Below are 57,257 nucleotides of genomic sequence, written 5' to 3'. Positions count from 1 at the left end.
TCGCCGCTGCAGCTGCGCGATCCGTGGTTTGCGCAGCGCCTGCTGAAGATGCTGGTCGCGGCGAACTTCCCGCCGACGCGGCTGGAAATCGAGATCACCGAAACCTGCCTGCACGAGAACATCGCGGTGGTGCGATCGCTGATCACCAGCCTCAAGAATCAGGGCATCCGCATCAGCCTCGACGATTTCGGTACTGGCTATTCGAGCCTTGCCCAGCTGCGCACGCTGCCGTTCGACCGGATCAAGATCGACCGCAGTTTCGTCTCCTCGCTGGCGCGCAGTGCGGACAGCGCTTCGATCGTCGAGGCGATTTCCTCGCTGGGGCGCGGGATGGCGCTGCCGATCACGGCGGAAGGCGTGGAAAGCGCCGAAGTGCTGAGCGCGCTGCGCCGGTTCGGCCAGTTCAAGGGCCAGGGCTATCTCTATGGCCAGCCCGCTTCGGCCGAGGACGTGAAGCGGGACCTTGCCGCGCGGGGCCTGCTGATCGCCGGTGCGGCTCCGGCGGGCACGCCCGACAGTCCGGCCGCCCGCAGCGCCTGAACCGTTGCGCCGGGCGGCACGGGGTCCTAGATGGGCCCGATGTCTGTCGCTTTTCAGAAGATGCACGGCCTCGGCAACGATTTCATCGTGATCGACGCGCGTGAAGCCCCGGTGGCGATGTCCACGGCGCGCGCGGCTGCGCTGGCCGAGCGGCGCACCGGGATAGGCTGCGACCAGTTGATCATGCTGGAGCCTTCAGCGGGTGCAGCCGTGCGCATGCGCATCTTCAACGCCGACGGCAGCGAAGTGGAAGCCTGCGGCAATGCCGCGCGCGCGGTCGGCCTGCTGCTGGGCGGGGCGCAGCGGATCGAGACACTGGGCGGGACGATCACCGCGACGGCCACGGCGGGCGGCGCGAGCGTCGACATGGGCCCGGCGCGGTTCGGCTGGGACGAGGTTCCCCTAGCCTATGCAATGGATACGTTGTCGATGCCGGTCGGCTGGGAAGAACTCGACAATCCGGCGGCGGTCAATGTCGGCAATCCGCATGTGGTGTTCTTCGTGCCCGATGCCGATGCGGTGATGCTTTCGCGGCTGGGGCCGGTGATCGAAACCGATCCGCTGTTTCCGGAGAAAGTGAATGTCGGCGTCGCCTCTGTCCTTGGGCCGCACCATATCAAGCTGCGCGTGTGGGAGCGCGGCGTAGGTCTGACACGAGCCTGCGGCACGGGCGCCTGCGCGGCGGCGGTGCTGGCGATCCGGCGCAAGCTGGTGACGGGTCCGGTGCGGGTCGACCTGCCCGGTGGGCCGCTGGAGATCGCATGGGAGCCGGGCGGCTCGATCCTGATGACGGGTCCTGCAGCGTTCAGCTTTGCGGGTACGTTTGAAGAGGATGACTATCCCCTGTGAGCGATCCGGTGGTGACACTGGGCTGCCGGCTCAATCTGGCCGAGAGCGAAGCGATCCGCGCGATGATCGCGGGCGCCGAGCGGCGGACGGTGGTGGTCAATTCCTGCGCGGTGACGGCGGAAGCGGTGCGGCAATCGCGACGGGCCGTGCGGCGGCTGCGGGCGGCCAACCCCGATGCGCGGCTGCTGGTGACGGGCTGCGCGGCGACAATAGATCCGGACGAGTTTATCGCGATGCCCGAGGTGGATGGGGTGGTCGCCAATGCCGCGAAATTGGAGGCGGCGGCATGGCAGGCGCGCCCTGCTCCCCGGCCCGCTCCGCCAACCCGCCACACCCGCGCCTTCGTGCCGGTACAGACGGGGTGCGACCATGCCTGCACCTTCTGCATCATCCCCGAGGGGCGCGGGAAGAGCGTGTCGCAGCCTATCGTGGACGTGCTGCGGGTGGTTGAAGGCCATCTGCAAGCCGACGCTCGCGAGGTCGTGCTGACAGGCGTGGATGTCACCGGATGGGGCGCGGACCTGCCCGGTTCGCCGCGTCTGGGTGATTTGGTCGCCGCCATCCTGCGCGCATTCCCTGCCCTCCCCCGGCTGCGGCTGTCCTCGCTCGACGGGGTCGAGATCGACGGCCTGCTGTTCGAACTGATCACCGGCGAGGCGCGGGTGATGCCCCATGTGCATCTTTCGCTGCAGGCCGGGCACGACTTGACGCTCAAGCGGATGAAGCGACGCCATACCCGCGCCGAGGCGGTGTCGCTGAGCGAGCGGCTGCGCGCGGCCAGGCCGGAGATTGCCATCGGAGCTGACCTCATTGCGGGGTTTCCGACGGAAGATGACGCCATGCATGCGGCCAATGTCGCCATCGTGGCGGACTGCGGGATCGTGCATGGCCACGTGTTCCCCTACTCCCCCCGCCCCGGCACGCCCGCCGCACGAATGCCGCAAGTGCCGCCGCCTCTGGTGCGCGAGCGGGCAGCGGAAGTGCGCGCTGCGGTCGCCGCGACGCGGGCGCGCTGGCTGGAGGGGTTGATCGGGCAGACGCGCGAAGTGCTTGCCGAGCGCGACGGAACCGGCCATTCCCCCGAATTCGCGCCCTACCGGCTGCCCGAGGGCACCGCGCCGGGCGAGATTGTATCGCTGACACCGACCCGAATCCGCGAAGGCCTGCTGGAATGACTCCCGACGACAGCGCAACCACCAACGAGACGGGCTGGACCGACCGCCTGCTCGGCGGACTGCGCAAGACATCCGAACGCCTGACCGAAAACCTCGCGGGCCTCGCCGGCGGCACGCGCCTGACCGACGCGCAGCTCGATGACCTTGAAGACGCGCTGATCCTCTCGGACCTCGGCCCGCGTGCCGCCGCGCGCATCCGCGAGAAGCTGGCGGCGACGCGATTTGAAAAGGGCGTCGACGAAGCGGCGCTCGCCGAAGCCGTGGCGGGCGAGATCGCGGCGATCCTGCGTCCTGTGGCGAAGCCGCTCGAGATCGTCGCCTTCCCGCGCCCGCAGGTGATTCTCGTGATCGGGGTCAACGGTTCGGGCAAGACGACGACCATCGCCAAGCTGGCGCACCTGTTTCAGGAGCAGGACTATTCGGTGATGCTGGCGGCGGGCGATACGTTCCGCGCTGCTGCCATCGGCCAGCTCAAGGTCTGGGCGGACCGGCTGGGGATCGAGATCGTATCGGGCGCGGAAGGCGGTGATCCCGCCTCCATCGTGTTCGACGCGGTGAAGGCCGCGACCGACAAGGGCATCGACGCGCTGATCGTCGATACCGCGGGCCGCCTCCACAACAAGCGCGAGCTGATGGACGAGCTGGCCAAGGTGCGCCGCGTGCTGGGCCGGCTCAATCCGGAAGCGCCGCATGACGTGGTGCTCGTGCTCGATGCGACGAACGGGCAGAACGCGCTGCAGCAGATCGAGATCTTCCGCGAGGTGGCGGGGGTTTCCGGCCTCATCATGACCAAGCTGGATGGTACGGCGCGCGGCGGCGTGCTGGTGGCGGCGGCGGAGCAGTATGGCCTTCCGATCCATGCCATCGGCGTGGGCGAGAAGATCGACGACCTGCGCCCCTTCGATCCCGATCTGGTAGCGAGGGTCATCGCGGGAGTGCTGCGGTGAGCGAGAGCAAGCCCAAATCCGAGCCCAAGTCTTCCTGGGTGAACCTGCTGGTCGATTACGGCCCGCTGCTCGTGTTCTTCATTGCGTACCGCTATTTCAGCCCCAAGGACGCAGGCAGCCAGAGCCTGGGCGCGGTGGTGGCGGTGACCAAGTCCACCATGGTGTTCATGGTGGCGACGGTGCTGGCGCTGGTGATCTCGAAATGGCGGCTGGGCAAGATTTCGCCGATGCTGTGGCTCTCGACGATCCTGATCATTGGCTTCGGCTCGCTGACAGTGTTCCTCGGCGATCCGGTGTGGATCCAGATCAAGCCGACCGCGATCTACCTGCTGTTCGCCGCCGTGCTGTTCGGCGGGCTGTTTCGCGGCAAGCCGATGCTGCGTACGCTGCTGCAGAGCGCGTTCGACGGGCTTTCGGAGGAAGGCTGGCTCAAGCTCTCGCGCAACTGGGCGTGGTTCTTCCTGTTCCTCGCCGGCCTCAACGAAGTGCTGCGCCATGCGGTCTCGTTCGACACCTGGCTGCTGGTGAAGCTATGGGGGGTGAGCGCGCTGTCGTTCCTGTTCACCTTCGCGCAGATCCCGATGCTGCTGCGCCATGGGCTGGGCGAGGAAACCGAGGCACAAGTCGAGCAGAACCCGCCAAGCGGCTGACGCCTCGCACTAAAATGCAATGACAAGCGGGCCTTTTCCCGCATATGAACCGCAGCGGACCGGCTGGGTGGCCGGACAGCCATCAAGAACCATCTCTTCGGGGGAAACATAAATGGCAAAGTTCTTCGGAAATCTGCATCTTGTGCTCGTGGTCGGCCTTGCCGTCGCGATCGGTGTCATGATCGCCTTCCACGCCAGCGCACCGGTTGACAGCAACTCGGTGTTCCGCTGGGCGCACGCCTTCTTCGGCATCCTGTGGATCGGCCTGCTCTATTACCTGAACTTCGTGCAGGTGCCGACCATGCCCAAGATCCCCGCCGAGCAGAAGGGCGCGATCACCGGGCACATCGCGCCGAAGGTGTTCTTCTTCTTCCGCTACGGCGCACTGCTGACGCTGCTGACCGGCCTCGCGATCTCGATCGTCGACGGCTACGGCCACGAAGCGCTGACCTTCAGCGGTGAAGGCAACGTCAAGCTGATCGGTGTCGGCATGTGGATGGCCATCATCATGGCGTTCAACGTGTGGTTCATCATCTGGCCGGCGCAGAAGAAGATCCTCGGCATCGTCGAGGCGACCGCGGAAGAAAAGGCCGCTGCTGCACCGCGCGCACTCTATGCCAGCCGCACCAACCTGCTGCTGTCGATCCCGATGATCTACTGCATGGTGAACGCGAACCTCGGCTGATTTTGCCAAGTTATGGTTGCCGTCAAGCGGCGCGGGTGCCTTCGGGTTCCCGCGCCGTTTGCGTTTTGGGGGCAGGCGCGGATTCCTGCTCTCTCCCCTTCAGGGAAGAGATGCGCAGACTTGCGAGCTTGCTCGCTGGTCGGAGTTGAGAAGGGCTTGTAACGCGGTACCTCTCCCCTCGCCCAACCCTCTCCCCTGAAAGGGAGAGGGCTTCACGGCGACGCTAGCCTCAGATCTTCAGCTGGCTGCCGAGTTCGACCACGCGGTTGGTGGGCAAGCGGAAGAAGCCCATCGCGTCCGCCGCATTGCGCAGCATCCATGCAAAGAGCATCTCGCGCCAGATCGCCATGCCGGGGACATCGGCGGGGATCAGCGTCTGGCGCGAGAGGAAGAAGCTGGTGCGCATCATGTCGAACGGCTCGCCGCAGACCGAGACGCCGCAGAGCGCAGCGGGAACGTCGGTCTCTTCCATGAAGCCGAAGCGCAGGATCAGGCGGTAGAAGCCCTGCCCGAAGTCCTTGACCTGCGCGCGGTCGGCCGGCTCGACCATCGGCGTATCGGCGATCTGGACGGTGAGGACGACGACGCGCTCATGCAGCACCTTGTTGTGCTTGATGTTGTGGAGCAGCGCCGAGGGGACGCCCGCCGCCGCCGAGGCCATGAACACCGCCGTACCGGGCACGCGCGCGGCGCTGGTGTGGGCGGAGCGGGTGAACACCTCGAGAGGGAGCGCGCCTTCCGCCATATGCTGGCGCATCAGCGCGCGGCCGCGCGACCAGGTGGTGAGCAGGGTGAAGATCGCGGTGCCCATCAGCAATGGCACCCAGCCGCCATCCGGAATCTTGGCGAGATTGGCGCCGAGGTAGGTGGCGTCGATCACAAAGAACAGGCCAAGCAGCGGCAGCGCGGCGACCGGCTTCCAGCGCCAGAGCTTGAAGAGGACGACCGCGAGCAGGATATTGTCGATCAGCATCGCACCGGTCACCGCGATGCCATAGGCTGCCGTGAGATTGCGCGAGCGTTCGAACACCAACACGAGCAGGATCACCGCGATCATCAGCGCCCAGTTGATCGCGGGGATATAGATCTGCCCGGCGGTCGCGGAGGTGTGGCGGATGTTCATGCGCGGGATGAAGCCGAGCTGGATGGCCTGCTGGGTGACCAGAAACGCGCCCGAGATCACCGCCTTGGCGGCGATGACGGCGGCGGTCGTCGCGATGACCAGCAAGGGCCATTCGAAGCCCTTCGGCGCGAGCAGGTAGAACGGGCTGTGAATGGCGCCCGGATCGCGCAGCAGGAGCGCGGCTTGCCCAAGATAGTTGAACACCAGTGCGGGCAGCACGAAGACGAGCCACGACACGCGGATCGGGACGCGGCCAAACTGGCCCATGTCGGCATAAAGGGCTTCGGCACCGGTGACGGCAAGGACGGCAGTGCCCATGGCGATGAAGCCGTGCCACGGATCAGCCATGAACATCGCGAGGGCCCACTGCGGCGAAAGCGCAAGGACCACGCCCGGATCATCCGCAATGCTGCGCAGGCCGAGCAGCGAGATCGTGGCGAAATAGAGCAGCATGAATGGCCCCGCCCAGCGCGAAGCCCAGCTGATGCGTGAGCCGGTGTTCCGGCTCTTGGTGGCGAAAAGGGCGATCACGATGACGACCACCAGCGGCACGACAAGGCCGTGGAGCGAGGGATTGTAGACCGACAGGCCCTCCACCGCGCTCATGATCGAGACGGCGGGGGTGAGCATCGAATCGCTGTAGAACAAGGCCGTGGCGAGCACGCCAAGCAGGACCACGCCCTTGCCCCAGCGGCGGCCGGTTGCCTGCTGGTTGATCAGGGCGAGGAGCGCGAGGCTGCCGCCCGAGCCCTTGTTGTCCGCCCGCATGATGACGGTGACGTACTTGAGCGTCACGATCAGCATCATCGACCAGAACATCAGGCTGACGATGCCGTAGACGTGCACCCGGTCGAGCGGGAGCGGGTGGTGCCCGGCAAACGTATCGCGCAATGCGTAGAGCGGGCTGGTGCCGATATCGCCGAAGACGACGCCGATGGCGCCGACCGCTAGGCCGAGCGCGCCGACCGGCTTCGCGGCCGGCGCCGACGCGTCCGCAGCGCACGGCGCTTCGCTTTCGGGTCCAGCATCAACCACGGCATCGTTCATTGTCAGCAGGCCCCAGCGCCGGGATCACGGCACAATAGCACAATCGCCCCCGGACGGCGCGGCGCTTTAGCACCGGCCCATGGCACTCGCAATGGGATGCACACGGTTGTCAGTAACGCCGGAAATGCGGCTCAAGTTCACGGAAAACCGAGGTTTATTGCTGCGACGACTTCGCGCCCGGGGCCGGCGCGCCTTGCACGGCGCCCTGCATCTGGGCCTGCTCCGCCATCATCGAGTCGAGCTGCTGAAGCCGCTGCTGCAGATCGGCGCGGTAGGGGGCGTCGGCGGGCGAGCGGGCCAGCAGCTGCGCCCACAGCGTGCGCGCTTCGGCGAGACGGCCCGCCTGCGCGAGCGCGAGGCCCATGAAGAAGGGCGGGCCGGGGTGATCAGGCGCGATGTTGGCTGCCTTCTGGAAGGCATACTGCGCCGCAGGGGTCATCACGCCTTCGGTATGGCCGACGAGCGTGTTGCCGAGCGCGACCCACAGGTCGGCGTCATTTGGCGATTTTGCGATGGCCTTGCGCAGGATTTCGGAAGCGGCGCCGAACTGGCCCTGCCGGGTGAGCGCATCGGCGAGGATCAGCCATGACTGGCCCTGCCCGAAGGCCGAGCCCATCTTCTGGCGCTCCTGGATCAGGGTCTGGTCGGCGAGCTTGGTGTTCTCGACCGGAGCCTGCGGCGCGCCGGGCTGGCCAGGGTGGCCTTGCAGCGCGTAGCCAGAGACGCCGAACAGCAGCGCAGCGGCGGTGATTTCCCAGCCGGTGCGCGGCAGCTTGAGCACGACAATCATCACGCCGAGAACGATGAACGCGATGACAAGAATGAGAACCCAGGTCATGCGGCTTTCCTCCGGCGGAAACGGCCGCGCAACAGGAACGCCGCCAGCGCGAGGAACAGCAGGGGCGCAGCGAACAGCGGCCAGGTGATCGGCTTCACCTGCGGGGTGTAGCTGACGTAGTCGCCGTAGCGCTCGATGAGCCACTGCCGGATCGCTTCGGGATCCTCACCGGCGGCGATACGGGTGCGGACCTGATGGCGCATGTCGCCTGCCATGGGCGCATCGGAATCAGCAATCGACTGGCTCTGGCACTTGAGGCAGCGCAGCGTTTCCATGAGCGCTTGCGCCTTGGCTTCCTGCGCGGGGTCAGCCAGTTGCTTGTAGGCATAGGGCGCGGGCGGGAGCATGTCTTGCGCGGCGGCGGGTGGGGCGAGGGTGAAGGCGGCGAGGAAGGTTAGCAGCAACACCCCCACCGTTCGTGTCGAGCGAAGTCGAGACACCTGACGCCGCGCTTGGTGTCTCGACTTCGCTCGACACGAACGGCTGTGGCGGCTTGCCGAAAACATCACTGCGCCTCCGCCAGTTTGCGCAGGATCAGCGGGATATCCTCCTGCCGGATATCGCCGATGTGCTGGTAGCGAATGATCCCTTTGCCATCGATCACAAAAGTCTCCGGCACGCCCGAGGAGCCGATGGCAAGCTGGACCTGGCTGAGATCGTCCTTGCCGATCCGCTTGAAGGGATTGCCGTATTGCTTGAGGAAGCCGGCAACATCCTCCTTGCGATCGCGGATCGCGACACCGTCGATCTCCACGCCCTGCTGCGCCAGCGCGGCAAGCTGGGGGGCTTCGACCTTGCAGGGGAAGCACCAGCTGGCAAAGACGTTGAGGAGGCGCGGCTTGCCGCCTTCCTTGAACTGCGCGGTGGCAAGGCCGGGGCGGTCGTCCGATGCGGGCGGCAGGTCGAACGCGGGGAGCGGCTTGCCGATGAAGGCGCTGGAAACCTCGCGATCCGCCGGCCAGTAGAGCCCGACCACGACGAGCGCGAGGAAGCCGACGAAGAGACCGAGCGGGAGCCAGACGGCGAGGCCGGGGCCCTTCTTCGGTGCGGGATCGCTCATCGGCCCTGCCTTTCGCGGCGGTAGGCGATCTTGTCGATCGCCACGAGCCGCTTCACATCGCGCGCGACGCGGCCGAGCAGCGCCAGCAAGCCGCCCAGCGCGACGAGTGCGCCGCCATACCAGATCATCGGCACGAAGGGCTTCCACCAGAAACGCATCTGCCAACGGCCGTCATCGCCCTCTTCGCCGAGTACGGCATAGAGCTGGCCGTTCCAGCGGGTCAGCAGCGCGCTTTCAGTGCGGTTGCCCGGCGGGTTGGCGAAAGTGCGCGCCTGCGGGTGGAGCACGGTCGGCTCGCCGCCGGCATAGCTGGCCGAGACAGTAGCCTCGAGTGCGGTCCAGTTGGGGCCGGCGACGGGGCCGATATCCTGCAGCGCGACCTTGAACGGGCCGACCTGCTGGCTGTCGCCGGGGTTCATCGCGGCGAGGCGCTCGGTAGAGAACGCACCTTCGCTCGCCATGCCGAAGAGGGCGACAGCAATACCGAGGTGGCCGATGACCATGCCGTAGATCGGGAGCGGCGTGCGGCGCAGGTTGCGGCCGACGAGCGGTTGGACCGAGGCGACAGCAAGGCCCGGCGCCAACGCGAGACCAAGCGCAGGGAGCAGGTTGGGCGCGAAGAGCAGTTCAACCGCAAGCAGTGCCACGGCCGAGACCAGCGCCGGGACCGCGACCTGCCACGTGATCCGTCCGCCCTTGTCCTCCCGCCAGCGCAGGACCGGGCCGACGGCCATGACCATCATCATGGGAATCGCAAAAACGGCTGAGACCGGGTTGAAATAGGGCGGGCCGACCGAGACCTTCACGCCCATCGCTTCGGTGAGGAGCGGATAGAGTGTGCCGACGAGCACGATGCCCAGAATGCCGCAGAGCATCACGTTGTTGAACACGAGGCTCGATTCGCGGCTGAGCACGGCAAACCGCGCGCCTTCGGTCACGGTGCTGGCGCGCAGACCGAACAGGAGCAGCGCGCCGCCGATGTAGATGGCGAGCAGCGCGAGGATAAACGAGCCTCGCGTCGGATCGACTGCGAAGGCGTGGACCGAGGTCAGGATGCCGGAGCGGACAAGGAAGGTGCCGACCATCGACATCGAGAAGGCGACGACGCCGAGCATGACCGTCCACGTGCGCAGCGCATTGCGCGCGGCGAGCACGCTGCAGGAATGCAGGAGTGCTGTGGCAGCGAGCCAGGGCATCAGCGAAGCGTTCTCGACCGGGTCCCAGAACCACCAGCCGCCCCAGCCGAGCGTGTAATAGGCCCAGTACGAGCCTGCAGTGATGCCGAGGGTGAGGAATATCCAAGCGCCGAGCACCCAAGGCCGCATCGCGCGGGCAAAGGCGGGGCCGACATCGCGGGTGACCAGCGCGCCGACCGCGAAGCTGAACGCGATCGAAAGGCCGACGTAGCCCACGTAGAGCGTGGGCGGATGGAAGGCGAGGCCAATGTCCTGCAGCAGCGGGTTGAGCCCTGCCCCTTCCGGTGCCGGCTCCGGCAGGCGTTCGAACGGATTCGAGGCGAGCAGAAGGAAGGCGTAGAAGCCTAGGCTGACAAAGGCTTGCCCGGCCAGCGTCGCGATCAGCGTGTTTTCGGGCAGGCGCTTTTCGATGAGCGCGACGAAGCCGCCGGCAAGGCTCATGATCGTCACCCACATCAGCATCGAGCCTTCGTGGTTGCCCCAGGTGCCCGCGAGCTTGAAGATGAAGGGCTTGGCCGAATGGCTGTTTTCCGCGACCAGCTTGACCGAGAGATCGGTACTCAGGAACAGCCAGATCAGCGCGGCGAAAGCGCAAGCGACGAGCACGCCTTGCAGGATCGCAACAGGGCGCACAACGCCAGCGAGGTGCGCGGTAGCGGGCCGCAGCGACAGCGCGCCCGCGACAAGCTGGAGCACGGCCAGCGCCGCCGCCATCCACAGGACCGCAAGACCAAGTTCGGCGATCATTTCGTCTCCGCGATCACGGCCTTGGCCTCAGCCGACGTCATGTTCTTCATCTCGCGGGGCACATACTTCTCGTCATGCTTGGCGAGCAGATTATCGGCGACGAACGTGGTGCCTTCCATGCGGCCTTCGGCAACCACACCCGAGCCTTCGACGAAGAGATCGGGTGTGATGCCGGAGAAGCGCACGGGGACGCGCGCCTTGTCGTCCTTGACGATGAAGTTGATCGTTACGCCGTCCGCCTGCGTCTTGATCGAGCCCTTCTCGACCATGCCGCCAAGGCGCACCGCACGGCCTGCTTCGGGCGGCTTGGCCACGAGTTCGCTCGGCAGGTAGAAATAGGCGGCCTGCTTGCTCAGCGCATAGGCGGCAAGCAGCCCAGCGCCGATCAGCGCGACAAGCGCGAGTACGATCAGCACGAGGCGCTGGTGTTTGGGCTTTATCATCGTGTTCATTTGCCGCGTGCCTTATCGCGCCGCGCTTCGGAGCGCCGCATGGCCCATAGGGTCCAGCCCACAAGGACAAGCGTGCCGATCACGCCGATGGCGAGCGCCGCCACCACGAACTGCCACTGGTCGAGTCTCTCGTGCATCTGCAGCCGCTTACGCCATCGCCTTGCGGCGCAGGCGCGCCTCGGTCTGGATATCGGCGAGCAGCATGCGCATGCGCGCCAGCACGAGGCCGCCGAAAATGAGCGTGAAGCCGAGCGCCGCGAACAGCAGCGGATAAAGGAACGCCGCGTCGATCGAGGACTTGCCCGCGGTGATCGAGGGCGGCTGATGCAGGCTGTTCCACCACACCACCGAGCGGTTGATGATCGGGATATTGACCGCGCCGACAAGGCCGAAGATCGCGGTGACGCGGCTGGCGCCCTCCCCCGCCGCGGCATCACGCTGCGCAGCGCCGGCGAGCGCGATATAGCCGAAATAGAGGAACAGCAGGATAAGGAAGCTCGTCAACCGGCCATCCCATACCCACCAGGTGCCCCACGTCGGGCGCGCCCAGATCGAGCCGGTGGCGAGGCAGATCGCGGTGAACGCCGCCCCCGGCACGGCAGCCGCGCGGGCAGCGATGCCAGCAAGCGGGTGGCGCCAGACCAGTTCGACAAGGCTTGCGATTGCAATCGTCGACCAGCCGGCCATGCCGAGCCACGCGGAAGGCACGTGGATGAAGAGGATACGAACCGTCTGGCCCATGAGCCGATCGGGTGGAACCATGAACAAGCCCCACGCAACAGCGCCGAACGCGAGGATCAGCCCCGGAACCAGCATCAGCGGCATCAGCCAGCGCGCCATGCGCAGGAAACGGGCAGGATTGGCAAGGCCGTGCATGGGTTGACAGGTACGTCCGTAAGGCTGGCAGGACAGTTGAACCTGCCCGCCGCAGGTCTACCTCTGCCACCTGCCCGCATAGGGAGCAAGGGGTTAGCGCGCCTGAACCAAGGTGCAGGCGTGATGAAGTGTGTCAGGATGGAGGAAAATGGGGCGATCGATGGGGTTCGAACCCACGACCTCCGGTACCACAAACCGGCGCTCTAACCAACTGAGCTACGATCGCCACGCAACACGGGCTGCGCCGAAACAGCAACACCGCGGAGGCGCGCTTTTGCAGAACGCGCGCGAAATGGGAAGCGGAATCTTGAGGTACGCGCCATCCTCGTCCTCGCATGCCGTACCCGGCCAACCAACACCAGATTCGCGGTGACTGCGATTGACTTGTTGGAATTCATTTGATCCTTCTGCAGGCTTTCCGAGTAAATATCTGCCGTTGAACTCGCATCCAACTCTTGCGCTGTGCAATAAACAGATTTTCAGTTGGTCAAAAACTCGGAGAAATCTGAAGAAAACTTGCGAATCTACACCCCCCTGAATCCTACATTTTCCGGAGAGACATGCATGATTGCACTTGCCCAACTCCAGGAACTCTACCCACGCGCCCGAACCGGCTATCTGCCGGTCTTTGCTGCGACCGCGCACGACCTGTTCGAGGAATTCGGAATTGCGCAGACCGCGAACCGCCTGCATTTCTTCCTCGCCCAGATCGGCCACGAATCCGGCGGACTTTCGAGTGTCGAAGAAGGTCTGAGTTATGGCGCCGAGCGCATAATGCAGGTCTGGCCGTCGCGCTTTCCGACGCTGGCCAGCGCGCAGGCCTTTGCCCGTAGTCCCGAAAAGCTCGGCAACTTCGTCTACGCCAACCGCCTCGGCAATGGCGCGCCTGCAACGGGCGACGGCTTCCGCTACCGCGGGCGCGGCTACATCCAGATCACCGGCAAGGACAGCTACAAGCAAGTGGGCGCTCGCGCCGGGCTCGACCTAGTGGCGAAGCCGGAGAGCGCGGCGGCGCCTGACGAGGCGCTGCGGGTGGCCTGCGCGTTCTGGCGGTGGAAGGACCTCAATGCTCTGTGCGACACTGGCGACTTCACCAAAGTGACGAAGCGGATCAACGGCGGCACGGTCGGCCTTCCCGACCGTCTGGCATGGCTGGAGAAAGTACGGCGCGTCCTTGCCGAACCGCCTGCCACACAGCCCGATGCCGAGACCGTGCGGGCCGTTCAGCGTGCGCTGCAGATGCGAGGCTTCACCAGCATTGGCGCAGCAGACGGATTGCTGGGCCCGCGAACGGCTGCTGCGATCAGGCAGTTCCGCCTGAACAACGGCCTGGGGGACGGCCTGCTCGATGCCACGCTGCTCACGATCCTCGGTCTCTGAAGCGGCCCGATAGCCGAAAAGAGAAACCCCGGCGGAGGCCATCCGCCGGGGTTTCCTGTTTTCAGCCTCTATGTGAAGATCAGAACTTCGCGCCAACCGAGACGGTCACCGTCGCCGGGGCCGCCCAGCCCTGGAAGAACACAGTAGGCAGCGACTGCGTACGGTAGGCAACGTCGGTCAGGTTCTTGCCCGCGACGCGCAGGAAGTAGCCCTTGTAGTTGAGCGTGGCCGATGCATCGAGCAGGCCGTAGCCGGGCTGGATGTCGTTGAGCGTGCCGAAGGTTCCGAGCGAGAAGCTCGCAAGCCACGAGTAGCCGGCGGTCAGCGAGATCTTCGCATCATCCGAGAGATCGCGAACGTAGCTGCCTCGAACGGTATAGCTCGTCTTCGGCACGCGCTGGAGCAGGACGCCGGTGAAATCGGCGGTGGTGCCGGGTGCGCCGGCCTGCGCCCCGGCGCCGATCGACGAGGTCTGACCGTTGACCTTGCCGTTCTTCACGTTGGCATCCTGGATGCCCAGCGTGCCGGAGAGCGAGAGGCCTTTGAGCGGATCGCTGAGCTTGCCCGCGTCGAGATCGAGTTCGAACTCGAGACCCTTGATCTGAACCTTCGGCAAGCTCACCACATACGTGTTGGTTCCGGGGCCATAGTTCGGCGTCACGACCACCTGAGACTGCTGGAAATCCTTGATATCGTTGATGAAGCCCGCCGCGTTGAAAGTGATCGCGCGGTTCAGGAAGCGGGTCTTGAAGCCGGCTTCATAGGTCGTGTTGGTTTCGGGAAGGAACGAGAGGAAGTTGTTGTTCGGGCAGCCACCGACCGTGCCGCAGTTGGTCTGGCTGGCCTGCTGTTCCGAAAGTGTGCCGCGGATCGAGAAGCCGCCCGACCGGAAGCCTTCCGAGCGGTTGACGTAGAGCAGCACGTCGGGCGCCGCCTGCCACTGGATGTTGAAGCGGGTGATCAGCCTCTGCCAGCTGCGGCGATCATTGATCCGGGGGACGAGCGGGATCGTGCCGAGCAGGATGTATTCGGTATTGAACCGCTTGGCCTCGAAGATGTTGCGCACGCCGCCCGAGATCTTGAGCGTGGGCGTAGGATTGAGATCGATGTTGCCGAAGAACGACCAGCTATGATCCTTTTCGGCCGAGAACTGGTCGATCGCGCCGTTGGTGTTCTGGTGCAGCGTGATCTTGTGATTATAGTAGTAGGCACCGGCGATGTAATCCACGAGCCCATCAGCGGCCTTGCCCTGCAGGCGGACTTCCTGCGTGAACTGCTTGTAAGTCTGGTCGCGATTGGTGAGCAGAACACTGCCGGTAGCCGCGAGCAGCGGGTTGCCGACGCTGGTGCAGCCGGGCGCGCCCCGGCAAGTGCCGTCGAAGTCCTGGTTCACCGTATCGCCTGACGACATGTAGGAGGTCTGCGAGACCAGCTCGCCGATCGGGGTCTTGGCCTTGAGCGTGAGGCTGGCCATGTTGGTGTTCAGGCGGTCGCGGTCGGCACCGAGATTGTTGCCGATCTCACGCGGCTTGAGGCCGTCGGGGCTGCCGGTTTCGGGATTGTACCTGGGCCAGACGGCAGCCGGGTTGCCCCCGGACAGGATCGCGGCGGACAGCTTGTTGCCGAACTGGACTGGGGTGCCGCCACCTTCCTGGTGGATGTGGTCGAGGCTGAGGTCCGCGTTCAACCACGAGGCGAGGTCGTAGTTGATCTTGAGGTTGAAGGCGCGGTATTCCGAGCCGCCCGCGCGCCTGTTGGTGAAGACGTTGTTGAGAATGCCGTCGATGCGGCGATACTGGCCGGAGAAGGCAATGCCACCCTTAACACCGAGCGGCGCATTGAGCACGCCGCGGCCATAGAACTCATTGAACGAGCCGTAGCCCAATTCAAAGCTGGCCCCGAGCTTGCGCGTGGGCGCGCAGCGCGTGAGGTTGATGAGGCCGGCGGTGGTGTTCTTGCCGTAGAAGATTCCCTGCGGACCGCGGTCGACTTCAACCGAGCAGACGTTGAACATGTCGAGCAACTGGCCGGTGTTGTTGCCGAAGAACACGCCGTCCTGGATCACGCCGACCGGCGGGCTCTGGGTCTTCTCGACGTCGGCATAGCCCTGGCCGCGGATGAAGATGGCGCTCTGTCCCGGGGCGGCAGTGCCGCTGCCGATGAACACGTTGGGCGCAGTTCCCTGGATATCGAGGAGCGAACGCGGGGCAAGCAGCGCGATGTCTTCCGCGGTGATCGCGGTCAGCGCGACGCCGACTTTCTGCTTGTCGGCCGCCTGACGCGTGGCGGTGACGATGATGACATCCTTGCTTGATGCTTCTGCCGAAGTGCCTCCTTCCGCGGCGGCATCGGCGGCTTCCGCCGCATAGGCGGGCATGGCCAGGGAAACCGCGATCGCCGCAACCGACGACCAGCCAAGAACGCGCGTGTACCGCATGCCATTCTCCTCTCATCCAATGGACGGCCGGGGCCTGCGCATTTTCCTGCGCGCAGTGCTGGTTCCCGGCTTCGGATCGAAAGGTTGGGCAGTGCCCCTTGGTGCAGCAACCGACAAAAATGAGAGGACTGCGCCGAATTACCGGCGCCTGTGTTTTCGAGTTACAGTACCGATGGTTAGTCGCGATCTCGGTGTGTCAGACTATTGCTCGCCTACCGACGGCGCGTCGTCGATCGCGGTGCGCAGGACAGGGAGCGCGGCGAGCACCGTTTCGAGGTCTGCAGGCGCGAGCCGATCACGGAAGCGGGCCTCGTGCTCGGCAATCCGGCGCCATGCCTCAGCGGCGAGATCGGCGCCCTTTTCGGTCACGCGCAGGGCAAGGCTGCGGCCATCGACGCGGGTGCGGGCGACGAGATCACGCTCTATCAGCCGGGCGATGATCGGCACCATGTTGGCGCGCTTGATCGCGATCGCCTCGCCCACTTCGCTTTGCGAGCAATCCGGGTTCTCGGCGATGACAAGAAGCGTGGTCACTTCGGCCGGCCGCATGTCGAAATCGGACAGGGTGCGCACAAAATCGGCCATGAGCACAGCGGTCGCGCGGCGCATCTGGTAGCCGAGCAGGTTGTCGAAGGCACTGGTCAGAACAGCCATGCGCGCTCTTTCATCCCGCCGTGCGGCGATGGCAAGGGGCGGACCGAGCGCATTTCACGAAAAAAGGGCGACCGAGGCCGCCCTTCTTCCAACTTTCCAGTCCGATCCGGCGCTCACTTCTTGAGCGTAAGACCGCCAAAGCGCTTGTTGAACTGCGCGACGCGACCGCCCTGATCGAGCTGGCGGGTGCCGCCGGTCCAGGCCGGGTGCGAAAGCGGATCGATTTCGAGCGCCATGGTGTCGCCTTCCTTGCCCCAGGTCGAGCGGGTCTCGAACACGGTGCCGTCGGTCATCTGCACCTTGATCATGTGGTAGTCGGGGTGGGTATTGGCCTTCATGGGTCTCGCTCCACTAAGCGAAGCCGGTTCCGACCGGCCTCTGGGGAATCTGGGAAAGGCGCGCCCCTATACGGTTCGCGACCAAAACGCAACCGATCAGCTGTCCGCAATCATCGCGGTGAAGCTGACTTCGGTCGCGATCTTGTCCCCCAGCATCGCCTTGCCGGCGAACTTGCAGACGCGGGCGCGCTTCTGGGTGAATGCAACATGGAGGTCGAGCAGGCAGCCCGGCTCCACCGGGGTGCGGAACTTGGCTTCCTCGATCGCCATGAAATAGACGAGCTTGCCGGTGCCGGCGAGGCCGAGCGTCTCCACCGCGAGCACGCCGGCGGCCTGCGCCAGCGCTTCAATCTGGAGGACGCCGGGCATGATCGGCCGGCCGGGGAAGTGGCCCTGGAAGAACTGCTCGTTCATCGAGACGGCCTTGATGGCGTGGATGCGTTCGCCCACCACCAGCTCGGCTACCCGGTCGACGAGCAGAAGGGGATAGCGGTGCGGCAGCGCCGCCATCACCTTCACGATGTCGAGCTGGAGCGGCGTTGCCGCCGCTCCTTCCGTCGTCTCGCTCATTCCGTCAGCTCTCAGCGGCCTTCGGGCGCCTTGCCCGCCGGCGCGGCGGCGGCGGGAGCAGCAGCGGCCTGCTGCGCAGCCTGCTGCGCTTCGGCCTCACGCTGTGCGCGCGGCTTCCAGCCGGCGGGCGGGACCTGCTGGGCGCTGGGGATCAGCGTGTTGAGTTCGGCCAGGATGTCCTGATTGAGGTTGTAGGCCGCATCGGCCTTCAGCACGCTCTGCGAATCGAGCACGAGCGTGACCTTGCGCTTGGTCATCGCCGCTTGCGTGGCGGCGGTGAGCTTGTCGCTGATCTGCTCGATGATGAACTGCTGAGCCAGGTTGAGCGGTTCGGCCATCTGCTGGATCTCGCGCTCGGCCGACTGCTCGATCTGCTGGATCTGCGCAGCCTGGGTACGGAGCGCAGCCTGGTCGGGCTTGGCGGCCTTCTGGTCCGCCTCGAACTTCTCGTAGAGCGGCTTGAGCTGCGCGGCGATCTGGTTGCGGCGGGTGTTCACCGCGTCGATCGTCGCTTTGTAGGTGGTGGGCAGCTGGGCCATCGCGGTCTTGTAGGCTGCCGAAGCGCCCACAACGGCCTGCGCGTTGGCATAGGCGATGCCGGGCGCGACAATGCCGCCGGGCGTGCTGGCGGCCGGAGCTGCCGCAGCCTGGGCCATGGCATGGGGCGCCGCGCCGAGCGCGAGAGCGGCAACGAGGCCTGCGAGAATACGGTTTTGCATCAGAACTGTGTTCCTACGTTGAAGTTGACTGCCTGAGTGTCGTCGCCATCGACCTTGCTGAGGACTTTGGCGATGTCGATACGGAAGGGGCCGAACGGCGAGTTCCAGTTGACCCCGAAGCCGATCGAAATGCGTGGCTTGGGACTGTTACCAACAAATGTCTCGTCGAACTTCTGGGCCACATTGTTCGCCTTGCCCGCAGAATCCGAGGCGGACGTGGTGAGGCGGCCGGTGATATTGTCCTGATAGAGCAGGGTCGTGCCAGACACGGCCGGACGCGCGACGCTGAACACCGCACCCGCGTCGACGAAGATCGAGGGCCTCAGGCCCAGTTCGCGCGCACCCGAGCCCAGCGGAATCTCAAGCTCTGCGTGGCCGAGATAGTAGTACTTGCCGCCGAGCGCGTCATCGACCCACTGGTTGCGGTCCGGACTGGTCACGCCGCCGCTGCCGTCTCTGGGATCGAACCCGCTGTAAAACCGGCGCAGCACGCGCGGACCGACGCCGCGAATGTCGAAGCCGCGCATCTGCGGCTGGCCGAGAAAGAAGCGGTCGGTCAGGCGCACATCGTCGATCGTGGGGTCGTTGGTACGGTTGCTGAGCGCCTTGATCGCGCCGCCTTCGCCGCGCAGCGAAAACACGAAGCCCTTGCCCAGCGCAAAGTACTTCGCAGCATTGGCGTTGATACGGGCATAGCGCACCGAACCGCCGAGGCCGGCTACGTCGACGCCGAGCACGACCTGCGAGCCGCTCGTCGGGCGCAGGCGATTGTCGAGCGTATCGTAGACCACGCTGGCGCCGATGATCGAGCTTGTGCGCTTGCCGATCGCATCGCACAGATAGCGGCCCGCGAGGAAGATCGAGCACTGCAAGTTGCCGTTGGCATCGGGCAGGTAATAAGTATCGCGGTCGAGCGTCACGTTCTCGAGGTTGAGCGTGTAGCGCCCGATCAGCGACATGTACTCGGTCAGCGGCAGGCCGGCACGGACCTGGAAGCCGGTCGTGGCGTTCCGGTAGGTGGTGTTGCGGTTGCTGTTGAAGAAGTTGAAGCTGTTGAAATCGCGGCGATAGATGTCGACGCCGAGCGAGACGTTGCGATCGAACAGGTAGGGCTCGGTGAAGCTGACCTGAACCGAGCGCGAATAGCGCGAGATGTCGCCCGAGAGGCCGATCGTCTGGCCGCGGCCGCGGAAGTTGTTCTGCTGGATCGAGGCCTGGAAGATGAAGCTTTCGAGGCTGGAGAAACCGGCCGAAAGCTGCAGCTGCCCGGTGGGCTTTTCCTCGACGTTGGCTTCAAGGATGATGCGATCCTGCGCGGAACCGGGCTTCTGCTCGACCTCGAACTTCTCCTGGAAGTAGCCGAGCGACTTGATGCGGTTCGACGAGCGCTTGATCTGGAACGAGTTGAACGCATCGCCCTCGGCCACGCGGAATTCGCGGCGGATGACCTTGTCCTGCGTCAGCGTGTTGCCGTTGACATCGACCCGCTCGACATAGACGCGCGGCGCTTCCGCGATGCGGAAGGTGATCGACATCGTCAGGTCATCTTTGTTGCGGTTGAAGTCCGGCCGGACGTCCGCGAAGGCATAGCCAAAACTGCCCGCCGTCTCGGTCAGGCTGTCGACGGTGTCCTCGACCTGCTTGGCATTGTACCACTGGCCCGCCTTGAGCGGCAGGCGCTTGGCCAGCGCGTCACCGTCGAAGTCGCGCAGCTGGCTGTCCACCTTCACGTCGCCGAAGTGGTAGCGCTGCCCTTCCTCGACCACGTAGGTGATGATGAAATCGCGCTTGTCCGGCGTGAGTTCGGCCACGGCGGAAACGACGCGGAAATCGGCATAACCGTTGGTCAGGTAGAACTGGCGCAGCTTCTGCTGATCGAACGCGAGGCGATCGGGATCGTAGCTGGTGCCGCTGGAGAAGACGCGGAACACGCGCGCCTGCTTGGTCACCATTTCCCCGCGCAGCTGGCTGGCGGAGAACTTCTCGTTGCCGATGATGTTGATCTGGCGAACGCGCGACTTGGGGCCTTCGTTGATCTCGAACACGATATCGACGCGGTTCTGATCGAGCATAACCATCTTGGGCTCGATCGAGGCGGCGAAGCGGCCCTGGCGCTTGTAGAGTTCGATGATGCGGGCGACATCCGCGCGCACCTTGGAACGGGTAAAGATCTGGCGCGCCGAGAGCTTGATTTCGGGCAGGATCTTGTCCTCTTTCAGGCGCTTGTTGCCTTCGAGGATGATGCGGTTGACGACCGGGTTTTCCTTGACCTCGATCACCACGTCACCGGCATTGTCGCGCACCTGCACGTCGGCGAAGAGTTCGGTGGCGTAGAGGTCCTTGAGGACCTGGTCCGCCGCGGCCTGGGTGTAGCGATCACCTTCCTTGAGACGGATGTACGAGCGGATCGTATCGGCTTCGAGCCGCTGGGCGCCCGAAATGGTGATCGAGCGGACGAGTTCGACCGGAGCCGGTGCAGGTGCTGGAGCAAGCGCCGCTGCTGGCACGGCCGGAGCCGGGGCCGGAGCAGCCTGCTGCGCGCTGGCAGCCACGGGCATGCCGGCGAGGCAGGTCGTTGCCGCAAGCGCCGCCAGCGTGCCGGCCAGGTTAGCCTGACCAGTCATACGCCGCGCGGTCCGGGGCAAGTTGCAAGCATTCATCACCAAGCGCCATCCCGTTTCTTCGTGCAGCGCAGCGGCACCCGCCGCTCCGCCTGCGCACCGTAGCGCGCGACGGCAACAGTCCGTCACGCCCCGCGATGCCGCCTCCTGCCCGATGCAAGCCCGCCAATCAAGCAAGCACACCGCAGCAGACCGTAATTGCCCCGCATTTTGTGGAAAATCCGGCTCCCCCTGACGTCCGGCGCTCAAGGCCGGACGCAGCCGTTCGCAAGTCCTACTCCCTAGCCTCCGAAAACGCGCAACGAAGCGACATCGTTGAAGGTCACGAACAGCATCAATGCCACGACCAGCGCCAGACCGGTGCGGAAGGCCCATTCCTGCCCGCGCTGGCTGACCGGCCTGCGGCTGACCGCCTCGATCGCGTAGAACGCGAGGTGCCCGCCATCGAGCACCGGAATTGGCAAGAGGTTGATGAACCCGAGGTTAATCGAGATCAGTGCGATGAACCAGACGTAGTTGGCCCAGCCCGAGACGAGCTGTTCGCCCGAATACTTGGCGATCTTGATTGGCCCGCCGAGTTCCTTGATCTCGCGCTTGCCGGTGATGATCTGGCCGATGCCGGTGATCATCATGCCCATGATGTCGCGCGTCTGGACGACGGCATCACCCACGGCTTCGACTGGCCCGACCGCCACACGCTGCGCAGAGGCAGGGCCAATGCCGAGGTAGCCAATCTTCTGCGTGTTGCCGAACTTGTCGGAGACTTCCTTGAAGGCGGCGATGACGGGCAAGGTCATGCGCCGCCCGTCGCGCTCGATGACGAGATCGAGCGGCTCGCCCGGATGTTGCGCAACCGCGAGGCGGATCTGGAGGAAGCTGTCGATGGGCGAACCCTGCAGCGAAACAACCCTGTCGCCCAGCTGGACACCGGCTTTGGCGGCGGCGGAGCCTTCCTGCACCATGCCGACGACCGGCGGGATGACGACCTTGCCATAAGCCATTGTAAAGCCTGCCAGAATGGCGACGGCGAGCAGCAGGTTCGTCAGCGGCCCGGCGAGCACGATCAGCGCGCGTTGCCAGATCGGCTTGGCCTGGAAGGTGCGTTCGCGCTCTTCGGCGGGGAGCGAAAGCCACTCGGCGCTCGGCGTGCTCGCCGGGTTCATGTCCCCCGCGAACTGGACGTAACCGCCCAGCGGCAGCGCGGAGAGCCGCCAGCGGGTGCCGCGCTTGTCGGTCCAGCCGGCGATCTCCTTGCCGAACCCAATGGAAAAGCTGTCCGCCTTCACGCCGAACAGGCGGCCCATGAGGTAGTGGCCCAGTTCATGGATGAACACGAGCGGCCCCAGCACCAGCACAAAGGCCAGCAGGGTCAGCAGGATTCCCGGACTTTGCACGGCAGCGTTCAGGACACAGTCTCCATCGTCTCGGCCGCGCGGATGCGGGCGTCCCGGTCCACCGCGATCACCTCTTCGAGGGTCACCGGAGGCCGGGGCACGCCGCGCGCCAGCACGTCCTCCGCACATCGCACGATGCGGGTGAACGCGATCTGACCGGCAAGGAAGGCAGCCACCGCGATCTCGTTCGCCGCGTTGAGCACGGCAGGGGCCGCACCGCCCGCGATCACCGCCTCGCGCGCTACGCGAGTAGCCGGGAAGCGCTCTTCATCGGGCTTGAAGAAGGTCAGGCTGCCGATGGCGGCGAGATCGAGCGGGGCGCAGGGCGTTTCCATCCGCGCAGGCCATGCGAGCGCCGAGGCGATCGGCACGCGCATGTCGGAAGGGCCAAGCTGCGCCAGGGTCGAGCCATCGCGGTACTCGACCATCGAGTGGACGATCGACTGCGGGTGGATGATAATGCGCAGGCGCTCCACGCCGACCGGGAACAAGTGGAAGGCTTCGATGAACTCGAGGCCCTTGTTCATCATCGTAGCCGAATCGACGCTGATCTTGGCGCCCATCGACCACGTGGGGTGCTTGACCGCTTCGGCGGGCGTGGCGCGGTGGATGCGCTCCATGTCCCACTCGCGGAACGGGCCGCCGCTCGCCGTCAGCGTGATCGCCTTGACGTGGGCGGGATCGTTGCCGGCAAGGCACTGGAAGATCGCGTTGTGTTCGCTGTCGACCGGGAGGAGCGTGGCGCCGGTGCGCTTGACCGCCGCAGTCATCACTTCGCCCGCCGAAACAAGCGCCTCCTTGTTGGCGAGCGCGACGGCCTTGCCGCATTCGATGGCGGCCATGGTGGGCGCGAGGCCCGCGCAGCCGACAATCGCGGCCATCGTGATATCCGCACCGCGCGCGGCGGCTTCGACGACAGCGGGGGCGCCGCCTGCGGCTTCGATGCCGCTTCCGGCAAGAGCGTCACGCAGGGCCGGAAGGCAGCTTTCATCGGCGACAACGGCCACTTCAGCGCCAAATTCTTTCGCCAGCGCGGCGAGCTCGACCGCCTGACAATTCGCGGTGAGCGCGATCACGCGGAACATGTCGCGGTTGCGCCGCACCAGATCAAGCGTGGACGCACCGACCGAACCCGTGGCGCCCAGAATGGTAATCGTGCGCGTCATGCGCCTCCTGCTCCCCCTGCTGCTGCCCCAGAGGCAGCCCACGCTGTTCCTGCTATGATGGCGACCGGCAGCAGTCCGTCAACCCGATCGAACAAACCGCCATGCCCCGGAATGAGCCGGCCGCTGTCCTTTACCCCGGCCCGCCGCTTGAGCCAGCTCTCGTAGAAATCACCCGCCTGCGCGGCGACGGCAAGCCCTGCCCCCGCCAGCGCGGCCATGCCGAGCCGTGTGGTGCGAAACGCTTCGGCAAGACTTGGGCCGGTGGGGCTCATCGCCGAAAGCACATAGGCGGCAAACAGGATGTAGAGCGTGGCCCAGAGCGCCGCTGCCGCCATGCCACCCGCGAGGCCGGCCCAGGTCTTCGACGGGCTGATGCTCGGCGCGATCTTGGGCCCGCCGATGGCGCGTCCGGCGAAATAGGCGCCGGTATCGGTACAGATGACAAGGCCGAGCACCGCGATGAGCAGGACCATCGGCATCACGATCAGCGCGAAGGCCGCCCAGCCGATATAGAGCCCGCCGGTGATCACTGCCGTCACCATCCGCGCCGGATCGGGCGCGATCCTGGCGGCAAGCGCGGCATATTCGGCAAAGACGCCGAAGCCGACGAGCGCGATGAAACCCTTGAGGACGAGGCCGCCCTGCCACAGCGCGAAACCGGCGATGCCGAGCATGACCGCCGCCGAGGCCACGCGCACCGGCAGATCGCTGCGCTTGGGCGGCGCGGCGGGTGTGGCTACGGGCTCAGCGCCCTCCATAGCGGCGCTCGCGGGTGGCGTAGTGGTCCAGCGCCTCACGCAGGTGGCCCGGGGTGAAATCGGGCCAGAGCACGTCGGTGAACCACATTTCGGCATAGGCCGCCTGCCACAGCAGGAAGTTCGAGAGACGCACTTCGCCCGAGGTGCGGATGATGAGATCGAGCGGCGGCAAGTCCGAGGTGTAGAGTTCGGCCTCGATGGCAGATACGGTCACTTCGCCCTTGGTCGCTGCAGCCGCCGCAGCCCGGGCGATCTCCTGCTGCGAGCCGTAGTTGAGCGCGATCGCCAGCGTGGTGCTGCGGCCATGTGCGGTGCGGGCCAGCGCATCCTCGATCATCTCGACAATATCGGGCGGCAGGACCTTGTAATCGCCGATGATCTTCAGGCGCACGTCGTTGGCGGCGAACTCGTCGATATCGCTGCGGATGAAGGCGCGCAGCAGACCCATGAGGTCCGCGATCTCGTCTTCGGGCCGCTTCCAGTTCTCGGACGAGAAGGCATAAAGCGTCAGCGCTTCAAGCCCCATGTGGCGCGCTGCGCGGACGACTTCGCGCACGGCGTCGACCCCGCGCTTGTGGCCGACGGCGCGCGGCAGGAAGCGCTTCTTCGCCCAGCGCCCGTTGCCATCCATGATAATCGCGACATGGCGCGCAGGACCGGTGTAGCCGCCGCCCATCTGGCCGGCGACCGCTTTGCTTCCCTGAGGCGCCGCAGCCGAGCTCACTTGCCGAGGATTTCCTTTTCCTTGGCCGCGCTGACTTCGTCCGCCGCCTTGATCTGCTCGTCGGTCAGCTTCTGCAGCTCGGTTTCGAAACGCTTGCGTTCGTCTTCCGAGATTTCCTTCTTGTTCTCGTCGGCCTTGAGCGCGTCCATGCCGTCGCGGCGGACGTTGCGGATGGCGATCTTGGCCTTCTCCGAATACTGCGAGGCGAGCTTGGCAAGCTCCTTGCGGCGATCCTCGGTGAGATCGGGGATCGGCAGGCGCAGCGTGTTGCCATCGTTGATCGGGTTGAGCCCGAGCCCTGCCGAACGGATCGCCTTCTCGACCGGGCCGATGTTCGACTTGTCCCACACCTGCACGGTCAGCATGCGCGGCTCGGGCGCGGAGATCGTCGCGACCTGGTTGAGCGGGGTGTTCGCACCGTAGACGACGACCATGATCGGATCGAGCAGCGCGGCATTGGCGCGGCCGGTGCGCAGACCGGAAAGATCGCTGCGCAGCGATTCCACCGCGCCCTTCATGCGGCGTTCGAGATCGGCCTTGTCATACTTGGCCATGGGCAAGCCTTCCTTTTAAGCGCTGATTTTCTGAACGATGGTCTGGGTGCCCTGCCCTGCCAGAACGCGGGCAAGATTGCCGCGTTCCCGGATCGAGAACACCACGATGGGGATGGCATTGTCGCGGCAAAGTGCCACAGCGGAAGCGTCCATCACCTTGAGATTGTCTGCCAGCACCGTGTCGAAATCGACCGTATCGTAGCGCTTGGCGTTCGCGTTCTTCTTCGGATCGTCATCATAGACGCCGTCGACGCTGGTGCCCTTGAGCAAGGCGTCGCACTTCATCTCGGCAGCGCGCAGCGCAGCACCGGAATCGGTGGTGAAATAGGGGGCGCCGACACCAGCGGCGAATATCACTACGCGGCCCTTTTCGAGGTGTCGTTCGGCGCGGCGGCGGATCACCGGCTCGCAGACCTCGTCCATCTGGATCGCGGACTGGACGCGGGTCGGCACTCCGATCTTCTCGAGCGCGCTCTGCATCGCCAGCGCGTTCATGATCGTCGCGAGCATGCCCATGTAGTCGGCCTGCGCACGGTCCATGCCCTTGGCCGCGCCCGCCATGCCGCGGAAGATGTTGCCGCCGCCGATGACAAGGCACAGCTCCAGCCCGGTTTCCTTGGCTGCCTTCAGTTCCTCGGCCATCTGCGCGACGAAGTCGGTGTCGATGCCGAAGGGCTGGCTCCCCATCAGCACTTCGCCCGAAAGCTTGAGAAGTACGCGCTTGAGGGGGGGAAGGCTCATCGTCCGGGCAAACTCGTATAGAGGGGAGCGCGGCCCTTATACGCGCGAGTTGGCGCGTGCCAAGGGCAAGGGACACAGGTTTGTGCGCCAATGCACAGCGGCGCCCCCCGCCGGGACGGGAAGCGCCGCGTATTGTGCAATGTTTACTTGATGCCGGCTGCCGCAGCGACTTCCGCCGCGAAGTCGGTGGCTTCCTTTTCGATGCCTTCGCCGAGTTGGAAGCGGACATAGTCGGTCAGCGTGATCTTGGCGCCGGCAGCCTTGCCGGCGGCCTCGACGACCTGCGCGATGGGGGTCTTGTTGTCCATCACGAAGAGCTGCGACAGCAGAGCGTTGTCCTTGGCATACTTGGCCACCGCGCCATCGACCATCTTGGCCTGGACTTCGGCGGGCTTGCCGGTTTCCGCCGCCTTCTCCGCCGCGATCTTGCGTTCGCGCGCGATCGTTTCGGGATCGAGGTCCTCGGCCTTCAGCGCCAGCGGGAAGGCCGCGGCGATGTGCATCGCGATCTGCTTGCCGAGCGGCTCGAGCACATCGGCACCGGCTTCCGATTCCAGAGCGACGAGCACGCCGATCTTGCCGAGAGCCGGAGCAGCAGCGTTGTGCATGTAGGGCACGATGAGGCCCGACGAGACCGCGACGGTCTTCATGCGGCGAACCTGCTGGTTCTCGCCGATCGTCGCGACGTTGTTGGTCAGCTTGTCGGCAACCGTGCCACCGTCGGGGTAGGCAGCGGCCTTGAGCGCCTCGACGTCGTCAGCGGAAAGGCCGAGCGCGACTTCGGTGGTCTTGCGCACGAAATCCTGGAACTGCTCGTTCTTGGCAACGAAGTCGGTTTCCGAGTTGACTTCGACGGCGACGCCGCGAGTGCCCGAAACGGCAACGCCGACGAGGCCTTCAGCGGCCGTGCGGCTCGACTTCTTGGCGACGGCGGCAAGGCCCTTGGCGCGCAGCGCGTCGACCGCGGCTTCGAAATCGCCACCGGTCTCGTCCAGAGCCTTCTTGCAATCCATCATGCCGGCGCCAGTGCGCTCGCGCAGGTTCTTCACGTCAGCGGCGGTATAGGCCATTGCGGTGATCCTTCTTGTCTCGTGAATATGGGTTAGGCCGCAGCCCGGTCATAGCTACCTGGCGCGGCCCGTAAGGGGTGTCCGGGTCAGTTCGGTGACGGCCCCTTGACGGAGGACGCCACCGAACTGGACAGGATCAGGCTTCTGCTGCCTCGACGGCAACTTCTTCCGGAAGCGGCTCGTCCATCGCGCCGAGGTCCGCGCCTGAAGCGATCGCGGCATCGCGGCCACCGCGGGTGGCGGCAGCGGCAATCGCTTCGCAGTAGAGGCGGATGGCGCGGCTGGCGTCGTCGTTCGCGGGAACCGGGAACGCGATGCCATCGGGCGAGACGTTCGAATCGAGGATCGCGACGACCGGAATGCCGAGCACGTTGGCTTCCTTGATCGCCAGCTCTTCCTTGTTGGCGTCGATCACGAACATCACGTCGGGAATGCCGCCCATGTCGCGGATGCCGCCGAGCGAGAGCTCGAACTTGTCACGCTCGCGGGTGAGCTGGAGCACTTCCTTCTTGGTGAGGCCGGTGGTGTCGCCCGAAAGCTGCTCTTCAAGCGCCTTGAAACGCTTGATCGAACCAGAGATCGTCTTCCAGTTGGTGAGCATGCCGCCCAGCCAGCGGTGGTTGACATAGTGCTGGCCCGAGGCGCGTGCGGCCTGGGCGATCGGCTCCTGCGCCTGGCGCTTGGTGCCGACAAACAGGACCTTGCCGCCGCCCTGCACGGTGGCCGAAACGAACTCGAGCGCGCGGGCGAAGAGCGGCACGGTCTGCGAGAGGTCGAGGATGTGGATGCCGTTGCGGGCGCCGAAGATGTACGGCTTCATCCGCGGGTTCCAGCGGTGGGTCTGGTGGCCGAAGTGGGCGCCGGCCTCGATCAATTGCTGCATGGTGACGACAGGAGCCGCCATAAGTCATTCCTTTCCGGTTGGGCCTCTGGAACGCAGGAACCGCTTGGCGGGAGAAACCCCAGCACGGCACCGGTATGTGCGCATTCCATGTGGATTGCCGCAGCGACCCGCAGGCACCATGCCCGAATCGCGCTGTAGCGAGAGTGCCGTTAGCGCCGGAAGAGCCGGGCGTCTACACAGAACTGCCGAAAAAATCGGACTGAAGCTGGACGCCGAGCGTCAATTCGCTCTGACAGTGTCAAATAAGTAGTGAATCATAGTTGTCAAAATGATTGGACATGCCCATAAGTTCACTTGACGGGCAAAACCGCCAGTCGCGAACCTCAGCGTCCTTCTCGGTCATGAGGCACCTCGCGGCTTATCTGGCTTGAAGCTTCTGCAAGCGGATCTTGCGAAGCGCCTACCGGCACTCTGCCGGAACTGCCGCTATCGAGATTTTTTGCTGCGATTCCGCAGTCTTGTTCAATTGCACGCCATTACTGTGATTGGCCGCAACACCCAGGCGGCCATGTCGGCCGCTCACCCAGGCGGCCCGAGGCGGTCGCGCCCTGACCAGGCGCCCTCCCAGACCGCCGCTGCGGTCCCCGCGCCCCCCGCGCGCGGGGACCGCTATCCGGCATGATCCATGTAACCGCGAGCATTTCAGGCGCGAATGACACCCGCGCACCGCTTGCCCAGCCGCACACCGACAATCCGCAATGTTGGAATTTTCACAGACCCACGCCGAATCGGCTTGACGGGAAGGAACAAAAAGAGAACATTGTTCTCGTCGAGGGGGAGACTTGGAACTTCCGATTCCCTCCCTACCTTATCCACAGGGTATCCACCGCCTGTCAAGCGGTTCACCCACGTTCGAAAGGCAGCGTTTCCATGTCGATGGTCTCCCTCCTCGCTTCGCTTGTGATGGTTGGCGCTGGCTGCGTGGCGTTTGCGGCAATCGCTGTCACCGTGCGGGCGCAGCTGCCCGCCGTCCGCAAGCTGCTGGCGGAGTCGCGCGCGCTCGCGGCGGACAGGGAATTCCTCGTGGAGATCACCACCACCTCGATGCCGGCGCCGCCGCGCATGCCGGTGCGGACACGCCGCGCACCGGTGCGGCTCGTCAAGTCTGCTCAGGCTTCGACGGAGTCACGCTGGCGCGCTGCTGCCTGATTCGGCGATAGCGCCAGAGCCCGACCGGCATGAGCACGAGATAAAGGGCACAGATTGCCACCAGCGTGAGCCAGGGCTCGGTAAGCAGCGCCACGGTGAGCATGCCAGCCAGCGCTATGACTTCGAGCCGGATCGCCCGCCGCGGTCGCAGCGCGCCCCAGCCGAGGGTCGGCAGGTTCGAGATCATCAGGAATGCGATGAGCAGCGCCCACGGGCCGACGACGATCGGCTGGCGGAATTGATCGAGACCGCTGGCAAACCACAGATAGAGCGGCAGGAACGCCAACCCTGCCCCGACCGGCGCAGGTACACCGGTCATGAACCCCGCCAACTTGTGCGGCTGCCCCGGCAGATCGATCGAGGCATTGAACCGCGCGAGCCGCAAGGCGCAGCACACCGCAAGTGCCAGCGCGGCAAACCAGCCGAAGCGTGGCACCGCACTCAGCGACCAGAGATAAAGGATCAGCGCCGGACCGACCCCGAAGGCGATGGCATCAGACAGGCTGTCAAGCTCGGCCCCGAAGCGGGACTGCGCCTTCATCAGCCGCGCCACGCGGCCATCGATGCCATCGAGCACGCCCGCGAGCATGACCGCCAGCACCGCCGCATGAAAATCGCCGCCGATCGCAAAGCGGATGCCGGTGAGCCCGCTGCACAGCGCCGCCGAAGTGATCGCGTTGGGCACGAGCGCGCGCAAGGTCAGCCCGCGCGGCAGGCGGCGACGCCCGAAATCCTCGCTGGAATAGACTTCCCTTGCCGCCGCGCGCTTGCCGGGCGCAGGCGTATCGCTCACTGCCGCACGCCTTCGATCAGCGGCGTCTGGCCGAGCACCGCAAGCACCGTTTCTCCGGCAACAATGCGCTGCCCGATCAGGACACGCGGCTCGGTACCGGCGGGGGGGTACACATCGACCCGGCTGCCGAACCGGATCAGTCCGACGCGCTGCCCACCCGCCACGATGTCACCCGCCTTCACGAACGGCACGATCCGCCGTGCAACCAGACCAGCGATCTGGGTGAACCCCACGCGCACGCCGTCGCCGCGCTCGACGACGAAGTGCTGGCGCTCGTTCTCCTCGCTCGCCTTGTCGAGATCCGCATTGAGGAATTTGCCGGGGATGTAGACGACCCGGCGGATCGTGCCGCCGATGGGCGTGCGGTTCACGTGAACATCGAACACAGACATGAAGATCGAAATGCGCGTCACCGGCACATCGGCCAAGGCCGGCTGCCCGCTTCCGTCATCCGCCGTCATTTCGCGCGGAGGGTTCACCGTGCAGATCAGCGTGACGATGCCATCGGCGGGCGCGACAATCATGCTGTCGTCGCGCGGCGTGACCCGCTCGGGATCGCGGAAGAAGGCGAGTACGCCCAGCGTCAGCACCGCGAGGGGCCAGCCCAGCAGCGAGCCGCCGAGAAACGCGCCTACGAGGCAGGCCGCAGCGGCAATCGCACCGAACTTGCGGCCCTCCGGATGAATGGCGGGCCAGGTGAACCCGGCCGTACCGCGCCCACGATTGTCTAGAATGTCTCCTGCCATTCCGCTCCTCTAGGCCCCGGCGCGCGTGGCGACAAGCACCGAGCGACTGGAGCCGCCGCACAGCCGTGGCTTGCCCCCCTACTCCTCGGCCAATGTACCGCAACGCAAACCGATGCCGCGCGGGACCTGCGGAATTTACTCTGCGAACGCCAGTTTCGTAACCACTTCGGACCAAATTCAAATTTATTTTCAAGGGTATCCGGACCTGTGCCCTGCGGGCGGAGCGGTAACGCTCTTCCGCTCCCCTGGTTCGAAACCAAAATTTTACCACTAAAATTCAGCAGCTTGTGCAGTCGCCTGAAGCGATCACCTAACCAAAGTCGGTTAACATCCGGGCGAAGGAAATAGGCCTCCTATCCGCCCGCGGCGCAGCTTCGAGCCATTTTGTCCTTACCCGATGTTAACCACGCTCGGTGGAAAGGCCCACGTATGAATACGTACCTCACCCACCTGAGCCGGGCCGCGGGCATCGCCGGATGTTCGCTTGTCGCCCTTTCCCTCACCGCTCCGCTTGCGGGCACTGCGCATGCCACCGGGGTGCTTGCGGGCACGCTGATCGAGAACACCGCGACGGCGACCTATCAGACGGGATCGACCACCGGGTCGGTCACCTCGAACAAGGTCACGGTCAAGGTCGACGAGTTGCTCGACGTCGCTGTGGCGACCTTGAGCACCGCGCCTGCCACCGCCACCAGCGAGCCGGCAGTGCTGATCTATTCGGTCACCAACAGCGGCAATGGCCCGGAAGCCTTCAATCTCACCGCCGATCCCAAGATTTCCGGCAATGGTTTCGATGGCACGATCAAGTCGGTCGTGCTCGATAGCAACGGCAACGGCATCTATGATCCCGGCGTCGATACCGTCCTCACCGCAGGCGCGCTGGCGACGCCGGTGCTCGGTCCCGACAAGAGCACCAAGGTTTTCCTCCTCGTCGACTTGCCGGCGGGCGCCGCCGATGCGCAGACCAGCCAGGTCCGCCTCACCGCGACGGCGCAGACCGGCAACGGCACGCCCGGCACCAGCTTTGCCGGCAAGGGCGAAGGCGGCGGCGATGCCGTCGTCGGCCTGACCACCGCCGCGGCCAATTCGCTTGCCGCACTGATCGCCAGCCTCGCCAATATTTCGCTCACCAAGTCGGCATCGATCCTCGATCCGTTCGGCACCGCCAAGCCCGTACCGGGCGCGGTCGTCACCTATTCGCTGGCTGCCAAGGTCACCGGCAGCGGCTCACTCGACGGGCTGCACGTGGTCGACACCATCCCGAACGGGACGACCTATGTGCCCGGATCGCTCAAGCTTGATGCCGCTGCCCTCACCGATGGCGCCGATGGCGATGCCGGCGTGGGTGGTGCCAGCGGGATCGACGTGACGCTCGGCAAGATTGCCGGCGGCACCACCAAGACCGTCGTTTTCTCCGTCAAAATCAATTGATCAATCAGGGATACCAGCCATGAAACTCTCCTTCGTCGTCAAGTCCCTCGCTGGCGCCGCTGCCATGGTTGCCATGGCCGGCCCCGCACTCGCGGCAGCCCAGTCCACGCCGTCACCCGTCACGCTCAAGGGCGATGTCATGCTCGAGAAGACCGTGACCGAAAACGGTGTGAGCAAGGTGCAACTGGTCGAGCCCAAGGTCGTCATTCCCGGCGACCACCTGCTGTTCACCACGCGCTATCACAACGACGGCGCGCAGGCGGTGACCAATTTCGTGGTCACCAATCCGCTGCCGTCCGCCGTTGCCCTTGCGAGCGACGGTGCACAGGGCACGGAAGTCTCGGTCGATGGCGGCAAGACATGGGGCCAGCTTGGCAGCCTCAAGGTTGCCGGCACCGAGGGCACGCCGCGCGCGGCCACCGCGGCTGACGTGACGCACGTTCGCTGGATCATCCCGTCGATCGCTCCGGGCGCTTCGGGTGAAGTCCAATATCATGGAATCGTTCGCTAATCCGGCGGAACGGGGGGTCGCGATGCCTGTGAGCGACCAGAATATTCGCAGGCAACCCAGTGGAGCATATAACAATGACGTATCGCAGCAGACTGCTGGGTGCGGCGGGGCTTTTCGGCCTTGCTGTTCTCGGCGCCAACCCGGCCCACGCGGCCGGTACAACCGCAGGCTCGACGATCACCAACACGGTTTCGGTGGCGTTCCAGGTCGGCGGCATCGCCCAGACCGGCACGGCCGCGTCTGATACCCTCACGGTCGACCGCCGCGTGCAGCTGACCGTCGCCGAAGTCGGCACGACCACCACGACGGTCACGCCCGGCTCGGTCAACCAGGTGACGGCGTTCACGGTGGTCAACACCTCGAACGCCCCGCTCGATTTCGCGCTCACCGCAGCGCAGCAGGTCGGCGGCGCCGGCGCGCACTCGAACACCGACTCGTTCGACGTGACCAACGTGCGCATCTTCCGCGACGTGAACAACAACGGCACCTTCGAATCGGGCACCGACACGCTGGTGACCTACCTCGACGAAGTCGCAGCGGACGCTTCGGTTCAGGTCCTCGTCGTCTCCGACGTGCCGCTGGCCCAGGCAAACGGCGCGGTTGCCGCCGTGACGCTGACCGCAACCGGCCGTGAAGCCGGCGGCGCGGGAAGCCAGGGTGCGGCGCTCGTCCAGACCACCGGTGCGAACACCGCTGGGATGGATACGGTGTTCGCGGACGGCGCGGGTGCGACCGATGCGGCGCGCGATGCCTCGTTCTCGGCCAAGGACGACTACACCGTCTCGGCCGCGACGCTCAGCGCGATCAAGTCCTCGCGCATCATCAGCGATCCGATCAACGGCACGACAAACCCGAAGATGATCCCGGGCGCGACGATCCAGTACTGCATCGCGATCAGCAACGCATCGGGCAGCGCCACGGCGACCACCGTTACCGTGAACGACCCCATTCCGGCGAACCTCACCTACGATTCGGCGTTCGGCGTGAAGACCAACGGCACCGCGACGATCGCGAGCGGCGTGGCGACCTGCGCCGCCGACACGACCGGCACGGGCACGATGGCCTCGAACACGGTGACCGGCACGCTGGCCTCCGTGGCAGGCGGTGAAACCAAGACGGTTGTCTTCCAAGCCACGATTAATTGAACGGGCCCGAGGAAGGCACCCTTCAAGCAATCACGCAGATCAGGACAGGCAGGCGGCGGCAGACCCGGGGGTAGGCCGCCGCCACACCCTTCCTTTGTCCTGAAAACAAAGAACAAACGCCATGCAGGCATTGAGGAACAGGATCTGGGCGATCGCCGCGCTGCTCTTTGCAGCGCTGCTTTTCGCGACCAGCGTTCCCGCCGCGGCGAACACCATCACCAACACCGCCTATGCCCGCTGGAACCAGAGCGGCACCGAACTGACGGCCGATTCCAACGTGGTCTCGTTCGATGTGGTGCGGGATGACACCAGGATTTTCGTGCTGCCCTTGCCCAATGGCAGCGAAACGCTTGCGATCAACGCCGGCTACTGCGGCACCACAGTCTTGCCGAGCGTCAATATCGACCCCAAAGGCGCTGATCCGAACGATCCGGCGACGATTTCAAGCGTGATTGTCGGCCAGCCGGTGGTTTTCCGCCTCGTGTTGGCCCGCAGCGCGCTCGATCCGGGCCGGATCGACACGGTCAAGGTCACGATCACCTCGGCCAGCGGCGACAAGGAACAGGTCACCGTCACCGAGACGGCCACCGACAGCGGCGTATTCTACGGTGCGATCCCGACGAGCGCGATCCCGCCGCAGCCGAAGGACGGCGATTGCCGCCTCAGCGTTTCGGGCGGCGACAAGGTGACCGTCTCCTACAACGGTGCGAGCGGCGACGGCACCGTTATCAAGACCGATGTCGACGTGCTGGCCGACCCCTATGGCCTTGTTTTCGATAGCGAAGATGCCGCCCCGATCGACGGCGCGCGGGTCACGCTGATCGATGTCGCCACCGGCCAGCCGGCGCGCGTGTTTGCCGATGACGGCGTGACCACCTGGCCCTCGACCATCGTCACAGGCTCGCTGATCACCGACGGGGCCGGCCGCACCTGGCAGATGCCGGAAGGCGAATACCGCTTTCCGCTCGCGCCGCTTGGCACATATCGGCTGCTGGTCGTACCGCCTGATCCGTACACCGCGCCATCAGCGCTCACACCGAAGAATTTCACTGGCCTGAGACGTCCCGATGGGGGCGATTTGGTTATTCTACCGGCGTCCTATGGTGAAAGTCTGGCACTTTCGAGCCCGGCACCGGTGCGCGTCGATATTCCGGTCGACCGACCACCCGTTGCCGTGAGCCTCAGCAAGGTCGCGTCGAGACAGGTCGCCCAACCGGGCGATGCCGTGTTTTACACCATCACGGTGCGCAACACCGATCCGGGGCGGATGAAACGCGGCGTGGTGCTGAGCGATACGCCGTCGGCCAACTTGCGACTGCGCGTGAGCACGATCCGCATCGATGGGGCCAAACCGGCGGCGGATGCGGTGACTGTTGCGCCCGATGGCCGCACGATGACCATTGCCATCGGCACGATCGCACCGGGCGCCAGCCGCACCGTGACTTATGCGATGACCGTGCGGCCGGAAGCGTCCGCAGGCAACGCAATTAACCGAATTGATGCCGTGGATGCACGTGGACTAACCGCAACGGCAAGTTCTGCCGTGCGCATCGAGCGCGACAATCTGGCTGCAACGATGACCCTGATCGGCCGCATCACGCTCGGCGCCTGCGATGTGCCGAACAGCAAGAACGCACCCCGCCCGGGCATCGGCGGTGTACGTCTCGTGCTTGAGGACGGCAGCTTCGCAGTGACCGATGCAGAGGGCCGCTATCACTTCGAAGGGCTGATGCCCGGCACACATGTCGTTGAAGCACAATCGGTTACGCTGCCAAAGGGCGGCAAGTTCGTTGATTGCACACAGTCGACCCGCAGTGCCGGGAGTGCCTCCAGCCGCTTCGTGATCGGCCAGGGCGGCAGCCTGGTTGTCGCCAACTTCGCGGCCACCGTGCCCGCCGAGACGCTCGCTGCAGCCGCTGCTGCTGCAGAAGCGGCCAAGCCGGTGGCGGACAGCGACCGCAAGGCGGCGGGCGGCGATACCGACTGGGTTGCCAAGGGTGATGGCCCCACCGAATTCCTTTTCCCCACCGCTGATTACAACCCGCGCGCGCCGACCACCCGCGTCGTCATCCGCCACCGCAAGGGGCAGACAGTGGCGCTCAAGATCGACGGCAAGCCGGTCGACAAGCTGGCCTTCGACGGCGCGCAGAGCTCGCCCGAGGATTATGCCGTCAGCGTATGGCGCGGTCTGCCGCTCAATGGCGAGGACACCCGCTTCGATGCCGAGGTGCGTGATCCCGGCGGTGCCGTGGTGCAAACGCTGACACGCACCGTGCACTTCGGCGCGACCCCGGCCCGTGTCGAACTGGTTCCCGAGCGCACCCGCCTCGTGGCCGATGGCGCGACGCGTCCGGTCGTCGCCGTGCGCGTGCTCGATCGCACCGGCCGGCCAGTTCACGCCGGGATTTCCGGCCCGATCACGCTGTCCGCGCCCTACGAAAGCGCGGCAGCGCTCGACGCACTGCAGAGCCGCATCCTCTCTGGCCTCGACCGCAGCCCGCCGACGTGGATCGTCAAGGGCGACGACGGCGTCGCGCTGATCGAGCTTGCCCCGACGATGGTCAGCGGCAGCCTCGACCTGACCTTCCAGTTCACGGACCGCGACGTGAAGCGCCAGCAAGTGCTCGAAACATGGGTCGTGCCGGGCGAGGCGAAGTGGACGCTGGTGGGCCTTGCCGAAGGTGCGGTGGGCGCAAAGACGATTGCCGATCACATGCACCGCACCGGCAAGTTCGACAGCGATCTGGGCGATCATGCCCGTGTCGCGTTCTACGCCAAGGGGCGGATCAAGGGCAAATGGCTCACCACCATTGCCTATGACAGCGCCAAGCAGCGCGCCGAACAGCGCCTGCTCGGCGGGCTCGATCCCAAGGCCTATTACACCGTGTTCGCTGACGGCTCTGACCGTCGCTTCGATGCCGCGAGCGTGAACAAGCTCTATGTGCGCATCGAAAGCACCCGCGTGCGGGCGATGTTCGGTGACTTCAACACCGGCTTCGATCACACCCAGCTCGGCCGCTACCAGCGCACGATGACCGGCGTGAGGGCCGAGGCGCGGCTGGGCCGGTTGCGCACCGAAGCCTATGCCGCCAAGGTCGCCACCACGCACCGCCGCGACCAGATCCCCGGCGGCGGCATCAGCGGGCCCTACCGCCTCTCCAGCCGCGCCATCGTGCCCAACAGCGAGACGGTGGTGATCGAAGTGCGCGACCGCTTCCGCTCCGAAGTCGTCGTCTCCAGCACGGCACTCACGCGTTTCCTCGATTACGACATCGACCTCCTCGCGGGCACGATCACGTTCAAGCAGCCGGTGCTCAGCCGCGATGCCAATCTCAATCCGCAGCAGATCGTGGTCGACTACGAAATCGACACGCTGAACGGCGGGGCGTGGAATGCCGGTGCGCGCAGCGAATGGCGCAACAAGTCGGAGAAAGTCCGCCTCGGCGCAACCGCGATCAGCGATGCCTCGGCCAATGCCGGCGCGGCGGTGACGCGGACCAATCTTGGCGCGATCGACGCGAAGGTCTTTATCGGCAGCAAGACCGAAGTGCGCGCGGAAGCGGCGCTGAGCCATGCCACCGGCGGCAATCTGGCGGCGGGTCAGGCCGGCAGCGGCACCAAGTCGGCCTGGATGGTCGAACTCGAACGCCATGACGCGCGGCTCGATGTGCTCGCCTATATTCGCTCGCTTGATGCCAATTTCGGTGTCGGTCAGGTCAGCATCGGCGAGCTTGGGCGCCGCAAGATCGGGCTCGATACGCGCTACCGGATCAGCCAGAAGTGGCTGGTGAGCGGCACGGCGTGGCAGGATACCTCGCTGGTCGACGGGTCCAAGCGCAGCGCGATCCAGCTGGGCACGACGTGGAACTCCGCCGGCACCGAACTGCGCCTCGCCGTCGCGCGCTACAGCGAGACGCTGGCGCAGGGTGTCGCCGCGGGTCCAACCGGTGCCAAGGGCGGCAGCACGACGCTGATCGAAGCGGGCAGCACGAAGCGCCTGTTCGACAACAAGCTGGAACTGAGCGCGGCGGGCTCGATCGCGATCGGCCGCAGCGATGCGACTTCCTATCAGGCGCCGCGCTACCGGCTCGGCCTGCGCTATGCGATCACACCCGATGTCCGCCTGATCAGCGATTACGAGATCGGCAACGGCAGCCAGGGCGAGACACGCACACTGCGCGGCGGGCTGGAAGTGCAGCCGTGGACCGGCGCCAAGATCGCCACCGTAGTCGGCCAGCAGGCGACCAAGGGCCTGCCCGTGGCCACCGAACAGCAGGCGATTGCAGAGCAGGGCAAGCGCGCGTTTGCCTCCTACGGCCTCGCGCAGTCGCTGCCGGTGAGCAAGGCGCTGACACTTGACGCCACCATCGATGGCAACAAGGTGATCGGCGGCAAGAGCGCGCTTGCTACCAATGGCGGCACGGCGGTGGTCGGCGCGAGCAGCCAGACGACGATCGCCGAGGACTTCACGGCTTATACGCTCGGTGGGACGTGGCGTTCTGGCCGCTGGAGCGCGACCGCGCGCGCGGAACTGCGCGATGGCGAACTGACCAAGCGCAAGGGCCTGACCTTCGGCATGATCCGCCAGATGGGCGAAGGCAGCGTGGTCGGCGGCGCGGTGACCTGGGCCAGGTCGCGCGATGCAACCGGCGCACAAAGCGAAGTGGGCAGCGCTGCCATCTCCATCGCACAACGCCCGGCGACTTCGGCTTTCGCGTTCCTGAGCAAACTGGAATTCCGCAGCGACCGGATTTCGGGCGTGACGGCGGCGAGCGCAACCGGCACCGGCGCGGCGACCGACGGCACCGCGCTGACGGTCGATGGCAATGCCCGCTCGCGTCGGATCATCGGCAGCTTCTCCGGCAATTGGGCGCCGAGCGGCCACGTGGACGGGCAGATGGTCCAGCGCACCGAGATCGGGATCTTCGTCGCCGCGCGGCACAATCTCGACCGCTATCAAGGCTTTGACCTTGCCGGCACGACCGTGCTGGGCGGGGTGGATGCGCGCATCGGCATCGGCAAGCGCATCGAAGTTGGCGGCAGCGCGACAGTGCGGCGCAGCCTCTCCGATGGGACCACGTCTTACGCGGTCGGGCCGCAGATCGGCATTGTCCCGGCGGACAACGTGATGGTCGTGATCGGCTATAACCTCACCGGTTTCCGCGACCGCGATTTTGCCGGCGCGCGCAACACGACCAAGGGGGTTTTTGCGACCATGCGGGTGAAGTTCGATTCCAACTCGCTGGCCGCACTCGGCATCGGCCGGTAAACAAATCCGTTAACGAACTGGCTTAGCATGTTCCAACGGGGGACTGCGCCTTCCCGCGTATTGCCGCCGTCGGGGTGCAAGTTTATCAACCATACCTTCGCTACTTTGTTTGCGCAGGATCGGTTCGCTTGCAGCCCATTCGCATCGTTTCCCTGAACCGGGTGATCCGCTGGACAGCGGCGGCGGTGCTGGGTGCGTGCCTTGCCGGTGCCGCCCCCCCTGCCCTCGCCGCGGCGCCTTCGGTCACAGTCAGCGCGGATCAGGCCTTGCGCTTCGGCACCTTTTTCACCGACACCTCTGGTTCAAGGACTGTATCGGCAACCGGTGCGGTTAGCGGTTCCGCCATTGTTCCGCTGACGGGGACTGCGCCAGCCCCGGCGCAGTTCACCTTCACTTACGATCGCGGCAACAACGCCAATGTCGCCTATTCGCTGCTGATTTCCGTGCTCGTGCCCGGAACGGCAAGCCAGGTCAGCGGCGGCGTGACCGGCACGATTGCCCGGTTTGATACCGATCTTCCAGGCATATCCACGCTGATCCCGGGCCAGACCGCGCAGATCACGCTGACCGGCTGCCAACGCCGGATCTGCAGCCGGACGTTCCGGGTGGGCGGCACCTTGCAAGTCGCGCGCACATCCGGCGGGGCACAGCTAGCCATCCCGCTGCCGATAGTCGTCACCGTGCTGGCCGAACTGTGATGCGTGGGCGGTTGGTCCTCGCAGCGGCGGCGCTCGTCAGCTCGCCCGCGCTGGCGGCAACCGGGCAAAGTGCAACCGCGTCGGGACAGGCACAGGCCGTCATCATCACGCCGATCATCGCCGTCGCGCTCAACGATCTCGATTTCGGATCGCTAACCTCGTCGCGTACGGCTAGCGGAACGGTAACGGTCGGTGCAGAGGGGGCCGTCAACTATGCTGGTGGTGCCGCACCGGCCTGTGGGGGCGCCTGCGCCGGCGTCGCACCCGCGCGCTTCCTCGTCAGTGGCGAGGCCGGGCGCAGCTATACCGTCAGCGCACCGGCCACAATTACTGCCAGCGGCACGCTGATCGGCGGCGGCAGCGCGCCTGCGCTCGCCATCGATGCGCTGACCGTGCACCTCGACAGCCATGCGGGAGCGGTCACCAGCATCGGCCAGCTCGACGACAAAGGCGAGGATCGCATCGAAGTCGGCGGGCGGCTGAACGTCCCTGCGGGCACGTCCCCGGCGCATTACCGCGCCACTCTGACCATCATGGTCACCTACAGCTGATCACCCCGGGAATATCCGGGAGCTCTGGCCTTGCGCCCCTTCCAGACGTGCTTACCTTTCATTAACCATGTCTACTTAGGAATTGTACGTAAGAGGACGCCGGGGAAGCCCGGCCCCTCCAGTTCCGCCGATTCTCTGGTGCGGGGCGAAAGGGACCAGGAGCTTAACCGGTGAACAAGTTTTTTCCTGCGGCGCTGATCGCCGTTGCCACAGCGGGCCCGGCCTATGCTGCGCCGGGCAATACATCGACCGCGACAGGCACAGCGACCGCGACGATTGTCGCGCCGATCGTGCTGACCCACCCGGCTTCGGCCAGCCTCAACTTCGGCCGCTTCACGCGCGGCACCGGCGGCACCGTGACGGTGACTGCGGCCGGCGCCGGCTCTGTCGGCAGCGACGTGACGTTCGTGCCCGGATCGACCACTGCGGCTGACAGCTTTACCGTCGCGGGCGACGCCAATCGCTCCTATTCTATTGCGACGACAGGCGGCAACGTGACCTCGGGCGGGACAAGCCTTGCCTTCACCACCACGCCATCTGCCGCAACCGGCACGCTCAGCACCAGCGGGACCGGCAGCTTCACTGTCGGCGGCACACTGACGGTGACGGGAACGGCTCCGACGGGCGCTTACACCGGCACTTACTCGGCAACCGTCGCGTACAACTGAACGCAGCGGATCAGCAGATCCCCACCCAGCATTTTGGTTAACAGATTTGGAAAGGATTAACCAGGCGGTGCGCAGATGCGCGACCGCCTGGTTTGCGTTTGGCCACCCTGCACGGACACCGGAAATTCGCTTAATTTCCGAAAGTTAGATCGAAGGTCTCCTCGAGATAGCCGAGTTGGAAGACACAGAATCTTTTCAAGAGGTTTCGAGAGGCAAACACTTTCTTAACCATATTTCCTTAGGACGTTTACTTATCAGGCCACGGGAAACCACGGCCCTGATGAAACCGCGTTTACCAGCTCCAAGACCGGGACGTTGCGGGGCGAAACTGAAAACTCAGGAGCATACGACGTGAAGAAGATCATTCTCGCCACTATCGGGATCCTCGCCACCGCGACTCCCGCCTTTGCCGGCTCGGGCAACCAATCGACCGCCACCGGTACCGCGACCGCGACCATCGTCGCGCCGATCGTGCTGACCCACCCGGCTTCGGCCAGCCTCAACTTCGGCCGTTTCACCACCGGCACCGGCGGCACCGTGACCGTCTCTGCAGCCGGCACCGGTTCGGTCGGCAGCGACGTGACGTTCGTGCCCGGCTCGACCAACTCGGCCGACAGCTTCACCGTTGCGGGCGATGCCAGCCGTTCGTTCTCGATCACGACCACCGGCGGCAACGTGACTTCGGGTTCGACCAACCTCGCCTTCACCACCACGCCTTCGGCTGCAACCGGCACGCTCAGCGGCACCGGCGCGGCCAGCTTCACCGTCGGCGGCACGCTGACCGTGACAGGCACGGCGCCGGCCGGTTCCTACACCGGCACCTACTCCGCCACCGTTACCTACAACTAAGCCCGGGATTGCACCGGCTGTCGCCCTTTTGGCGACAGCCGGGCTCTCGTAACCGTTCCCCAAACCTGGCCGGTACATGACCGCTCGTTTTAGCCCTTGCCTGATCGCGTTTGCCGCGTTCGCAGCGTCGCTCCCGGCGCCCGAGGCGGCCTATGCGGCCCCCGGAGGCACGGCGACAGTGACCGGAACGGCCAGTGCGCAGGTGATCACCCCGATCAGAATCGTTGCGACCGCACCCTTGCGGTTTGGCGTGATGGCACAGCCCACCGCGGCGGGTACGGTCACCGTAAGCACCGCCGGTGCCGTCTCGACCACCGGCGGCATGGCTGGCAACACCGCCATCGCCCAGGGCAGCTCGGGCCCGCAGGCCGGCAGGTTCCGCGTGAGCGGCGAACCGGGCCGCCAGTTCTTCGTGACCCTGCCGCTCGCCGCCACGGTGACCCGCAGCGGGAGTTCAATGACAATCACGCTGTTTACCGTCGGCGCCCTCACCGGCTCGCCGGTCGGCACGCTCGACATCGCGGTGGGCGGCACGCTTGCTGTCGGCGCATCGCAGCCCGTGGGGACCTACAACGGGACCTACCAGATCACCGCGTCCTACAACTGACGCAGCGACCACAGCGTCGATTCTTCATCGCCCGCGCCGCAACGGCCGCGGGCCTTTTTGCGTCCGCAGAGCCTGAGGCTGGCCGATAACCGCTTCGAAGGCGCAAAAAATTACCTCCGGCAAAAAATTTTTTCCAATTTTTCCGCGATCTAGCTGCCGCGGAAAACGCCGGGAGCCCGGCGCCGGCATGCTTCGAAATGGACGAATATTCACATCCGCAGCGGAACTTGTATGGTTAATCGCGAATAAAGACTGGTTACTGACTAGTTTATATTCCCATTATGAGACACTTTTTAAGTAAAAATGCGAATAACCACCCATTAACTGGCCCCGAATACGTACGACTACGTACCGAATAACGGCGATCCAGCCCGAGTTCGCAGTACCGCAGTTTATCGGACGTGTCGCAGCCCACGGGGGGAGGCGCCACGGCCTTCTTTCGGGAGCTTACACGTGAAGAAGATCATTCTCGCCTCGGCCATCGCGCTCGTTTCCGCCACCCCTGCCTTCGCCGCTTCGGGCAACACCTCGAGCGCCAACGGCGCTGCCACCGCCACTATCGTCGAACCCATCGTCCTCAACCACACCCCGGGCGCCGCGCTCGGCTTCGGCCGCTTCACCACCGGCACGGGCGGTTCGATCACCGTCTCGGCCGCCGGCGTCGGCACTGTCGGCGGCGACGTCGCCTTCGTCCCGGGCTCGACCAATGCGGCTGACGCCTTTGGCGTGACCGGCGATGCGGGCCGTGCGTTCTCGATCTCGACCGCTTCGGGCACTGTGACCGACCCGGTGAGCAGCACCACCATGAGCTTCACCACCACGCCCTCGGCCGTGGCCGGCACGCTGACCGGCGGCTCCGCCACCTTCACCGTCGGCGGCACGCTGACCGTGCTCGGCAGCGAACCGGCCGGTGCCTATACCGGTTCGTACAACGCGACCGTTACATACAACTGATCGACCTGAGCCTGCCGGGGGCGTGCCGCAGCGGCAGCCCCCGGCCAGAGCCCTCTCCTTTCTCGGAAAACCTAGATGTCATCCGCCTCGCGATTCCTGTCCGGAATGGCGGCCATGGTCTGCGCCATGGCTTCCCTTGCCGGAACTGCGTTCGCAGCCCCGAGCAGCTCCACCGTGAGCGGCGCGGCGCAGGCGGTCATCCTCACGCCGTTGACCATAGCGCCGATCGATGCCCTGTCGTTCGGGCAGATCACGCGGCCGACCGCTGCGGGCACTGTGGTCCTTTCGCCCGCAGGCGCGATCACCACCACCGGCGGCGTCCTCACCAGCACCGCCATCGCGCAGACCACCCGGCGTGGCCCCGGCACTTTTGCGGTCGTGGGTGAAGCGGGCCGGGCCTTCAGCGTGGATCTGCCCACGGTCGTGATCCTGCGGCAGGGCACGCGCAACATGCGTCTCAGCGCGCTGCGCAGCAACTGGACGCCCGGCACCGTCTTCAGCGCGTCGCGGTCCTTCGCGCTATCGGTCGGCGCCACGCTCAACGTGGGCGCGAACCAGACGACCGGCACCTACACCGGCACCTATGCCGTAACTGTGACTTATCAGTAGTACGCGATTGCCAGCGAATCAGGGATTCCCCATAAGGGCATTAACCTATTTCGCTGACCCGGGACGTACCTCTTGTTTATCTTCGGACATCGCGGCCTTGCGGCACAGCTGACGCCAGCCGCCCTCGCCCTCAGCCTAGCATTGACGATGCCTGCCGATGCCTTGGCCCAAGCCGCGGGCCAGGCTGAGGACGCACCTGACGCCCCTCCTGCTCCCGCGGCTCTGCCGGCCGGCGCGGTTGGCGGCATGGGCGATATCAACCTGTTTCCGAAGCGCGTGGTGATCGACGAGCGCACGCGCATCGCCAGCGTCGGGCTCTACAACCGCGCTGCGGCGGCGGGCGAGTATGAGATCACCGTCAGCGACATGGCGATGCAGCGCGACGGGCGGCTGGTCGAGCTCGCCTCGGTGCAGGACGCCGCCGCGCGCGATGCCGTCCACACCGCCAGCGGCTTCCTGCGCTGGTCGCCGCGTCATGTCGCGCTGCCCGCCAGCGAGGCGCAGATGGTGCGGATCATGGCGCGGGTCCCGCCCGAGCTGCCGCCCGGCGAGTACCGCTCGCATTTCACCGTCGTTTCGGTTCCGCCCGAAACCGGCGGTACCAGCATCGACGAGGCGGCAGGGGCGGAAACCAACAACGGCATCGGCGTGCGCATCGTGCCGCGCTTCGGCATCTCGATCCCGGTGATCGTGCGCGTGGGCGAAACGACACTCAACGCGGGCCTCAAGGACCTGAGACTGAACACCCAGCCGGGTGGCCCGACCGCGCTTGCGCTCACCATCACGCGCGAGGGCACGCGCTCGGCCTTCGGCGATATCACGATCACCGCACCCGGCGCCAAGAAGCCGGTAGCGGAGATCAAGGGCATCGGCGTCTACACCGAGATTGCCGAGCGCGCCGTGCAAGTCCTGATTGATCCGGCAACCGAGCCGCGCTTCCTCGCCAAAGGCACCCGCTGGACAGTGAGCTATGTCGATGACGACATGTCACCCGGCAAAGTGCTCGCGCGGCAGGAATTCATCGTGCCGTGAAGCAGCGCGGGGGGGACGATCGCGGATCCTCCACGTCGCTGCGGGTCGTGCTGGGCGCCACCCTCGCGCTCGCGGGCGATGCGGCGCGCCGTGAACTGACGGCGCCGGAGGGCCCTGCCCCCGATCCGGTGCGCGAAGCGAAGAAGGCGCAGCGCGCGGAAAAGCTGCCGGAGCCGCGCTTTGCTGCGGCCGAGACCAAGCTGGTTGAGGCCAAGCCCGGACGGAAGACCGGTGCGAAGCGCGAGCGCAAACAGCCTGCGGAAGCTCGACTGCCCTCGCCCAAGCTGGCCAAAGCCTTGCCGCTGCCTGAAAGTGCCGGTGTGCTTTCGCCGGAGTTCCGCGAGCCGATTGTGCCGGAACCCGCGCCATCAACCGCGCCGGTGGTCAAGCCAGAGGCGGCAACGTCCCTCGTGCCAAGGGTTGCGGAAGCCGTTTCGCCGCCGCCTGAACCGCCGCGGCCTGCTGCGCTGGCCGCAAACGATCCGCTGCCTGCACCGAGTTTCGGGCCTCCTGCGGCAGCAGCCCCGGCGCCGCCTGTGGCGCAGCCAGATGCGGTAACCACATCCCGTCAGCCCGTCGTCACGCCGCCTCTGCCAACCACGGCGCTCTCTTCGCCCGCCAAAGTCGCACCCGCCAAGGCAGCTGAGCCGCAAGAAGTGGCGACGGCACCTGTCTTGCGGCAAGAGGCGGTCGCCACGACGACAAACTTGGCAACCGTGGCTTCCGAACGCTCGCCTGAAGCCCCGAGTCCGCCTGCACCCGCCCTGGTCAGTGTGGCGCCACCAGCGGCAGCAGCGGTTGCTCCAGCATCGCCGCCCAAGCAGCCTGCACCAGAGCTGGCTGCGCCCCCCACACCGGTTACGCCGCCTCCGCCACCGGTGAAACTAGCCGAGGCGCTGCCCAGCCCCGCGTTTGGTGCGGCGGAGCCTCCGGCTGCCGGATCCGCCCAGCCCCCACCACCCACGCCGACGTCATCTCCCACGCGCCTTGCCTATGCACCGGCCACGCTGCCGCTGACCACCGTGGCGACCACCGCCATGCCTGCCCCGGCACCTTCGCCCAAACTCGCTGCGCCCAGCCTTGCCGAAAGCCGCCGCGCGCTGCCCCAGCCTGCCTTTGGCACGCCCGCCGCAGCGCCAAAGCCTGCGCTTACCGCCTCGCCGCTGCGCGCCAATGTCACCGATCAGGCTGGACTCGGCGCGGCGACCAAGGCGCCGGTGATCAGCGAGGACGACGAGCTCATCCTCCAGATCGAGACCGCGCAGGGCGAGATGAGCGACACGATCGTCGCCTATGGCCTGCGCCAAGGGGTCTATCTGCCGCTTGGGGCGATGACCCGCTTCCTCGATCTGCCCATCGCGGTGAGCGATGACGGCCACTACGCCAACGGCTGGTTCCTCAACGAAAAGCGCACCGTGACGCTCAACTTGCGCGACGGGACGCTGGTGGTGGCAGGCAAGACGGTCCCGCTCGGCAGGGGCGACGCAGTGGCGTTCGAGGGCGAACTATACCTCAAGGCGGAGCGCTTTTCCGACTTGTTTCCACTCGATCTCAAGGTCGATCTGCGCGCCCAGACGATAGCAGTGAAGACCCGCGAGCCCTTCCCCTTCGAGGAGCGCCTTGCCCGCGAAGCAGACCGCGAACGGCTGGCATCGCGCACCGGCAAGGAGGCCCCGGCACGTTTCCCGCGTGAGGAAACGCCGTGGCGCGCGCTCTCGGTTCCGGTGGGCGAGACCGAATTGCGCGCGCTCACCGACGACGATCTCGGCGCGCGGGTGGAGGCGGATGTGCGCCTCGCCGGCGATCTCGCCTTCATGACCGCGCGGGCCTTTGCCAGCGTCTCGAGCCGCGACGGGCTTACCGCCGCACGCCTCGAACTGGGCCGGCGTGATCCCGACGGCGATCTGCTCGGGCCCCTCAAGGCCACCGAATTCCAGCTCGGCGATGTCGCCACCGGCGCGCTCCCCGTGGGCCTGCGGGGTGTGACCGGGCGCGGCGCCTTCGTCACCAATGCACCGCTCGAACAGGCCTCGATCTTCGACTCCGTCGATCTGCGCGGCGATCTGCTCGATGGCTACGAAGTCGAGCTCTATCGCAACAACACGCTGATCGGATCGACCCGGACGCCCGTGAACGGCCAATATGCCTTCCTCCAAGTGCCGGTCGATTTCGGGCTCAACGTGTTCCGGCTCGTGTTCTACGGGCCGCAGGGCCAGCGCCGCGAAGTGGTGCGCCAGATCAGCGTAGGCGATGGCCGCCTCGCGCCCGGCCAGTTCGTCTACAGCCTGGCGGCCGCGCAGAAGGACATGAACCTGTTCGGCGTGCGCAGCCCGCGCTTCAGCCCTGCGCCCGATTTCGGCGCCTGGCGCGCGACGGCGCAGCTGGGCTACGGCATCTCTCGCGCGGTCACCGCAACGCTGGGCGCGGCATGGTGGGACAGCGGCGGCAAGCATCACTGGCTGGCGACCACCGGCCTCAGAAGCGGCATCGGTGCGACCGCGCTGCGGCTCGACCTGGGCCTGCAGGACGGCGGGGGCAGCACGGTCGAAGTGGGCTTCGGCGGCAAGCTTTTCGGGTTCAACTACAGCGTGAACCACGCCGAATACAGCGGCGGCGCAATCGACGAAGTGCGGGCGTTCACCGCCGATCCGCTGCGCCGGGCAAGCGAATTCAACCTCAACACCACACTGCGTTTCGGCTCCGGCCTCAATACGCGCGTCCTGCCGATCACCGGGCAGTTGCGCCGCATCGAATTTGCTGACGGCCGCCGTCAGACCGACGCAGCGCTGCGCGCGACGCTTCCGCTGGGCGGCGTGCTGCTGTCCAATACGTTCGACTACAACCGCGTGAGCGCAACGACCACGCCCGCGACCAGCCGCCTGCTTGGCAACTTCGATCTGGCCACGCTGTCGGGCTCGAAAATGCGCTACAGGGCCGGACTCGGCTATGCCATTCTGCCCACACCCAAGCTGCAGACCGTTACGCTCGAAGCCGACCGGCGCTTCGGGGAGAACATGCTGCTTCGCGGCGGCGTGACGCACACGCTGACCGACAACCAGACGACGCTCGGCCTCTCCGCGATCCGCCGGGTCGGTCCGGTCAACGTGGCGTTCGACGGGGCCTACGGCTTCCCCCGGCGTAACTTCTCGGTCGCGCTGCGGGTGGGCTTCAGCTTCGGGCGCAATCCACTCTCCGGCCACGCATTCCTAGCCCGCCCGGGCCTGACCAGCGGCGGCGCAGCGGCGGTGACCGCCTTTGCCGACGCCAACGCAAACGGCGTGCGCGATCCGGACGAAGGCCCCGTGGCCGGCGTCACGTTCCTTTCCGGCACGCACGAAAGCCGCACCGATGCAAAGGGCCGCGCGCTGATCCCCGGACTTGGTGACGGCGCGCGCGCGTCGCTGCGGGTGGACAGCGATTCCATGCCCGATATCGCGCTGGCCCCAGCGCGGCCGGGGATCGAGATCGTGCCGCGCCCGGGCCGCATCCACACCAGCGATTTTCCGATCGTGACCTTGAGCGACATCGAAGGCACCGCCTACTTCCGCGCCGCCACCGGCACCCGCGCCGTCTCGCGCCTGCAGCTGCGCCTGCTCCGCCGCGATGGCAGCCTGGCGGCAAGGGCACGCAGCGAATCCGACGGCTTCTTCTTGTTCGAGCGCCTTCCCGCAGGCGAATACCGTCTCGAGCTCGATCCGCAGCAGGCCGCCGCACTGAAGATCAGGCTCGAAGGGCCGGTCACGCTCACGCTTGGCGGCAAGTCGAGCGTGCTGCGCCAATCCATCACCGTCAAATCCGCCAACTGACCTTCCCTCGCCCCGGAAACCGGTTAGCTTTACCCCTCGATGAACTCCGCACCCGAACCCTCGCCGCACCACCAGCCCAAGCGCGTGCTGAGCACCACTGCCGCCGCCGCGGTCGTCATGGGAATGGTGATCGGCGCCGGGATCTTCCGCACGCCGCAGCTGGTCGCGCAGAGCCTCGGCGGCGAAGGTGCGCTGATGCTGGCCTGGGCGCTGGGCGGCGTCTTCGCGCTGATCGGTGCGCTTTGTTATGCCGAGCTTTCTGCAGCCTATCCCGACACCGGCGGCGACTACCGCTTCCTGCGCGAGGCGTTCGGCGGCGATGCGGCATGGCTGTTCGCCTGGTCGCGCTTTGCGGTGATCTTCTCCGCATCGGGCGCGCTGCTGGCATTCGTCGGAATCGACTACCTCGCCGAGCTGGTGCCGATGGGGACACTGACCCGCGCGCTTGTGGCGGGCGGCATGGTGATCCTGCTCACCGCGCTGAACTTGCGCGGCGTGCAGACGGGAACGCGCGCACAGATCGCGATGGTGGCGATGGATGTCGCGGCGCTGCTGGCGCTCGGCGGTGCGGCGCTGTGGCTGGCCTGGCAGCGGATCGCCCCGCAACAGGTGGCGACCGCCGCGATGCCCCCCGTCTCTCTCGCCGCCTTCGGGCAATCGATGGTGTTCATCATGCTGGCCTATGGCGGCTTCAACGATGCCTCCACGCTCTCCGCCGAAGTACGCTCCCCGCGCGACATGACGCGCGCCCTTTTCGGCGGCATGGTGCTGATCACCGCGCTCTACATGATCGCCAACTGGGCTTACGTGCGCGGCCTCGGCATGGCGGGACTTGCCAGCAGCGAAGCGCCCGCCGCCGCGCTGATGGCCCGCGCGTTCGGACCCGCGGGCGAGACGGCGATCGTGGTCTGCGTCGCCATCGCCGCGTTTTCGGTGCTCAACGCGCTGATCATCGTCGGTGGACGCACGCTCTACACCGCAGCAGAAGACGAACCCGCCCTTGCCGCCCTCGCGCAATGGGACCAGAGCAAGGGCGTGCCGCGCGCGGCGATACTCGTGCAGACGGCGGTGGAACTCGCGCTGATCGCGTGGGGCGCCGCTTCGGGCCGCGGATTCGCGACGATGGTCGATTACCTTTCGCCGATCTACTGGCTGTTCCTCACGATGAGCGGTCTCGCCGTCGTCATCCTGCGCCGCCGCCAGCCCGACGTGGAGCGCCCCTACAAGGTTCCGCTCTACCCGGTCCTGCCGCTGATCTTCGCCGCCGCCTGCGCGGGCGTGCTTTACAGTAGTGTGGTCTATGTCGGCTGGTCGGGCTGCCTGATCAGCTTCGGCATGCTCGCGCTGGGTTTCGTGGTACGCACGGCGCTTCGGCTGGCAGTCCGGCCCTGAGACACGTCAGGCACGGCCCGGAGAGCGGCCGCCGTGTTCGCCAGTTGGCCCAAAGAGCATCCGCACCGGTCGTCCAAACGTCGGCAAACTCTTCGCGACCTGTCCGGTCAAGCCGCATCGCAGTGGGTGGTGCAGGAGCTTTATCCGTTCCGTTTGCCCGAGGGCATGGCGGTAGAAAACCGAACCTACCGGAATGCACAAATGCCATTGCCTATCGCCGCCCCTCTGGCTAAAGCGCGCGCCTGCCCTCGAGGCAAGCCGCTTTAGCTCAGTCGGTAGAGCACATCATTCGTAATGATGGGGTCAGGTGTTCGAATCACCTAAGCGGCACCACCTGTTTTTGGCACTTTCCCTAGGAAAATCAGAAACTAGCTCCAGAGGGCGATAGCCTTAGCGGGGCGGATTTGCCTGCCGAAAGGCCGAAACCCGGTCTGGGCCCAATTGATGTGCCAGAGTGAGTTCGCCTTATCGTTACGAATCATGCTGTTGAAGGCACTTTGGACTGGTCACCCTTGGAGCATAAAGCCAGAGTGGCTTTCGCCTGTACCAGCCGCCCAAATGGGTGCGTCTGGGTCAAGCTTGGGTGCACTCATGCTAGACATCTGATCCTGTTCGTGCATTTTGCTGTCGTTAGGGGGGGGCGCCGATGATCAGATTTCCAAACTCAACTCTGATCAGCAATTCGCGATGAAATGGACGTTGATTTCGCAGGGCGGCGCGGGAGATCAGACCCTTGGAAAGGCTTTGTCGGCGTCCAGTGGGGCAGGACAATTCGACCGTCTCGACGTTGCAGTAGCTTATGCGACCCTGCCAGGTGTGAAAGCGCTTGCATTGGCAGTGGGTGGAATCCCGCAGGTATCAAGATGGGTAGTTGGCCTAGATGACGCGATTACCCAGCCAGAAGCGTTGGATTACATAGCCCAGTTGCCAGGTAGTGAACTTCGCGTGGTAAAGCTCACGCCCGCTCGAAGATTTCACCCTAAAATGTATTTATTTTGGTCTTCAAGTGAAAATGCCAAAGCTGCCGCTGCGATAGGTTCTGGCAACATGACGGTCAACGGCCTCCGTAAGAATGGTGAGACTGCGGTGGTACTAACTGCAGATGTCACCGCAGATGCAAAGGCGCTCAAACGGCAGTGGCAAGAGATGTGGGAGTTAGGTCACCCGCCAACCGATCCAGAGCTTGCTGCGTACAAGGAGCTTTTCAAGAAAGCGAAGAAGCAACGAAAGAAGATTTCCGACCTTGGAGCGGCGCCGCCGGAGCCCGATTCTTCTGAGACGGTCGACGAAGAACCCACATTCAATGGCGAACCCAAAAGCGCAAGAATCGCTTGGCTTGAAGTTGGGAGTGCGAGCGCGGCTGGGCGAGACCTTGAGTTTCCGAAAGCTATGATGCCCTACTTTGCTCTGACCGGATCGAAGGAAGTAAGAAAGTTCATAACAGCGGACGGCCAAGAGCACGCTTTGGAGTTCACGAAGCGGGTCCAGAACGATATGTGGCGTTTAATGTTCAGTTCCGCCTCGATTCAGTCCGCAGTAAATCGCACGACGATGAGGCCTACATCAGGGGCGAGCAGGTCAGATTTGGTGGCCGTTTTCCGGAAATGCCCGGGGACGGATAAATTCAATCTTCAGTTACTCAAGATTTCAAGTCCAGCCTTCAAGAACCTAGCTGCGCAATCGAAAGCCATCCACGGTGAGTTTGTGACGACGACAGCACCTGGCGGGCGACGTTACGGCTATCTCTGACTAGAACTACTCGTTTGCCCTCGGCCCCGAAATCATCGTGCCCGCAGACCCCAACGTGCCCGCCTGATCGCCGAGATAGGGCAATCTCGTGATGCGACCGGGCAAATCATTGTGAAGATCGCGTAGCAGCAACTCTAAAAACTCCGTTTCGGTGAGCGGTGACAACAAGTCACCCGCTCCTTCATCGAAGACCTCTTCTCCGTGCATCATTCCAGTGCTGTCCGGCGTATCTCCACCAGTGACAGCAGCGCATCGTAAACTCGTTGCCTGTCAATGCCTAAACCGAAGGCCTCGATGATCGACGCGTCGAAGGCCTGACGGTCAGCTTGTTCGAGCTCGTCAGCGACATTCAGAACGTCGCGTGCCAGCAACGGCGCAAATGCGGCCTTGATCGCGTCGATGCCAGCTTGATCTAGCTGCCCCGGATCGAGGACATGCATGTAATCCTCAATACGATCCTTATTGAGATCGAGAGCACCAAGCCCGCGTCCGAAGCCCATTCCCTCAATGATGAACATCGAGATTGTGGAATTGAGCAGCGCGTGGGCGAGGTCGATATCCACCGCACCCCTTGGCTCTAGCCTGACCAGCCTTTGGTCAGCAAAGGCAGGTGGATCGACGCGGCCCACGAAGAGGCGATCGCCATAGTTGATGAACATGACCAGGTCGGTCAGCGTATCCGCCTTCATTTCATACCAAAGCAGACCGTTGGTGCCCAGCTTTGCCATGTTCTCCGGTGTTTTGAAGCGCATGATCCAGTTCAGCGCACCGGTGTGCCCACGCGCAGCAAGTTCCTCTTCCGTGCGTGAGCAGGAAAACGCTTCCTTTGCCGCTGGGCAGCGCAGCCGCGAGAAGTCCGTCGGGCTTTTGGCTAAAGGCTTGATATACTCTGCCTCGATCCCGTGACCGGGCCGCGGATAGAACAGAGCGTTCATCCCGCGGCGCTCGCCACGGCGTACGGTGAACAAGTCTTTCAGGGGCGCAAGAGGGAGCCCGAGCAACCAATCGCAGTCCGAGAACTGGGCATTGCCGCCGAGGCCCATGCGTCGAAAGCGCGCGAGATCAGCGGGACTGATTGCGCGGATAGTCATGGTATCATTCTGAGTCTGGCCTAGCTCGATTTGTGCGGCTGCGATTTGCACCGCCTCTTCGTCGGCCAGCCCCTCTAGTGGCCGGGTCAGCACGATGAACTTGATATCCCCGCTTGGCTGGGCCGGATCGGCCTTCTTTTCCATCACCAATATGTTGGTGACGACCTCGCTATTCTGAAACCACCGACCCGCGCCCGAAGTCACGACCGCCTTCAGATCGTAATAGCGACCAAGCAAATTATAGAAGGCGTCGCCCCAATCGGTCCCAAGCCACGCATTCGTGATAATGATGCCGAGGCGTCCGCCATCCACGAGCAGCGGGTGCAGTGAGAAGGGCAGATATGCAGCAACATCGGCCCGCCGCGTGAACCGCTCCCCCTCTTCGCCCATGCCCGCCGTCACGCGATTGAGCGCATTGCCATACTGCTTTCGGCCCTCTTGGGCGACGAAAGGCAGGTTGCTCGTTATCGCCTCGAAATTCCCCAACGCCTCTGTAAACACCGTTCCGTCGGTAGGATTACGAAAGTCGATTGCCGTTGCGGGCTCCAGCGTGAATGCGTCCCGCTGGAAGATGCGCAGCGGCATATGCATGAGACTCGGCCTTGCGAGCGCAAACGTCGCGATTTGCACGGCCTGGGGATCTTGGTCCCCCGCGAAGACTGTCGCCGCCGCGCGATCAGAGGCCACCCCTGCCGTCAGCTTTTGCTCCATCGCCGCGCGCGCGATCGTGCCGCTCCCGCAGCACGGGTCGAGCACCCTGTCATCGACAGTATCGCGGACACAAAGATGGACCAGGAGGCGCGCAAGCTCGATCGGCGTTGGGTATTGGCCGCGAACCTTACGCACGGCCACTTCCACCGTGGCCTCCAGAACACCCGATAGCTGCCCTTGATCGACGGAGCCCACGCGCAGGTCAGACAGCAGTTTGTTGAATTGCTTGAGCTGATCCCAAACGACGTTCGGGATCACTGACAAACCAATGCTGTCCGAGAAGATTGTCCAGAAATTGCAATCTTCGGAGAGCTGCCGGAACAGCGCCAGCGCTTCTTCTGGAGTAGTTTCATCGTCGATTGCGGCGACCCGCTGCGCTCTTACGTCCTTCTCGCGCAGAATATGACCAAACAGAATCTTCCCGATCCAGTTCGAAATCACAGCCTGAGCAAGCACCTGCTCCATGGTGCCGCCAGCGTATTCAGCGCGCGAGCGATCCACCAAAGCGTCATTTCCGCGCGCAGGAGCGCGTTCCTGCGCGCTGCGGCGATCAGCGCTTCCGCGACAGAACCCGCATTCTCCATGATAAGGGCCGTGACTCCACCGCTTCGGTAGGCGTCGATGAACTGACGACCTTGAAGGGAGCCACGATCAAAAAGGTCATTCAGATGGCGGAAGATTTCGCCCGCCAGCGCTTCCCAGCGTTGCCGGTTTCCAACAACGGCAGTGCGCGTCGTTATGTCGGCCAGATCGTCCCAGGCGTGGCTGCGCACATATTCGTCCGTTGCCTCACGGCGGACATACAAATGAGCATGAGAGACATTCCAGAGCAGGAAGCTATCAAGACCGAGTGCGCGTGCCTTCGTTTCGGCGTTGTCGCGAAACTCGAAATCATCAATGCCCGTGTCGGGCATCTTCAATTCCCAGCCTTGCAGAATCCGCGCAGTGGTAAGGTCCCCGAAGAGAAGCACATCGGGGAACAGGCTTCCCCCTTCCGACTTCACCGTCTGCTCCCCGCCCGCATCCTTGATGGAGCGGTTATTGGCCTTGGCCAAATGTTTCAGGTGGCCGATTAGGTCGATGGCCCAGGACCTCTCGTTGTAGGTCGCGGCTTTGCCCTTCATACCGCTTGCCTCTCGGCATCGCGGATCACGACATCAACATCTACCATACCGCGTCGGTTGGGCTGGCCAGCCCTTGCCGCCGGCTGCAACGCAGAGAAGAGCGGTGGCGACGGCTGCTTTGCCTTCATAGCTGCCTCGACCTCAGCAAGCCGTTCTTTTGCCACCTCGATGTAGTCGATACGCTCTTCCTTGAAGAGGTGGACTTCTTCGTTTCTTTCAATCCCGATGAAGCGCCTCCCCTCAAGCGCTGCGGCGACAAGAAAGCTTCCGCTGCCGAATGCATTGTCGAGCACCACATCCCCTTCCCCTGTGAACATTCGAATGAGGTATCTTCCGAGCGCCACAGGCTTTTGGGTGGGGTGCCAGACTCGGCCACCAGCTTCGCTTTCAGCTGTCTTGCAGTAGAGCGTATCTGTCGGAAACCGCTCGCCATCACTCTTCACTTGGACAGGCTTAAAGTCCCCGTAGCTTCCGGTATACTGCGCTTTGCGCGTGCCTTTGTCGTAAGGTTCACCTTTCGACATGACGGGCTTGTAATCCGGTTGCCTGCCGTAGAAAATACAGATGTCCTCGTGCTGTCGTAGGGGTTGCCTACGAGCATTGAGGAAGTTCGTCGGCTTGCTTTTTACCCACACGAATTTGTATTTGAACCAAGCCTCATTGCTCAGCATTAGTCGCGCTGTAAAGATGCCCTGAGATGACAAGGCGATCACGCCTTTCGGCTTGATGATCCTTCGATATTGGGACCAAAGCTCGTCAAGCGGAATAACGCTGTCCCACTTATTTTGCGTGGTGCCATATGGCAGATCGCAAAGGATTAGATCGACCGACTGAGCGGGCAAGTCAGCCATCACATCAAGGCAATCACCCTGGTAAATGTCGCCGCCGAGATACTTCATTCCTTCGGCTTTCCAAGGAATGAAGTGCCAGTTCCTGCAGCCGCGAGGAGGGGCACTTCCTTCCTTTCTTTAGACGCTAGGAACTCCACGATTGCCTGCCTTCCAACCCACGCAATCGAGCGGTCGGCTCTCGTCGCAACGTCGACGAGGGCTTCGTATTCTTCGTCCTCAAGATTGACCGTGACACGATTTTTGGCTGCCATCACCATTCCCCCTTTTGCAGCACCTTGCAGCACTCTGAGGCACTTTGCAATAGGTAAGAACGTAACGTGAACATATACAGCGAAGTCGGGCCTGCGCCAGCTTTGTCGCTTTATCGCTGCAGGAGCTCGCAACTGCTAACCGCGTGGTGGCGATTTGGTCACCAATTCAGAAAGTCATAAACCCGGTTGACCGAGCAAACCTGACGCGTTGGTGGAATTGTTCACTGCAAAGCCATGCGCCGAGCGGCGCAAATCCAACCACCTTATATGAACAGGCCCCGATGCCGTCTCAGGCTCAATTTTCGACCGGCATCAACAACTGGTAGGGCTGCACAGCCAATGACTTCGCCAGCCTCTCTACAGCGCGGACGGAAGGGTTTCTGGTGCCACGCTCCAAGTCACTGACGTAACTACGTTCCATCTCGGTGTCCAAGGCAAGCTGCTCCTGGGTCATGCCTCTTAGCTTCCGGAATTTCCGGACATTGAGGCCCAAGATCGCAACCGCATCCATAGCGCGATGTGGTCGGAAGCAGCACCTAGCGTCTGTATACTAATCGTGTCATTTGTCCCTTGCGGTTCAATTCGTGAGGGGCAGACAGGGTTGCAGAAACACCAGAGCGGTCTGTTCCCGTGCCACTCCGGCGCAGCTTTCACCCATGCACAAAGGATATACCTATGACCGACGAAATCGTCGTGCCCAGCGAGGGTGCGCGCAAGAAGCCCTTTATTCTCTTCAGGATCGCCCAATGGGTTGTCGCCGCATTTGTGGGCATACTAACCGTTGTGCCGCTGGCGGATACTTCCAAGCTGGCCATCCCCGGAGCGCCAGTCGCCTTGCTTTGGTCTGCGCTCGCCGCCTTAGTGCTCGCAGCCGTGGTTCTCAGCCCACCCCTGTTCTTCCGGTTGCCGCTCAAAGCTAAGGTCGGGGGGTCGTGTCCCACGGGGTGGTGTAGGAACCGTCGATCCGCAGTAGGATCAGGTTCGGGTCAGGCAGCCAGAGCTGGCAGGCTGACAATGGGGTTATGGCTCACCGAGCCGAGGGTTTCCAGCGTCAT

At 64.8% G+C, this 57,257-nt stretch carries 53 protein-coding genes and 2 tRNA genes (1 of these 55 running past the window's edge); 25 read left to right on the top strand and 30 right to left on the bottom strand.

What is annotated here, in order from left to right:
• The 6 genes from NDB2M1_RS15690 to NDB2M1_RS15665 all read left to right on the top strand — a co-directional run.
• A protein-coding gene (locus NDB2M1_RS15690; protein ID WP_072383879.1) for a putative bifunctional diguanylate cyclase/phosphodiesterase crosses the window boundary here: on the top strand, positions 1-540 show its final stretch. Its footprint begins 1,116 nt before the window's first position; only the last 540 of its 1,656 coding nucleotides appear in the window; the start codon falls outside the window, past its left edge; it ends in the stop codon at positions 538-540.
• A 39-nt stretch (positions 541-579) separates the two neighbouring features.
• A complete protein-coding gene (gene dapF, locus NDB2M1_RS15685; protein WP_072383878.1) occupies positions 580-1,389 on the top strand; it encodes a diaminopimelate epimerase in 810 nt (269 codons plus the stop codon).
• Entirely contained in the window at positions 1,386-2,564 is a 1,179-nt protein-coding gene (locus NDB2M1_RS15680) for a MiaB/RimO family radical SAM methylthiotransferase (protein WP_072383818.1), read from the top strand. The genes dapF and NDB2M1_RS15680 overlap by 4 nt, the downstream gene beginning before the upstream one ends.
• A complete protein-coding gene (gene ftsY, locus NDB2M1_RS15675; protein ID WP_054121169.1) occupies positions 2,561-3,511 on the top strand; it encodes a signal recognition particle-docking protein FtsY in 951 nt (316 codons plus the stop codon). Before NDB2M1_RS15680 ends, ftsY begins: the two co-directional genes overlap by 4 nt.
• Positions 3,508-4,161, top strand: coding sequence for an inner membrane-spanning protein YciB (locus tag NDB2M1_RS15670; protein WP_072383816.1), 654 nt, complete (start codon positions 3,508-3,510; stop codon positions 4,159-4,161). Before ftsY ends, NDB2M1_RS15670 begins: the two co-directional genes overlap by 4 nt.
• Positions 4,162-4,273: 112 nt before the next feature.
• On the top strand, positions 4,274-4,846 hold the full coding sequence (locus NDB2M1_RS15665) for a urate hydroxylase PuuD (RefSeq protein WP_054121171.1): 573 nt from the start codon (positions 4,274-4,276) through the stop codon (positions 4,844-4,846).
• 229 nt (positions 4,847-5,075) lie between these two features.
• Here the strand turns inward: NDB2M1_RS15665 and NDB2M1_RS15660 are convergent, their stop codons facing one another.
• From NDB2M1_RS15660 to NDB2M1_RS15625, 9 genes are all read right to left on the bottom strand, one after another.
• A complete protein-coding gene (locus tag NDB2M1_RS15660; protein WP_083554908.1) occupies positions 5,076-7,016 on the bottom strand; it encodes a potassium transporter Kup in 1,941 nt (646 codons plus the stop codon).
• Positions 7,017-7,170: 154 nt separating this feature from the next.
• Positions 7,171-7,854 carry a tetratricopeptide repeat protein gene (locus NDB2M1_RS15655; RefSeq protein ID WP_072383814.1) on the bottom strand — a complete coding sequence of 228 codons (684 nt, stop codon included), beginning with the start codon at positions 7,852-7,854 and terminating at the stop codon, positions 7,171-7,173.
• Positions 7,851-8,201, bottom strand: coding sequence for a cytochrome c-type biogenesis protein (locus NDB2M1_RS15650; protein WP_082364500.1), 351 nt, complete (start codon positions 8,199-8,201; stop codon positions 7,851-7,853). Before NDB2M1_RS15650 ends, NDB2M1_RS15655 begins: the two co-directional genes overlap by 4 nt.
• Positions 8,202-8,359: 158 nt before the next feature.
• The gene (locus tag NDB2M1_RS15645) at positions 8,360-8,914 is read right to left on the bottom strand and encodes a DsbE family thiol:disulfide interchange protein (protein ID WP_054123183.1); all 555 of its coding nucleotides are present in this window, start codon (positions 8,912-8,914) and stop codon (positions 8,360-8,362) included.
• Entirely contained in the window at positions 8,911-10,857 is a 1,947-nt protein-coding gene (locus NDB2M1_RS15640; protein WP_072383811.1) for a heme lyase CcmF/NrfE family subunit, read from the bottom strand. Before NDB2M1_RS15640 ends, NDB2M1_RS15645 begins: the two co-directional genes overlap by 4 nt.
• Complete coding sequence (gene ccmE, locus NDB2M1_RS15635; RefSeq protein WP_054123185.1) at positions 10,854-11,309, bottom strand: cytochrome c maturation protein CcmE; 456 nt, start codon at positions 11,307-11,309, stop codon at positions 10,854-10,856. Before ccmE ends, NDB2M1_RS15640 begins: the two co-directional genes overlap by 4 nt.
• The gene (locus NDB2M1_RS22685) at positions 11,306-11,446 is read right to left on the bottom strand and encodes a hypothetical protein (RefSeq protein ID WP_171955419.1); all 141 of its coding nucleotides are present in this window, start codon (positions 11,444-11,446) and stop codon (positions 11,306-11,308) included. Before NDB2M1_RS22685 ends, ccmE begins: the two co-directional genes overlap by 4 nt.
• A 10-nt stretch (positions 11,447-11,456) precedes the next feature.
• Entirely contained in the window at positions 11,457-12,185 is a 729-nt protein-coding gene (gene ccmC, locus NDB2M1_RS15630; RefSeq protein ID WP_072383809.1) for a heme ABC transporter permease CcmC, read from the bottom strand.
• Positions 12,186-12,334: 149 nt separating this feature from the next.
• A tRNA-His gene (locus NDB2M1_RS15625) sits at positions 12,335-12,411 on the bottom strand.
• 338 nt (positions 12,412-12,749) lie between these two features.
• Here NDB2M1_RS15625 and NDB2M1_RS15620 point away from each other — a divergent pair.
• Positions 12,750-13,565 carry a peptidoglycan-binding protein gene (locus NDB2M1_RS15620; RefSeq protein WP_072383807.1) on the top strand — a complete coding sequence of 272 codons (816 nt, stop codon included), beginning with the start codon at positions 12,750-12,752 and terminating at the stop codon, positions 13,563-13,565.
• A gap of 79 nt (positions 13,566-13,644) precedes the next feature.
• Here NDB2M1_RS15620 and NDB2M1_RS15615 read toward each other — a convergent pair whose 3' ends face one another.
• The 14 genes from NDB2M1_RS15615 to rpsB form a co-directional block, all read right to left on the bottom strand.
• Complete coding sequence (locus NDB2M1_RS15615; protein ID WP_072383805.1) at positions 13,645-16,002, bottom strand: TonB-dependent receptor; 2,358 nt, start codon at positions 16,000-16,002, stop codon at positions 13,645-13,647.
• A 201-nt stretch (positions 16,003-16,203) separates the two neighbouring features.
• Positions 16,204-16,656 (bottom strand): MarR family winged helix-turn-helix transcriptional regulator, encoded by a 453-nt coding sequence (locus tag NDB2M1_RS15610; RefSeq protein ID WP_072383803.1) that lies wholly within the window; start codon positions 16,654-16,656, stop codon positions 16,204-16,206.
• Positions 16,657-16,769: 113 nt separating this feature from the next.
• Positions 16,770-16,994, bottom strand: coding sequence for a 50S ribosomal protein L31 (rpmE, locus tag NDB2M1_RS15605; protein WP_054123190.1), 225 nt, complete (start codon positions 16,992-16,994; stop codon positions 16,770-16,772).
• Between the two features lie 96 nt (positions 16,995-17,090).
• Positions 17,091-17,564, bottom strand: a complete 474-nt coding sequence (gene fabZ / locus NDB2M1_RS15600; RefSeq protein WP_072383801.1) for a 3-hydroxyacyl-ACP dehydratase FabZ — start codon at positions 17,562-17,564, stop codon at positions 17,091-17,093.
• Between the two features lie 11 nt (positions 17,565-17,575).
• Positions 17,576-18,283, bottom strand: a complete 708-nt coding sequence (locus NDB2M1_RS15595) for an OmpH family outer membrane protein (RefSeq protein ID WP_054123192.1) — start codon at positions 18,281-18,283, stop codon at positions 17,576-17,578.
• Positions 18,283-20,907, bottom strand: coding sequence for an outer membrane protein assembly factor BamA (gene bamA, locus NDB2M1_RS15590; RefSeq protein WP_072383799.1), 2,625 nt, complete (start codon positions 20,905-20,907; stop codon positions 18,283-18,285). Before bamA ends, NDB2M1_RS15595 begins: the two co-directional genes overlap by 1 nt.
• A 278-nt stretch (positions 20,908-21,185) precedes the next feature.
• Positions 21,186-22,298, bottom strand: a complete 1,113-nt coding sequence (rseP, locus tag NDB2M1_RS15585) for an RIP metalloprotease RseP (protein WP_171955416.1) — start codon at positions 22,296-22,298, stop codon at positions 21,186-21,188.
• 8 nt (positions 22,299-22,306) lie between these two features.
• Positions 22,307-23,464: a 1-deoxy-D-xylulose-5-phosphate reductoisomerase gene (gene dxr / locus NDB2M1_RS15580; protein ID WP_072383796.1), complete on the bottom strand. Its 1,158-nt coding sequence runs from the start codon at positions 23,462-23,464 to the stop codon at positions 22,307-22,309.
• Positions 23,461-24,222, bottom strand: a complete 762-nt coding sequence (locus NDB2M1_RS15575) for a phosphatidate cytidylyltransferase (protein ID WP_054123195.1) — start codon at positions 24,220-24,222, stop codon at positions 23,461-23,463. The genes dxr and NDB2M1_RS15575 overlap by 4 nt, the downstream gene beginning before the upstream one ends.
• Positions 24,209-24,898 (bottom strand): polyprenyl diphosphate synthase, encoded by a 690-nt coding sequence (gene uppS, locus NDB2M1_RS15570; RefSeq protein ID WP_072383875.1) that lies wholly within the window; start codon positions 24,896-24,898, stop codon positions 24,209-24,211. Before uppS ends, NDB2M1_RS15575 begins: the two co-directional genes overlap by 14 nt.
• Positions 24,899-24,942: 44 nt before the next feature.
• On the bottom strand, positions 24,943-25,500 hold the full coding sequence (frr, locus tag NDB2M1_RS15565; protein WP_054123196.1) for a ribosome recycling factor: 558 nt from the start codon (positions 25,498-25,500) through the stop codon (positions 24,943-24,945).
• Positions 25,501-25,515: 15 nt separating this feature from the next.
• Complete coding sequence (gene pyrH, locus NDB2M1_RS15560) at positions 25,516-26,241, bottom strand: UMP kinase (protein WP_054123197.1); 726 nt, start codon at positions 26,239-26,241, stop codon at positions 25,516-25,518.
• A 143-nt stretch (positions 26,242-26,384) separates the two neighbouring features.
• A complete protein-coding gene (gene tsf / locus NDB2M1_RS15555; protein WP_054123198.1) occupies positions 26,385-27,311 on the bottom strand; it encodes a translation elongation factor Ts in 927 nt (308 codons plus the stop codon).
• 136 nt (positions 27,312-27,447) lie between these two features.
• Positions 27,448-28,215, bottom strand: a complete 768-nt coding sequence (gene rpsB / locus NDB2M1_RS15550) for a 30S ribosomal protein S2 (protein ID WP_054123199.1) — start codon at positions 28,213-28,215, stop codon at positions 27,448-27,450.
• Positions 28,216-28,833: 618 nt separating this feature from the next.
• Here rpsB and NDB2M1_RS22680 point away from each other — a divergent pair.
• Positions 28,834-29,364, top strand: coding sequence for a hypothetical protein (locus NDB2M1_RS22680; RefSeq protein ID WP_171955418.1), 531 nt, complete (start codon positions 28,834-28,836; stop codon positions 29,362-29,364).
• Here NDB2M1_RS22680 and NDB2M1_RS15540 read toward each other — a convergent pair.
• A complete protein-coding gene (locus NDB2M1_RS15540; RefSeq protein ID WP_072383791.1) occupies positions 29,315-30,157 on the bottom strand; it encodes a CDP-alcohol phosphatidyltransferase family protein in 843 nt (280 codons plus the stop codon). The genes NDB2M1_RS22680 and NDB2M1_RS15540 overlap by 50 nt on opposite strands.
• Positions 30,154-30,903 carry a phosphatidylserine decarboxylase gene (locus NDB2M1_RS15535; RefSeq protein WP_072383789.1) on the bottom strand — a complete coding sequence of 250 codons (750 nt, stop codon included), beginning with the start codon at positions 30,901-30,903 and terminating at the stop codon, positions 30,154-30,156. The genes NDB2M1_RS15540 and NDB2M1_RS15535 overlap by 4 nt, the downstream gene beginning before the upstream one ends.
• A 429-nt stretch (positions 30,904-31,332) precedes the next feature.
• Between NDB2M1_RS15535 and NDB2M1_RS15530 the strand changes: the two genes are divergently transcribed.
• From NDB2M1_RS15530 to NDB2M1_RS15455, 16 genes are all read left to right on the top strand, one after another.
• A complete protein-coding gene (locus NDB2M1_RS15530; protein WP_072383787.1) occupies positions 31,333-32,334 on the top strand; it encodes a hypothetical protein in 1,002 nt (333 codons plus the stop codon).
• A 19-nt stretch (positions 32,335-32,353) separates the two neighbouring features.
• Positions 32,354-32,845 carry a DUF11 domain-containing protein gene (locus NDB2M1_RS15525; protein WP_054123203.1) on the top strand — a complete coding sequence of 164 codons (492 nt, stop codon included), beginning with the start codon at positions 32,354-32,356 and terminating at the stop codon, positions 32,843-32,845.
• A gap of 74 nt (positions 32,846-32,919) precedes the next feature.
• On the top strand, positions 32,920-33,990 hold the full coding sequence (locus NDB2M1_RS15520) for a DUF11 domain-containing protein (RefSeq protein WP_072383785.1): 1,071 nt from the start codon (positions 32,920-32,922) through the stop codon (positions 33,988-33,990).
• A 121-nt stretch (positions 33,991-34,111) separates the two neighbouring features.
• A complete protein-coding gene (locus tag NDB2M1_RS15515) occupies positions 34,112-39,259 on the top strand; it encodes a COG1361 family protein (protein ID WP_072383783.1) in 5,148 nt (1,715 codons plus the stop codon).
• 128 nt (positions 39,260-39,387) lie between these two features.
• Entirely contained in the window at positions 39,388-39,957 is a 570-nt protein-coding gene (locus NDB2M1_RS15510) for a DUF4402 domain-containing protein (RefSeq protein ID WP_072383782.1), read from the top strand.
• Positions 39,957-40,508: a DUF4402 domain-containing protein gene (locus tag NDB2M1_RS15505; protein WP_072383874.1), complete on the top strand. Its 552-nt coding sequence runs from the start codon at positions 39,957-39,959 to the stop codon at positions 40,506-40,508. Before NDB2M1_RS15510 ends, NDB2M1_RS15505 begins: the two co-directional genes overlap by 1 nt.
• A gap of 170 nt (positions 40,509-40,678) precedes the next feature.
• A complete protein-coding gene (locus NDB2M1_RS15500; protein WP_054123208.1) occupies positions 40,679-41,176 on the top strand; it encodes a DUF4402 domain-containing protein in 498 nt (165 codons plus the stop codon).
• Between the two features lie 351 nt (positions 41,177-41,527).
• Complete coding sequence (locus tag NDB2M1_RS15495; protein ID WP_231625077.1) at positions 41,528-42,025, top strand: DUF4402 domain-containing protein; 498 nt, start codon at positions 41,528-41,530, stop codon at positions 42,023-42,025.
• A gap of 76 nt (positions 42,026-42,101) precedes the next feature.
• Complete coding sequence (locus NDB2M1_RS15490; protein WP_072383780.1) at positions 42,102-42,632, top strand: DUF4402 domain-containing protein; 531 nt, start codon at positions 42,102-42,104, stop codon at positions 42,630-42,632.
• Positions 42,633-43,085: 453 nt separating this feature from the next.
• The gene (locus NDB2M1_RS15485; protein ID WP_143146789.1) at positions 43,086-43,586 is read left to right on the top strand and encodes a DUF4402 domain-containing protein; all 501 of its coding nucleotides are present in this window, start codon (positions 43,086-43,088) and stop codon (positions 43,584-43,586) included.
• A 174-nt stretch (positions 43,587-43,760) separates the two neighbouring features.
• Positions 43,761-44,195 (top strand): DUF4402 domain-containing protein, encoded by a 435-nt coding sequence (locus NDB2M1_RS15480; protein WP_171955417.1) that lies wholly within the window; start codon positions 43,761-43,763, stop codon positions 44,193-44,195.
• A gap of 246 nt (positions 44,196-44,441) precedes the next feature.
• Positions 44,442-45,227, top strand: coding sequence for a fimbrial biogenesis chaperone (locus tag NDB2M1_RS15475; protein ID WP_054123030.1), 786 nt, complete (start codon positions 44,442-44,444; stop codon positions 45,225-45,227).
• Entirely contained in the window at positions 45,224-49,033 is a 3,810-nt protein-coding gene (locus NDB2M1_RS15470; RefSeq protein ID WP_083554903.1) for a hypothetical protein, read from the top strand. The genes NDB2M1_RS15475 and NDB2M1_RS15470 overlap by 4 nt, the downstream gene beginning before the upstream one ends.
• Before the next feature lie 39 nt (positions 49,034-49,072).
• On the top strand, positions 49,073-50,425 hold the full coding sequence (locus NDB2M1_RS15465) for an APC family permease (protein WP_072383773.1): 1,353 nt from the start codon (positions 49,073-49,075) through the stop codon (positions 50,423-50,425).
• A gap of 257 nt (positions 50,426-50,682) precedes the next feature.
• Positions 50,683-50,758: transfer RNA gene (locus NDB2M1_RS15460), tRNA-Thr, on the top strand.
• 354 nt (positions 50,759-51,112) lie between these two features.
• Entirely contained in the window at positions 51,113-52,174 is a 1,062-nt protein-coding gene (locus tag NDB2M1_RS15455) for a phospholipase D family protein (RefSeq protein ID WP_143146788.1), read from the top strand.
• Positions 52,175-52,380: 206 nt separating this feature from the next.
• Here the strand turns inward: NDB2M1_RS15455 and NDB2M1_RS15445 are convergent, their stop codons facing one another.
• The 5 genes from NDB2M1_RS15445 to NDB2M1_RS15425 all read right to left on the bottom strand — a co-directional run bounded on the left by NDB2M1_RS15445 (position 52,381) and on the right by NDB2M1_RS15425 (position 56,713).
• Positions 52,381-54,477 (bottom strand): N-6 DNA methylase, encoded by a 2,097-nt coding sequence (locus NDB2M1_RS15445; RefSeq protein WP_143146787.1) that lies wholly within the window; start codon positions 54,475-54,477, stop codon positions 52,381-52,383.
• Entirely contained in the window at positions 54,414-55,100 is a 687-nt protein-coding gene (locus NDB2M1_RS15440; RefSeq protein WP_072383765.1) for a hypothetical protein, read from the bottom strand. The genes NDB2M1_RS15445 and NDB2M1_RS15440 overlap by 64 nt, the downstream gene beginning before the upstream one ends.
• Positions 55,097-55,999 (bottom strand): DNA-methyltransferase, encoded by a 903-nt coding sequence (locus NDB2M1_RS15435; protein WP_072383762.1) that lies wholly within the window; start codon positions 55,997-55,999, stop codon positions 55,097-55,099. Before NDB2M1_RS15435 ends, NDB2M1_RS15440 begins: the two co-directional genes overlap by 4 nt.
• Positions 55,996-56,202, bottom strand: a complete 207-nt coding sequence (locus NDB2M1_RS15430; RefSeq protein ID WP_143146786.1) for a ribbon-helix-helix domain-containing protein — start codon at positions 56,200-56,202, stop codon at positions 55,996-55,998. Before NDB2M1_RS15430 ends, NDB2M1_RS15435 begins: the two co-directional genes overlap by 4 nt.
• A gap of 295 nt (positions 56,203-56,497) precedes the next feature.
• On the bottom strand, positions 56,498-56,713 hold the full coding sequence (locus NDB2M1_RS15425) for a helix-turn-helix domain-containing protein (RefSeq protein ID WP_072383758.1): 216 nt from the start codon (positions 56,711-56,713) through the stop codon (positions 56,498-56,500).
• A gap of 164 nt (positions 56,714-56,877) precedes the next feature.
• On the opposite strand from NDB2M1_RS15425, the gene NDB2M1_RS22900 reads away from it, so the two are divergent.
• The coding region (locus NDB2M1_RS22900; RefSeq protein WP_216234032.1) for a hypothetical protein at positions 56,878-57,257 on the top strand (380 nt) is incomplete at its 3' end.

This window comes from Novosphingobium sp. NDB2Meth1, from assembly GCF_900117425.1.
Lineage (GTDB): Bacteria > Pseudomonadota > Alphaproteobacteria > Sphingomonadales > Sphingomonadaceae > Novosphingobium.
The sequence above is the reverse complement of the archived record's forward strand: the minus strand, read 5'-3'. Positions and strand labels throughout refer to the sequence as shown.

Bases quoted from the DNA above. Each gene is read 5' to 3' on its own strand.
- bamA (WP_072383799.1), bottom strand. From the start codon at position 20,907: ATGACTGGTCAGGCTAACCTGGCCGGCACGCTGGCGGCGCTTGCGGCA.
- NDB2M1_RS15535 (WP_072383789.1), bottom strand. From the start codon at position 30,903: ATGGCAGGAGACATTCTAGACAATCGTGGGCGCGGTACGGCCGGGTTC.
- NDB2M1_RS15575 (WP_054123195.1), bottom strand. From the start codon at position 24,222: ATGGAGGGCGCTGAGCCCGTAGCCACACCCGCCGCGCCGCCCAAGCGC.
- NDB2M1_RS15515 (WP_072383783.1), top strand. From the start codon at position 34,112: ATGCAGGCATTGAGGAACAGGATCTGGGCGATCGCCGCGCTGCTCTTT.
- NDB2M1_RS15615 (WP_072383805.1), bottom strand. From the start codon at position 16,002: ATGCGGTACACGCGCGTTCTTGGCTGGTCGTCGGTTGCGGCGATCGCG.
- NDB2M1_RS15620 (WP_072383807.1), top strand. From the start codon at position 12,750: ATGATTGCACTTGCCCAACTCCAGGAACTCTACCCACGCGCCCGAACC.
- pyrH (WP_054123197.1), bottom strand. From the start codon at position 26,241: ATGAGCCTTCCCCCCCTCAAGCGCGTACTTCTCAAGCTTTCGGGCGAA.
- NDB2M1_RS22685 (WP_171955419.1), bottom strand. From the start codon at position 11,446: ATGCACGAGAGACTCGACCAGTGGCAGTTCGTGGTGGCGGCGCTCGCC.
- uppS (WP_072383875.1), bottom strand. From the start codon at position 24,898: ATGGGCGGCGGCTACACCGGTCCTGCGCGCCATGTCGCGATTATCATG.
- ftsY (WP_054121169.1), top strand. From the start codon at position 2,561: ATGACTCCCGACGACAGCGCAACCACCAACGAGACGGGCTGGACCGAC.
- rpsB (WP_054123199.1), bottom strand. From the start codon at position 28,215: ATGGCGGCTCCTGTCGTCACCATGCAGCAATTGATCGAGGCCGGCGCC.
- NDB2M1_RS15440 (WP_072383765.1), bottom strand. From the start codon at position 55,100: ATGAAGGGCAAAGCCGCGACCTACAACGAGAGGTCCTGGGCCATCGAC.
- NDB2M1_RS15505 (WP_072383874.1), top strand. From the start codon at position 39,957: ATGCGTGGGCGGTTGGTCCTCGCAGCGGCGGCGCTCGTCAGCTCGCCC.
- NDB2M1_RS15520 (WP_072383785.1), top strand. From the start codon at position 32,920: ATGACGTATCGCAGCAGACTGCTGGGTGCGGCGGGGCTTTTCGGCCTT.
- NDB2M1_RS15595 (WP_054123192.1), bottom strand. From the start codon at position 18,283: ATGCAAAACCGTATTCTCGCAGGCCTCGTTGCCGCTCTCGCGCTCGGC.
- NDB2M1_RS15655 (WP_072383814.1), bottom strand. From the start codon at position 7,854: ATGACCTGGGTTCTCATTCTTGTCATCGCGTTCATCGTTCTCGGCGTG.
- NDB2M1_RS15665 (WP_054121171.1), top strand. From the start codon at position 4,274: ATGGCAAAGTTCTTCGGAAATCTGCATCTTGTGCTCGTGGTCGGCCTT.
- NDB2M1_RS15645 (WP_054123183.1), bottom strand. From the start codon at position 8,914: ATGAGCGATCCCGCACCGAAGAAGGGCCCCGGCCTCGCCGTCTGGCTC.
- NDB2M1_RS15650 (WP_082364500.1), bottom strand. From the start codon at position 8,201: ATGCTCCCGCCCGCGCCCTATGCCTACAAGCAACTGGCTGACCCCGCG.
- ccmC (WP_072383809.1), bottom strand. From the start codon at position 12,185: ATGCACGGCCTTGCCAATCCTGCCCGTTTCCTGCGCATGGCGCGCTGG.
- NDB2M1_RS15430 (WP_143146786.1), bottom strand. From the start codon at position 56,202: ATGGCAGCCAAAAATCGTGTCACGGTCAATCTTGAGGACGAAGAATAC.
- ccmE (WP_054123185.1), bottom strand. From the start codon at position 11,309: ATGAACACGATGATAAAGCCCAAACACCAGCGCCTCGTGCTGATCGTA.
- NDB2M1_RS15530 (WP_072383787.1), top strand. From the start codon at position 31,333: ATGAATACGTACCTCACCCACCTGAGCCGGGCCGCGGGCATCGCCGGA.
- dapF (WP_072383878.1), top strand. From the start codon at position 580: ATGTCTGTCGCTTTTCAGAAGATGCACGGCCTCGGCAACGATTTCATC.
- NDB2M1_RS15490 (WP_072383780.1), top strand. From the start codon at position 42,102: ATGACCGCTCGTTTTAGCCCTTGCCTGATCGCGTTTGCCGCGTTCGCA.
- NDB2M1_RS15455 (WP_143146788.1), top strand. From the start codon at position 51,113: ATGAAATGGACGTTGATTTCGCAGGGCGGCGCGGGAGATCAGACCCTT.
- NDB2M1_RS15660 (WP_083554908.1), bottom strand. From the start codon at position 7,016: ATGAACGATGCCGTGGTTGATGCTGGACCCGAAAGCGAAGCGCCGTGC.
- NDB2M1_RS15640 (WP_072383811.1), bottom strand. From the start codon at position 10,857: ATGATCGCCGAACTTGGTCTTGCGGTCCTGTGGATGGCGGCGGCGCTG.
- rpmE (WP_054123190.1), bottom strand. From the start codon at position 16,994: ATGAAGGCCAATACCCACCCCGACTACCACATGATCAAGGTGCAGATG.
- tsf (WP_054123198.1), bottom strand. From the start codon at position 27,311: ATGGCCTATACCGCCGCTGACGTGAAGAACCTGCGCGAGCGCACTGGC.
- NDB2M1_RS22680 (WP_171955418.1), top strand. From the start codon at position 28,834: ATGATCCATGTAACCGCGAGCATTTCAGGCGCGAATGACACCCGCGCA.
- dxr (WP_072383796.1), bottom strand. From the start codon at position 23,464: ATGACGCGCACGATTACCATTCTGGGCGCCACGGGTTCGGTCGGTGCG.
- NDB2M1_RS15475 (WP_054123030.1), top strand. From the start codon at position 44,442: ATGGGCGATATCAACCTGTTTCCGAAGCGCGTGGTGATCGACGAGCGC.
- frr (WP_054123196.1), bottom strand. From the start codon at position 25,500: ATGGCCAAGTATGACAAGGCCGATCTCGAACGCCGCATGAAGGGCGCG.
- NDB2M1_RS15425 (WP_072383758.1), bottom strand. From the start codon at position 56,713: ATGGATGCGGTTGCGATCTTGGGCCTCAATGTCCGGAAATTCCGGAAG.
- NDB2M1_RS15525 (WP_054123203.1), top strand. From the start codon at position 32,354: ATGAAACTCTCCTTCGTCGTCAAGTCCCTCGCTGGCGCCGCTGCCATG.
- NDB2M1_RS15435 (WP_072383762.1), bottom strand. From the start codon at position 55,999: ATGAAGTATCTCGGCGGCGACATTTACCAGGGTGATTGCCTTGATGTG.
- NDB2M1_RS15610 (WP_072383803.1), bottom strand. From the start codon at position 16,656: ATGGCTGTTCTGACCAGTGCCTTCGACAACCTGCTCGGCTACCAGATG.
- fabZ (WP_072383801.1), bottom strand. From the start codon at position 17,564: ATGAGCGAGACGACGGAAGGAGCGGCGGCAACGCCGCTCCAGCTCGAC.
- NDB2M1_RS15465 (WP_072383773.1), top strand. From the start codon at position 49,073: ATGAACTCCGCACCCGAACCCTCGCCGCACCACCAGCCCAAGCGCGTG.